Annotated in this window: 59 protein-coding genes, 5 tRNA genes and 3 rRNA genes (2 of these 67 cut by a window edge); 62 read left to right on the forward strand and 5 right to left on the reverse strand. The window is 38.0% G+C overall.

Translation table 11 applies throughout. From position 1 onward, the window contains the following. From QRX23_RS02460 to QRX23_RS02500, 9 genes are all read left to right on the forward strand, one after another. Nucleotides 1–697, forward strand: the end of a protein-coding gene (locus QRX23_RS02460; protein ID WP_330155825.1) for an alpha-glucosidase. Its footprint begins 989 nt before the window's first position; only the last 697 of its 1,686 coding nucleotides appear in the window; its start codon lies beyond the left edge, outside the window; its stop codon occupies nt 695–697. Nucleotides 698–961: 264 nt separating this feature from the next. After that, entirely contained in the window at nt 962–1,738 is a 777-nt protein-coding gene (gene tpiA, locus QRX23_RS02465; RefSeq protein ID WP_330155826.1) for a triose-phosphate isomerase, read from the forward strand. Nucleotides 1,739–1,941: 203 nt separating this feature from the next. Continuing rightward, entirely contained in the window at nt 1,942–2,169 is a 228-nt protein-coding gene (locus QRX23_RS02470; RefSeq protein WP_330155827.1) for a hypothetical protein, read from the forward strand. 715 nt (nt 2,170–2,884) lie between these two features. Then, nucleotides 2,885–4,243, forward strand: coding sequence for a phosphopyruvate hydratase (gene eno, locus QRX23_RS02475; RefSeq protein WP_002828899.1), 1,359 nt, complete (start codon nt 2,885–2,887; stop codon nt 4,241–4,243). 134 nt (nt 4,244–4,377) lie between these two features. Then, a complete protein-coding gene (secG, locus tag QRX23_RS02480; protein ID WP_002828898.1) occupies nt 4,378–4,617 on the forward strand; it encodes a preprotein translocase subunit SecG in 240 nt (79 codons plus the stop codon). Nucleotides 4,618–4,691: 74 nt separating this feature from the next. Next, the gene (gene rnr / locus QRX23_RS02485) at nt 4,692–7,043 is read left to right on the forward strand and encodes a ribonuclease R (RefSeq protein WP_330155828.1); all 2,352 of its coding nucleotides are present in this window, start codon (nt 4,692–4,694) and stop codon (nt 7,041–7,043) included. A gap of 22 nt (nt 7,044–7,065) precedes the next feature. Beyond that, nucleotides 7,066–7,536, forward strand: a complete 471-nt coding sequence (gene smpB / locus QRX23_RS02490) for an SsrA-binding protein SmpB (protein WP_330155829.1) — start codon at nt 7,066–7,068, stop codon at nt 7,534–7,536. Between the two features lie 182 nt (nt 7,537–7,718). Further along, nucleotides 7,719–9,170, forward strand: a complete 1,452-nt coding sequence (locus QRX23_RS02495; RefSeq protein ID WP_330155830.1) for an ABC transporter substrate-binding protein/permease — start codon at nt 7,719–7,721, stop codon at nt 9,168–9,170. Further along, nucleotides 9,170–9,907, forward strand: a complete 738-nt coding sequence (locus QRX23_RS02500) for an amino acid ABC transporter ATP-binding protein (RefSeq protein WP_002828893.1) — start codon at nt 9,170–9,172, stop codon at nt 9,905–9,907. The genes QRX23_RS02495 and QRX23_RS02500 overlap by 1 nt, the downstream gene beginning before the upstream one ends. 130 nt (nt 9,908–10,037) lie before the next feature. Here the strand turns inward: QRX23_RS02500 and QRX23_RS02505 are convergent, their stop codons facing one another. After that, a complete protein-coding gene (locus QRX23_RS02505; protein WP_330155831.1) occupies nt 10,038–10,595 on the reverse strand; it encodes an LURP-one-related/scramblase family protein in 558 nt (185 codons plus the stop codon). Nucleotides 10,596–10,722: 127 nt separating this feature from the next. On the opposite strand from QRX23_RS02505, the gene QRX23_RS02510 reads away from it, so the two are divergent. The 26 genes from QRX23_RS02510 (at nt 10,723) to QRX23_RS02635 (ending at nt 34,016) form a co-directional block, all read left to right on the forward strand. Next, complete coding sequence (locus tag QRX23_RS02510; RefSeq protein WP_166434792.1) at nt 10,723–11,388, forward strand: uracil-DNA glycosylase; 666 nt, start codon at nt 10,723–10,725, stop codon at nt 11,386–11,388. A gap of 128 nt (nt 11,389–11,516) precedes the next feature. After that, nucleotides 11,517–12,497, forward strand: coding sequence for a phosphate acetyltransferase (gene pta, locus QRX23_RS02515; protein WP_150177291.1), 981 nt, complete (start codon nt 11,517–11,519; stop codon nt 12,495–12,497). A gap of 99 nt (nt 12,498–12,596) precedes the next feature. After that, the gene (locus tag QRX23_RS02520; protein WP_330155832.1) at nt 12,597–13,574 is read left to right on the forward strand and encodes a linear amide C-N hydrolase; all 978 of its coding nucleotides are present in this window, start codon (nt 12,597–12,599) and stop codon (nt 13,572–13,574) included. A 109-nt stretch (nt 13,575–13,683) separates the two neighbouring features. Further along, the gene (gene tsaE, locus QRX23_RS02525) at nt 13,684–14,145 is read left to right on the forward strand and encodes a tRNA (adenosine(37)-N6)-threonylcarbamoyltransferase complex ATPase subunit type 1 TsaE (RefSeq protein ID WP_330155833.1); all 462 of its coding nucleotides are present in this window, start codon (nt 13,684–13,686) and stop codon (nt 14,143–14,145) included. Next, a complete protein-coding gene (locus tag QRX23_RS02530) occupies nt 14,145–14,657 on the forward strand; it encodes a GNAT family N-acetyltransferase (protein ID WP_330155834.1) in 513 nt (170 codons plus the stop codon). Before tsaE ends, QRX23_RS02530 begins: the two co-directional genes overlap by 1 nt. 12 nt (nt 14,658–14,669) lie before the next feature. Further along, nucleotides 14,670–15,203, forward strand: coding sequence for a 3'-5' exonuclease (locus tag QRX23_RS02535; protein ID WP_002828885.1), 534 nt, complete (start codon nt 14,670–14,672; stop codon nt 15,201–15,203). 15 nt (nt 15,204–15,218) lie between these two features. Next, nucleotides 15,219–16,112: a UDP-N-acetylmuramate dehydrogenase gene (gene murB / locus QRX23_RS02540; RefSeq protein WP_330155835.1), complete on the forward strand. Its 894-nt coding sequence runs from the start codon at nt 15,219–15,221 to the stop codon at nt 16,110–16,112. A 21-nt stretch (nt 16,113–16,133) separates the two neighbouring features. Next, nucleotides 16,134–18,191, forward strand: coding sequence for a Na+/H+ antiporter (locus QRX23_RS02545; RefSeq protein WP_330155836.1), 2,058 nt, complete (start codon nt 16,134–16,136; stop codon nt 18,189–18,191). 8 nt (nt 18,192–18,199) lie between these two features. Continuing rightward, a complete protein-coding gene (gene cdaA, locus QRX23_RS02550) occupies nt 18,200–19,033 on the forward strand; it encodes a diadenylate cyclase CdaA (protein WP_131473797.1) in 834 nt (277 codons plus the stop codon). A gap of 1 nt (nt 19,034) precedes the next feature. Further along, nucleotides 19,035–20,006 carry a CdaR family protein gene (locus tag QRX23_RS02555; protein ID WP_330155837.1) on the forward strand — a complete coding sequence of 324 codons (972 nt, stop codon included), beginning with the start codon at nt 19,035–19,037 and terminating at the stop codon, nt 20,004–20,006. 10 nt (nt 20,007–20,016) lie between these two features. Next, entirely contained in the window at nt 20,017–21,375 is a 1,359-nt protein-coding gene (glmM, locus tag QRX23_RS02560; protein ID WP_330155838.1) for a phosphoglucosamine mutase, read from the forward strand. Further along, nucleotides 21,375–21,689: a hypothetical protein gene (locus tag QRX23_RS02565; RefSeq protein ID WP_002828879.1), complete on the forward strand. Its 315-nt coding sequence runs from the start codon at nt 21,375–21,377 to the stop codon at nt 21,687–21,689. The genes glmM and QRX23_RS02565 overlap by 1 nt, the downstream gene beginning before the upstream one ends. A gap of 151 nt (nt 21,690–21,840) precedes the next feature. Next, nucleotides 21,841–23,088 carry a glycosyltransferase family 4 protein gene (locus QRX23_RS02570; protein WP_330155839.1) on the forward strand — a complete coding sequence of 416 codons (1,248 nt, stop codon included), beginning with the start codon at nt 21,841–21,843 and terminating at the stop codon, nt 23,086–23,088. Further along, entirely contained in the window at nt 23,085–24,125 is a 1,041-nt protein-coding gene (locus tag QRX23_RS02575) for a glycosyltransferase family 4 protein (protein WP_330155840.1), read from the forward strand. The genes QRX23_RS02570 and QRX23_RS02575 overlap by 4 nt, the downstream gene beginning before the upstream one ends. Continuing rightward, nucleotides 24,122–25,123: a lysylphosphatidylglycerol synthase transmembrane domain-containing protein gene (locus QRX23_RS02580; protein ID WP_330155841.1), complete on the forward strand. Its 1,002-nt coding sequence runs from the start codon at nt 24,122–24,124 to the stop codon at nt 25,121–25,123. Before QRX23_RS02575 ends, QRX23_RS02580 begins: the two co-directional genes overlap by 4 nt. Nucleotides 25,124–25,133: 10 nt before the next feature. Next, complete coding sequence (locus tag QRX23_RS02585) at nt 25,134–25,388, forward strand: DUF1797 family protein (protein ID WP_330155842.1); 255 nt, start codon at nt 25,134–25,136, stop codon at nt 25,386–25,388. Between the two features lie 114 nt (nt 25,389–25,502). Further along, nucleotides 25,503–27,683: an LTA synthase family protein gene (locus QRX23_RS02590; RefSeq protein WP_330155843.1), complete on the forward strand. Its 2,181-nt coding sequence runs from the start codon at nt 25,503–25,505 to the stop codon at nt 27,681–27,683. Between the two features lie 472 nt (nt 27,684–28,155). Beyond that, nucleotides 28,156–29,730, forward strand: a 16S ribosomal RNA gene (locus QRX23_RS02595). 248 nt (nt 29,731–29,978) lie between these two features. Then, nucleotides 29,979–32,894 (forward strand): 23S ribosomal RNA (locus QRX23_RS02600). Between the two features lie 77 nt (nt 32,895–32,971). Continuing rightward, a 5S ribosomal RNA gene (gene rrf, locus QRX23_RS02605) occupies nt 32,972–33,088 on the forward strand. Together the 16S, 23S and 5S rRNA genes with 5 tRNA genes alongside form the textbook arrangement of a ribosomal RNA operon. An 8-nt stretch (nt 33,089–33,096) precedes the next feature. After that, nucleotides 33,097–33,169: transfer RNA gene (locus tag QRX23_RS02610), tRNA-Val, on the forward strand. 2 nt (nt 33,170–33,171) lie between these two features. Next, nucleotides 33,172–33,245, forward strand: a tRNA-Asp gene (locus QRX23_RS02615). Between the two features lie 28 nt (nt 33,246–33,273). Further along, nucleotides 33,274–33,347 (forward strand) — tRNA-Trp (locus tag QRX23_RS02620). Nucleotides 33,348–33,349: 2 nt separating this feature from the next. After that, nucleotides 33,350–33,422 (forward strand) — tRNA-His (locus tag QRX23_RS02625). A 27-nt stretch (nt 33,423–33,449) separates the two neighbouring features. After that, nucleotides 33,450–33,533 (forward strand) — tRNA-Leu (locus QRX23_RS02630). A 180-nt stretch (nt 33,534–33,713) separates the two neighbouring features. Further along, nucleotides 33,714–34,016 carry a hypothetical protein gene (locus QRX23_RS02635; RefSeq protein ID WP_330155844.1) on the forward strand — a complete coding sequence of 101 codons (303 nt, stop codon included), beginning with the start codon at nt 33,714–33,716 and terminating at the stop codon, nt 34,014–34,016. A 327-nt stretch (nt 34,017–34,343) separates the two neighbouring features. Here the strand turns inward: QRX23_RS02635 and QRX23_RS02640 are convergent, their stop codons facing one another. After that, entirely contained in the window at nt 34,344–37,160 is a 2,817-nt protein-coding gene (locus QRX23_RS02640; RefSeq protein ID WP_330155845.1) for a YfhO family protein, read from the reverse strand. Between the two features lie 238 nt (nt 37,161–37,398). On the opposite strand from QRX23_RS02640, the gene QRX23_RS02645 reads away from it, so the two are divergent. The 12 genes from QRX23_RS02645 (at nt 37,399) to QRX23_RS02700 (ending at nt 45,142) form a co-directional block, all read left to right on the forward strand. Then, complete coding sequence (locus QRX23_RS02645) at nt 37,399–38,376, forward strand: mannose/fructose/sorbose PTS transporter subunit IIB (protein ID WP_330155846.1); 978 nt, start codon at nt 37,399–37,401, stop codon at nt 38,374–38,376. A gap of 46 nt (nt 38,377–38,422) precedes the next feature. Then, the gene (locus QRX23_RS02650) at nt 38,423–39,220 is read left to right on the forward strand and encodes a PTS mannose/fructose/sorbose transporter subunit IIC (RefSeq protein ID WP_002827690.1); all 798 of its coding nucleotides are present in this window, start codon (nt 38,423–38,425) and stop codon (nt 39,218–39,220) included. Nucleotides 39,221–39,239: 19 nt separating this feature from the next. Continuing rightward, a complete protein-coding gene (locus QRX23_RS02655) occupies nt 39,240–40,187 on the forward strand; it encodes a PTS system mannose/fructose/sorbose family transporter subunit IID (protein ID WP_002827689.1) in 948 nt (315 codons plus the stop codon). A gap of 87 nt (nt 40,188–40,274) precedes the next feature. Continuing rightward, the gene (locus tag QRX23_RS02660; protein WP_040760352.1) at nt 40,275–40,622 is read left to right on the forward strand and encodes a DUF956 family protein; all 348 of its coding nucleotides are present in this window, start codon (nt 40,275–40,277) and stop codon (nt 40,620–40,622) included. A 33-nt stretch (nt 40,623–40,655) separates the two neighbouring features. After that, nucleotides 40,656–41,327, forward strand: coding sequence for a histidine phosphatase family protein (locus QRX23_RS02665; protein WP_330155847.1), 672 nt, complete (start codon nt 40,656–40,658; stop codon nt 41,325–41,327). Nucleotides 41,328–41,444: 117 nt separating this feature from the next. Next, entirely contained in the window at nt 41,445–42,314 is an 870-nt protein-coding gene (locus tag QRX23_RS02670; RefSeq protein WP_330155848.1) for a DNA/RNA non-specific endonuclease, read from the forward strand. A 175-nt stretch (nt 42,315–42,489) separates the two neighbouring features. Next, nucleotides 42,490–43,194: an aspartate/glutamate racemase family protein gene (locus tag QRX23_RS02675; protein ID WP_330155849.1), complete on the forward strand. Its 705-nt coding sequence runs from the start codon at nt 42,490–42,492 to the stop codon at nt 43,192–43,194. Between the two features lie 101 nt (nt 43,195–43,295). Further along, nucleotides 43,296–43,631 (forward strand): DsrE family protein, encoded by a 336-nt coding sequence (locus QRX23_RS02680; RefSeq protein WP_140837112.1) that lies wholly within the window; start codon nt 43,296–43,298, stop codon nt 43,629–43,631. A 648-nt stretch (nt 43,632–44,279) separates the two neighbouring features. Beyond that, nucleotides 44,280–44,417, forward strand: a complete 138-nt coding sequence (locus QRX23_RS02685) for a hypothetical protein (RefSeq protein ID WP_330156146.1) — start codon at nt 44,280–44,282, stop codon at nt 44,415–44,417. A 44-nt stretch (nt 44,418–44,461) separates the two neighbouring features. After that, complete coding sequence (locus QRX23_RS02690; RefSeq protein WP_330155850.1) at nt 44,462–44,665, forward strand: hypothetical protein; 204 nt, start codon at nt 44,462–44,464, stop codon at nt 44,663–44,665. Between the two features lie 26 nt (nt 44,666–44,691). Then, nucleotides 44,692–44,940, forward strand: coding sequence for a hypothetical protein (locus QRX23_RS02695; protein ID WP_330155851.1), 249 nt, complete (start codon nt 44,692–44,694; stop codon nt 44,938–44,940). Beyond that, nucleotides 44,933–45,142 carry a hypothetical protein gene (locus QRX23_RS02700; protein WP_330155852.1) on the forward strand — a complete coding sequence of 70 codons (210 nt, stop codon included), beginning with the start codon at nt 44,933–44,935 and terminating at the stop codon, nt 45,140–45,142. Before QRX23_RS02695 ends, QRX23_RS02700 begins: the two co-directional genes overlap by 8 nt. A 511-nt stretch (nt 45,143–45,653) precedes the next feature. On the opposite strand, the gene QRX23_RS02705 is transcribed toward QRX23_RS02700, so the two are convergent. The 3 genes from QRX23_RS02705 to QRX23_RS02715 form a co-directional block, all read right to left on the reverse strand. Further along, on the reverse strand, nt 45,654–46,811 hold the full coding sequence (locus QRX23_RS02705) for a site-specific integrase (protein ID WP_330155853.1): 1,158 nt from the start codon (nt 46,809–46,811) through the stop codon (nt 45,654–45,656). 177 nt (nt 46,812–46,988) lie between these two features. Next, nucleotides 46,989–47,363, reverse strand: a complete 375-nt coding sequence (locus tag QRX23_RS02710; protein WP_330155854.1) for a DUF1304 domain-containing protein — start codon at nt 47,361–47,363, stop codon at nt 46,989–46,991. A gap of 354 nt (nt 47,364–47,717) precedes the next feature. Next, the gene (locus tag QRX23_RS02715) at nt 47,718–48,329 is read right to left on the reverse strand and encodes a helix-turn-helix domain-containing protein (RefSeq protein WP_330155855.1); all 612 of its coding nucleotides are present in this window, start codon (nt 48,327–48,329) and stop codon (nt 47,718–47,720) included. A 129-nt stretch (nt 48,330–48,458) separates the two neighbouring features. Between QRX23_RS02715 and QRX23_RS02720 the strand changes: the two genes are divergently transcribed. From QRX23_RS02720 to QRX23_RS02790, 15 genes are all read left to right on the forward strand, one after another. Further along, on the forward strand, nt 48,459–48,659 hold the full coding sequence (locus QRX23_RS02720) for a hypothetical protein (RefSeq protein WP_330155856.1): 201 nt from the start codon (nt 48,459–48,461) through the stop codon (nt 48,657–48,659). Nucleotides 48,660–48,725: 66 nt separating this feature from the next. Further along, entirely contained in the window at nt 48,726–49,349 is a 624-nt protein-coding gene (locus QRX23_RS02725) for a Rha family transcriptional regulator (RefSeq protein ID WP_330155857.1), read from the forward strand. Nucleotides 49,350–49,551: 202 nt separating this feature from the next. After that, nucleotides 49,552–49,812, forward strand: a complete 261-nt coding sequence (locus QRX23_RS02730) for a hypothetical protein (RefSeq protein WP_330155858.1) — start codon at nt 49,552–49,554, stop codon at nt 49,810–49,812. A gap of 107 nt (nt 49,813–49,919) precedes the next feature. Next, nucleotides 49,920–50,384 (forward strand): hypothetical protein, encoded by a 465-nt coding sequence (locus tag QRX23_RS02735; protein ID WP_330155859.1) that lies wholly within the window; start codon nt 49,920–49,922, stop codon nt 50,382–50,384. Nucleotides 50,385–50,387: 3 nt separating this feature from the next. After that, on the forward strand, nt 50,388–50,543 hold the full coding sequence (locus tag QRX23_RS02740) for a hypothetical protein (protein ID WP_330155860.1): 156 nt from the start codon (nt 50,388–50,390) through the stop codon (nt 50,541–50,543). Continuing rightward, the gene (locus QRX23_RS02745) at nt 50,540–50,902 is read left to right on the forward strand and encodes a hypothetical protein (protein ID WP_330155861.1); all 363 of its coding nucleotides are present in this window, start codon (nt 50,540–50,542) and stop codon (nt 50,900–50,902) included. The genes QRX23_RS02740 and QRX23_RS02745 overlap by 4 nt, the downstream gene beginning before the upstream one ends. 105 nt (nt 50,903–51,007) lie before the next feature. Continuing rightward, the gene (locus tag QRX23_RS02750) at nt 51,008–51,274 is read left to right on the forward strand and encodes a hypothetical protein (RefSeq protein WP_330155862.1); all 267 of its coding nucleotides are present in this window, start codon (nt 51,008–51,010) and stop codon (nt 51,272–51,274) included. Continuing rightward, a complete protein-coding gene (locus tag QRX23_RS02755; RefSeq protein WP_330155863.1) occupies nt 51,264–51,530 on the forward strand; it encodes a hypothetical protein in 267 nt (88 codons plus the stop codon). The genes QRX23_RS02750 and QRX23_RS02755 overlap by 11 nt, the downstream gene beginning before the upstream one ends. Beyond that, nucleotides 51,514–52,416 carry a hypothetical protein gene (locus QRX23_RS02760; RefSeq protein WP_330155864.1) on the forward strand — a complete coding sequence of 301 codons (903 nt, stop codon included), beginning with the start codon at nt 51,514–51,516 and terminating at the stop codon, nt 52,414–52,416. Before QRX23_RS02755 ends, QRX23_RS02760 begins: the two co-directional genes overlap by 17 nt. Then, nucleotides 52,417–53,847: a DNA primase family protein gene (locus QRX23_RS02765; RefSeq protein ID WP_330155865.1), complete on the forward strand. Its 1,431-nt coding sequence runs from the start codon at nt 52,417–52,419 to the stop codon at nt 53,845–53,847. It begins immediately after the preceding gene. A 332-nt stretch (nt 53,848–54,179) separates the two neighbouring features. Then, nucleotides 54,180–54,527, forward strand: coding sequence for a hypothetical protein (locus QRX23_RS02770; protein ID WP_330155866.1), 348 nt, complete (start codon nt 54,180–54,182; stop codon nt 54,525–54,527). 438 nt (nt 54,528–54,965) lie between these two features. Beyond that, nucleotides 54,966–55,529, forward strand: a complete 564-nt coding sequence (locus tag QRX23_RS02775; protein WP_330155867.1) for a cadmium resistance transporter — start codon at nt 54,966–54,968, stop codon at nt 55,527–55,529. A 15-nt stretch (nt 55,530–55,544) separates the two neighbouring features. Continuing rightward, on the forward strand, nt 55,545–55,856 hold the full coding sequence (locus QRX23_RS02780) for an ArsR/SmtB family transcription factor (protein WP_330155868.1): 312 nt from the start codon (nt 55,545–55,547) through the stop codon (nt 55,854–55,856). Between the two features lie 411 nt (nt 55,857–56,267). Then, complete coding sequence (locus QRX23_RS02785; RefSeq protein ID WP_330155869.1) at nt 56,268–56,834, forward strand: ImmA/IrrE family metallo-endopeptidase; 567 nt, start codon at nt 56,268–56,270, stop codon at nt 56,832–56,834. 6 nt (nt 56,835–56,840) lie between these two features. Continuing rightward, a protein-coding gene (locus QRX23_RS02790; RefSeq protein WP_330155870.1) for an FRG domain-containing protein crosses the window boundary here: on the forward strand, nt 56,841–57,671 show its 5' portion. It continues 225 nt past the right edge of the window; only the first 831 of its 1,056 coding nucleotides appear in the window; it begins with the start codon at nt 56,841–56,843; its stop codon lies beyond the right edge, outside the window.

Genomic DNA, 57,671 nt, shown 5'->3' on the forward strand with positions numbered 1-57,671 from the left:
GAATCATGATCAACCTAGAGTATTATCAAAGTTAGTACCTGATAAGCATGATCAAACACCCACAGCTGCAAAAGCATTGGCAACCATGTATTATTTCTTACCAGGTGTGCCATTTATTTACCAAGGCCAAGAGATAGGAATGAAGAATTTCGTCCGTAAGGATATTTCAGAATTTAATGATGTCTCATCAATCAATAATTATCAAATGGCACTTAAGGATGGTTATTCTAAAGAAAGTGCTCTCGCATCGATTAACGATAAATCACGTGATAATGCACGAGTACCAATGCAATGGAATAATTCTAAATTTGCGGGATTCTCTGACACAGAACCATGGCTAGGCATGGGAAATGATAGAGAAGGTATTGATGTGCAGACAGAGTTAGCAGACGAAAATTCTGTTTTGAACTATTACAAGAAATTAGGGCAACTGCATCATGATCTAGCATGGCAATCAGTTATAACTACAGGTGATTTCCAACCAATTGATTCATTGCCTGAAACCGTTATTGGCTATCAGCGCATCCTTGATGGACAAGTATTAACGGTATTTGTTAATCTAAGTCATGAATTAGCAGAATTTGATGCACGCAATGTTGGAGACGTGCTAGAAAAAGTAGGAAATATCACAATCGATGACAATCATGTTAAAATGGCTGGATACTCAGCAGTAGTTATGGGGTTTAATGCTAATTAACGATTGTGAATATAAAGTAAAGTGTATATTTCATATTGCTCGTATAGACCATTAGGTAAATTATTAGCAATTCGGTTTGTGAAACACTGAAAAAGTCACCGATCTATCGACTTAAAATTGGTAGATTGATGACTTTTTCACTGTAAATTAAGTACTTATATTTGAACTAGTATAATATCAAAACATTGATTTGTTCATTAAGTAAATTTGAATTGGTAAGCGTGGTATAATCAGAATAAGCACGATGAGGGGTGGTAAAAGAGGATGTTACGACGACCAATTGTTATAGCAAATTGGAAAATGAACAAATTGCCAAGTGAGGTAGAACGTTATATTGCTGAAGTTTCACCAAAATTGGCAGCATATCCGCATGTGGATGCGGTACTAGCAGGACAAGATGTCTTATTAAATGCAATGGTGACTGCTGCTAAAGGAACATCAATTGAAATTGGGGCTGAAAATATGTACTGGCAGGATAAAGGTGCATATACGGGTGAAACAAGTCCAGCAGCACTTGCTGACCTAGGTATTAGTCGAGTGATTATTGGTCACTCTGAACGCCGAAACTATTTTCGTGAAACGGATGAAATGGTTAATTTAAAAACGTTGGCTGCTTTGCGTAATGGCGTTTCACCAATCATTGCAATTGATGAAGCTGTTCAATTGGAATCACTCAATGACCACGCACACTGGATTGTAAACCAGGTAGTTGAATCATTAAAGGGTGTGACACGTGAAGAAATGAGTCGATTAATGTTGGCTTATGAACCAACGGCAGCGATTGGGTCGGGGCAAGCAATGAGTCCCGAAGCAGCCCAAAAAAGTTTGCGTGTGATTCGTCAAACAGTTGCGGATATGTTTGATCAAGAAGTTGCTGACCATGTTCGGATTTTGTATGGGGGTTCTGTGAAACCAGCAAATGCGTATGAACTTTTGAAGCAGCCAGACATTGATGGTGTTTTAGTTGGGGATGCTGCATTGGATGCCGCAACATTTATTGAGCTGATTAGTTTAGCTGAGCAAGCAAAACGTAATTTATAACAAATTAAAAGGGTGTCAATCTAATAGGTAGATTGACACCCTTTCAGTTTCTAATGGTTATGTTTCATTGTTAATCAACAGATGAGATAGCCGTGTCAGGTGCGGGAGTTACAACTGAACTTCCTTGTGTATTACTGGTTTCTTTACTATCAGATTCTTTTGAACCTGAGTCATGATTTGCCGTTGAGCTTTCAGAGTCACTAGTGCTAGAACTCTCGCTATTAACTGAGCTAGAACCACTATTGTTTGAAGAGTCAGAAGAGCTAGAACTATTTGAACTACTTGAAGAATTAGAGCTGCTAGAACTGCTTGAAGAGCTAGAAGTACTTGAAGAGCTAGAACTGCTTGAAGAACTAGAACTGCTTGAAGAACTAGAGTTACTTGAAGAATTGCTTGAAGTAGAAGAACTTGGCATGCTAGATGAACTATAGCTACTTGAACTATGTTGTGAATGAGCACTAGAACTAGAACTTGTCGGTTGGTTTGATGATTTATCTCGATTAGTGCTGGTTGAATGAGATGACATTTCTTGGCTTGTGGCTTGCTGGGAGGTCTGGGAATTTTTAGGATTTTGAGCAGTCATCACTGTACGATGGGGGTCAACGGCATCTTCTGAGTTACTAGAGATGACCGAGACACCACTAGCAGCCAATCTTGAACTAAATTTTGCTAAGTTCGATCTTGATTCTGCTTGAGATTGCTTTTGTGCTTGTAGATGGGTGACCTGCTCTTTTGGGTCTGTTAACCAGCCCGAAAATGCTTGTGATGTACTTAGAAAGAAGATGGGAATAATGAATAATAGACTAACTAATAATGAAATAGTAAAAATTGCTCTTTTCATAAATCTTCTCCCTTAAAAAATAATGTAATAACAAGTATAGTTTAACGTGCTTAACAATTACATGACAGTCATTAGTATAACAAAACAACAACAAATCACTTGCAAATTAGTGACGTCAGCGCATTGATTTTTAAGAATAATTAAAAAGTGATCGTTTGATTGTGAAGGTAATGTGAATTTTTTGTGTCCGTTATTAAACTTACAGACGTCGTTGTTAGCATATACTGTGAATTATGTTACAATAAGTCTCGAGGGATATTCCCATATTTAACTATACTTTCAAGAATAAGTAAGGAGAAGACAACATGTCTGCAATTACTGATATTTATGCACGCGAAGTTTTAGACTCACGTGGTAACCCTACTGTTGAAGTTGAAGTTTACACTGAATTAGGTGGCTTTGGTCGTGGTATCGTGCCATCTGGTGCTTCAACTGGTGTTAACGAAGCTGTCGAATTACGTGATGGTGATAAGGGCCGTTTCCTTGGAAAAGGAACTTTGAAGGCTGTTGAAAATGTTAACAAGGTAATCAAGGACAAGTTGATTGGTATGGATGTTACTGATCAAGTTTTGTTGGATCGCACAATGATCGACTTGGATGGTACGCCAAACAAGGGTAAGTTGGGTGCCAACGCTATCTTGGGTGTTTCAATTGCTGCTGCACGTGCCGCTGCTGATGAATTAGGTACACCATTGTACAACTACCTTGGTGGATTTAACTCAAAGGTATTGCCAACGCCAATGATGAACGTTGTTAATGGTGGGGCACATGCTGATAACTCAGTTGATTTCCAAGAGTTCATGATTATGCCAGTTGGTGCTAAGTCAGTTGCTGAAGCTGTTCGTATGGGTTCAGAAACTTTCCACGCATTGCAAGCTTTGTTGAAGGAATCAGGTCACTCAACTGCTGTTGGTGATGAAGGTGGATTTGCCCCTAACTTTACTTCAAATGAAGAGCCATTCCAATACTTGTTGCAAGCGATCGAACGCGCTGGTTACAAGCCAGGAAAGGATGTGGCAATTGCCTTTGACGTTGCCTCTTCAGAATTCTATGATCATGAAAAGAAGATTTATACATTAGCTGGTGAACCTGATAAGAAGGAATACACAACTGATGAATTCATCGACTATCTAGAAAACTTGATTGAGAAGTACCCAGTTGTTTCTGTTGAGGATCCTTTGGCAGAAGCTGAAGACTTGAACGATGAAGAACAGTGGGATAACTGGGCAAAGTTGACTGATCGTCTTGGTAACAAGGTACAAATCGTTGGTGATGACTTCTTTGTAACGAACACTGACTTCTTGGCAAAGGGTATTGCTAAGGGTGCTGCTAATGCTATCTTGATTAAGGTTAACCAAATCGGAACTTTGACAGAAACTGTTGAAGCAATCGAAATGGCAAAGGAAGCTGGTTATACAGCTATCGTTTCACATCGTTCAGGTGAAACTGAAGATACAACAATTGCTGACTTGGTTGTTGCAACTAACGCTGGTCAAATTAAGACTGGTTCAATGTCACGTACTGACCGTATTGCTAAGTACAACCAATTGATGCGTATTGAAGATTTGTTGACTGATAAGGTTGCTGAATACAAGGGTATTAACAGCTTCTACAACATTGACAAGTCTGCACGTGATGCAATTGTTAACTACGAAGCAAAATAATTAACTAATATAAAGATAAGTGAGACTGATGGAATTATTGATCAGTCTCACTTTTTTTATTGAGACAATTTATTACCTATGTTATGCTATAAAAGTATATATGATGAGAGATAGAAGAAAGAGGAGGCACCAGGATGTACAACATACTATTAACAGCAATGATTATAGTGGGTGCACTAATTATTATTGCGGTTATGATGCAACCATCTAAGCAACAGGATGCTTTGTCAGCATTATCAGGTGGCGGTGGTGGTGACTTGTTTGCAACCCAAAAGGCCCGAGGATTTGTCGCTGTGATGCAACGAGTTACAGCAGTTCTTGCAGCAATCTGGTTTATTTTGGGATTGGCGCTTGTTTACCTTTCTTCACATTAAAAATAACCAGTGCTCAAGACCTCTCGTGACATTTATTACGAGAGGTCTTTCATTTTAAGAATAGTGAGAAATTAATGGAGTTACAAAATTTACAAAATCAATTATTTGGTTTTTTGAAAGGTAATCCAACCCAAGCGTATCCAGCACAAACGTTGACAGATGGGTTGCGATTAAATGATGCAAATGCTTTTAAGCTAGTTGTGCAAGCATTAGCGGCTTTGGAACGTGCTGGCAAAGTCAAGGTCAATGATGCAGGGGCTTTCCAGTATAATGCTGATCATGAGGGTGTGATTGGTATTTTTAAAGCTAATGATAAAGGTTTCGGGTTTGTTCATTACGATGAAACAGCACCAGATGTATTTATTAATCCAGATAATACTGCCTTTGCCACTCAGGGTGATGAAGTGCGTGTGAAATTACTTAATAAAGGTGATGAGAAACGTGGTCCAGAGGGTAAGGTTGAGGAAATTATTACGCACGGACGTGAACAAGTTGTTGGGGAGTTCGCTCTCGGTAGTGATTACAAGGGCTATATTGGTAGCATACGATTAACTGATAAAAAGTTTTCTTCATTTGAGTTTTTGGTCAAAGAAGGTGGGTTAGTTGCGACAGATGGTGAAGTCGTTGTGGCATCCATTGCAACATATCCGTCAGCTGAAATGCCAAAGCACTTTACAGGTGTCATAACAGATAAAGTTGGTTATAAAGATGATCCAGGTGTTGATATTTTGGAAATTGTCTACAACCATGATGTACCACATGTCTTTCCTGAAGATGCAATGAAGCAGGCAGAAGCGATTCCTGACGAAGTATTAGATAGTGAACGTGAGGGACGTGAAGATATTACCGACCAACCATTAGTTACAATTGATTCAATTGAATCAAAGGATTTGGATGATGCGGTTGTTGTTTGGAAGTTACCAAATGGTAATTTCCACTTAGGTGTTCATATTGCTGACGTATCTCATTATGCGATTGAAGGAACGCCTTTGGATGAAGAAGCTTATAATCGTGGCACATCAGTTTACCTAACGGATCGTGTGATTCCTATGTTGCCACGTAAAATATCAAATGGCATTGCTTCATTGAATCCAGGTGTTGATAGATTAGCGATGTCAGCTGAAATGGAGTTCACACCAAAAGGAAACTTGGTTAATCATCGTCTACATACATCAGTGATGCGATCACATGCACGTATGACTTATAAGGCAGTGAATGCAATCTTGGATGGTGACGAAGAAACCCGTTCTGAATATGCAGAATTAGTGCCAATGTTTGAAGATATGGCTGAGTTACATCGCATTTTGTCGGCAAAGCGTACGGCACGAGGCGCAATTGAGTTTGATGCACCCGAGGCAAAAATCATTGTTGATGAGCAAGGAAAGCCGACTGATATTGAATTACGTGAACGTGGTTTATCAGAACGAATTATTGAATCGTTCATGTTAGCAGCAAATGAAACTGTTGCGATGCACTTTGACTTAGCTAAGGTACCATTCTTATATCGTATTCACGAAACGCCGGATGCTGATCGTGTGCAAAACTTCGTTGAATTTGTAAAAGCTTTGGGAGCACCAGTAAAGTTAGATCCTGAAAAGATACAGTCAACAGATTTGCAAGCGATTCATAATTTCTTTGTCGGTCGTCCGGAAGAACAGATGGTTTCAACGATGATGCTGCGTACAATGAAACAAGCGAAGTATTCAAATGAACCATTAGGGCACTTTGGAATTGGCGCCCAATATTATACGCACTTTACATCACCAATTCGTCGTTATCCTGATTTAACTGTTCACCGATTGATCAAGTGGTATGAAAAGAATGGGCTTGGTGAAGAAGCACAGGCAAAGTATGCAGACAAACTAGCTCAAATTGGTGAAGATACTTCTGTCAAAGAGCGTCGTGCAGTTGATACAGAACGTGATACTGATGCGATGAAGAAGGCTGAGTTTATGATGGACAAAGTTGGCCAAGAGTTTGATGGTGTTGTCAACGGTGTGCTAAAATTTGGTATGTTTGTTTCATTAGAGAACACCGTTGAAGGATTGATTCATGTATCAAACTTTACTGATGATCAATATGTTTACGATGAAGCACACATGGCATTGATTGGCCGGCGCTTACATCATATCTATCAAATTGGTCAACCAGTGAAAGTTCGTGTTGTTCGTGTTGATAAGGAACAAGCATCGATTGATTTTGTACTGGTAGACCCAGATGAAGCACCTTTGACCGATATTAAAGTACCAGAAGAACATCGTGGTGCTTTTGGTAAAAATCGTGGTGAGCGCCGTCAACATGATAAGCGTAATCATTCATCAAAGGGAAATAAAACTCATAATGATGGTAAGCCATTTGGTGCCTATCAGAATAAACGTAAACCAGATTCGAAGCATCAAGGTACCAACCGTAAAGGCCGTCATTAGTAATTAGAATCAGGGGGTTGTCATGGTTAAAAAAAAGCAGCGCGCTGATGGTGCGTTGGCAACTAATAATAAAGCACGATATAATTATGCGATTGCTGAAACTTATGAAGCAGGTATCGAATTGACGGGAACAGAAATTAAATCAGTTCGTGCCAGTAAAATCACGATTGGGGATGGATTTGTCCAGGTTCGTGATGGTCAAACTTGGTTAGATAATGTGCATATTAGTCCATTCGAACAAGGTAATCGATTTAATCATGATCCGCTACGTAGTCGACGATTATTATTACATAAAAAAGAAATTCAAGTATTACAGGCGGCTGTTGCGCAGCAGGGTAAAACGATTGTGCCCTTGAAGGTTTATCTAAAACATGGTTTTGCAAAGGTTTTAATTGGTGTTGCAACCGGTAAACATAATTATGATAAACGTGAAACAATCAAAAGACGTGATCAAGATCGTGAGTTACACCGAACATTGAAGAAACGTTATTAATAACTTTTAAAAACATTGGTTTGATGGGAGTCTAGCTTAGAATCCATCAAATCAGTGTTTTTACTTTACGGATAAAGAGTATTTAATGTCAGAAAAACTGACACAAAATATCTTTTTATAGTGTGAATAGCGTAAAATAAACTGGTATGAATTTAAAAATTATAGTCTTGGAGGAATAGACAATGCGCAAGTGGTTAATTAGTCTAATGGCGTTAGTTGGGCTGGCAGTTGGGATAGTGGTAAGTTCACCAGCTGTGCATGCAGCAACACCAAACTATACCATTACAACTGATACAACATTCCCACCATTTGAGTTTCAAACAGATAACGGGAAGTATCGTGGAATTGATATGGATATGCTGAAAGAAATTTCAAAACGCGAGCACTTTACCTATACGCTAAAGCCAATGAGCTTCAATGCTGGCGTGCAAGCAGTTCAGGCCGGTCAAGTTGATGGTATCGTTGCTGGTATGTCCATAACAGACGAGCGTAAAAATACTTTTGATTTTGGAACGCCTTACTATAAAAGTGGTATTGTTATGGCTGTTTCACAAAAATCAAAAATCATGGGATTGTCTGATCTAAAAGGGAAAACAGTTGCTGCAAAAACAGGTAGTGCTGGAGCGGATTACGCACGTGAGATGTCAAAAAAGTATGGTTTTAAAGTGACCTTCTTTAATGATTCAAATACAATGTACAATGATGTTTTGATTGGTAATACGGTTGCTGTTTTTGAGGATCAACCAGTTATGGCATATGCGATTCAGCAAGGTACAAATCTAAAAATTGTCACAAAGCCAGCCAAAGGTAATTGGTATGGTTTTGGTGTCAAAAAGTCTGCTAATGCTGAACTATTAAAGAAATTCAATGCAGGTTATGCAGAAATTGTAAAAGATGGTACTTATGACAAGATTGTTAACCGATATCTAGGAAAAGGTGGTTACAATTATAAAAAGAATGCAGCTAACCAGACTGAAAATCAAAAAACAACAATTTGGGATCTTGTTAAAGAAAATAAGAGTGCGCTATCTAGTGGGCTAGTTAAGACACTAGAGTTGACCTTAGTGGGAATTATTCTGGCGGCTATTTGGGGAATATTCCTAGGTATTCTAGGCGTTATGCCAAGTAAGTTTGCTCGTGGCCTTTCAACGACAATTATTTACATTTTCCGTGGGTTACCAATGCTTGTTCTAGCTTTCTTTATATATATTGGAATTCCCAACTTAACTGGACAAAAAATTCCGGCATTTACAGCGGGTGTTATTACGTTGATTTTGAATGAAGGTGCTTATATTGGGGCTTTCGTTAGTGGTGGATTTAAGTCGGTCGATTCAGGACAGCTTGAAGCAGCACGTTCATTGGGACTACCATATGGTAAAGCAATGCGCAAAGTTGTTATGCCACAAGGAATTCGCTTAATGATACCAAGTTTTATTAACCAATTTATTATTACGTTGAAGGATACATCAATTCTGTCAGCAATTGGTATTATTGAATTAACACAAACAGGTACATTAATCATTGCTCGTAATTTGCAAGGATTTAGAGTCTGGTTAATGATTGCGGTTCTATATCTTATCGTTATTACACTATTAACTTGGTTATCAAATTGGGTAGAAAAGAGGATCAAATAATGGCAACAGTTATTGAAGCACGTGATGTTCATAAAAGCTTTGGAAAAAATGAAGTGCTAAAAGGGTTGAGCTTGGCTGTTGAAGAAGGTGAAGTTGTCGTAATGATTGGCCCTTCTGGTTCTGGTAAATCTACATTTCTACGTGCATTGAATAAGCTTGAAGAAATTAATAGTGGCGAAATTGCTATTGATGGTCAGAATATCAACCAACCTAAGGTGAACATCGACAAGATACGTGAAAAGGTTGGTATGGTATTCCAACACTTTAACCTTTTCCCTCATTTAACAGTCATGGAGAATATGACGTTAGCACCAGTACAATTAGGTAAGATGACCAAAAGCGAAGCGATTGCAAATGCTAAAAAGCTTTTAGATCGTGTTGGTCTAGCTGATAAGGCAGACGTTAAGCCTGACACATTATCTGGTGGACAAAAACAACGTGTGGCAATTGCGCGTGCTTTGGCCATGAATCCGGAAATTATGTTATTTGATGAGCCAACATCAGCATTAGATCCAGAAATGGTTGGTGATGTTTTAGCAGTTATGAAAGAACTTGCTGAAGAAGGTATGACGATGATTGTGGTGACTCACGAAATGGGCTTTGCTAAGCAGGTTGCTGATCGTGTGGTATTCTTCGCAGATGGTTATATTCGTGAAGAAGGTGCACCAAAAGAAATTTTTGATCATCCACAAGATCCACGTACACGTGATTTCTTAGATAAAGTTTTGAATGTATAAATAAGAGAGCGAGACAAAAGCCGGCTTCAGACTTTTGGAACGCGTTTATGCTATAAAACTAATATGCTCTTAATTACGCACTTTTAGCGCAAAAAATAAAAAGGCTGAGACAATTTCTGTCCCAGCCTTTTTATTTTCTAGGTAGATATTTTAGTGCTTTAGAATTAATAAATGGTGTCAAACGTGGGGCTGGCATATTGAAAATACTTGGCCAAGCTAGTGGGTGCCCATGAGCAATAAATTCCCATCGATCTAAAAAGGCAATAATCAATAATAAAAGTGGCTCTTGATGTGTATCAGAAATTTTGATTAATAGACGTTGATCTTTACTTGGGGTCGCGGTTGCTAATTGTTGACTAACTGTTTTTATTTGAAAGTGACGTTTTTCAAGACTACCAAGGACAAACCAGTTTAAGTTGTTCACAAATAATAATTCGTGTAACTTCAGCGATAGGCCGATTGAACCGACTTCTCGTTGATGGTTTGCTAAAATGAACCTAGGAATAATACCACTTGAAATTTGCGTAATCTTAGCAAGTGGTTCGTAGGATTGATTATAAATGGTGATCGTATCGTAACGTTGACCGATTTGTCCAGAGATAATGTATTTGACGACATTTGTATAAGTTGTGACAGTAGTTGTACCATCAAATTGTTCACCTACTTTTGACATTAGTAAATCATGCATATAAACACCTCGTCATGACATGAAAAAGATTACTCATTATTTTATTCTAACATAATCATGTGTGAACGTGTTTTAGTCGGTATAATAGGTATATGCATGAATTCAAATTATGAAAATAGGAGTCGATATGCCAGAGCTATTACCAAAAGATTGGGCAGATGCATTGCAACCAGTATTGCAGCCAAATTATATTGGTCGCATCCAAGAGTTTTTAGATACAGTTTATTTAGTCGATACGGTGTATCCAGAACGACAAAATGTATTTGCTGCGTTAAAAGAAACCCCTTTAAACAAGGTGAAAGTCGTGATTTTAGGGCAAGATCCATATCCAAACCCTGGCCAAGCGCAGGGGTTGAGTTTTTCTGTACCAGCAACGATGGCCTTACCTAAGTCATTGATTAATATTTATAAAGAATTGACAGATGATTTAGCAGTTACTGCACCCAACAATGGTGATTTACATCGTTGGGCAAAACAAGGTGTTTTACTGTTAAATACAGTTTTAACAGTACCAGCTCACCATGCAGGGGGGCATGCAGGAGAAGTATGGGAACAGTTGACTGATGAAATTATTAAACTAGTTGCGGAACGAAATCAACCAACTGTCTTTATTTTGTGGGGGAAACAAGCGCAAAATAAAAAGCAGCTCATTAATGGTGAACAAAATTTGGTGTTGCAAGCACCTCATCCAAGTCCATTGTCTGCTTATCGTGGCTTTTTTGGCTCTAAACCATTTAGTAAAACTAACGAATTTTTACAAAAAAATAATGTTGCACCTATTAAATGGGTATAAATCAATATATTTTGTTGCTAAAGTGAAACACTTAGAAACGGCTATACATCAATGGGTTTAGTGCCTCTATGGTATAATAGGATATGTACTAAAAAATAATTTTAAAAAAAGACGGGGGTTTGTTGATCATGGAGTTGTTTGAGCAATTAGCAAATAAGATAAAAGGACAAAATAAGACGCTTGTATTTCCAGAGGGGGAAGATGCACGTATTCAAGGTGCAGCAATCCGTTTAGCTGCTGATGGTCTAGTTAAGCCAATTTTGTTAGGAAAGCAGTCATTGATCGATGCGACGGCAGAAAAACATCAATTTGATTTATCAAACATAACAGTTATTGATCCAGCAAGTTATCCTGAAGATAAGTTGAACGACATGATTCATGAACTTATTGAACGTCGCCATGGTAAGACAGATACAGCGACTGCTAAAAAGTGGGTTACTGATGTGAACTACTTTGGTACGATGTTAGTCTATATGAATTTAGCTGATGGTATGGTATCTGGTGCAACACATCCGACTGGGGATACTGTTCGTCCTGCTTTGCAAATTATCAAAACAGCGCCAGGTTCATCAAGAATCTCTGGTGCATTTGTCATGCAACGTGATGATGAACGTTATATCTTTGCTGATGCAGCCATCAATATTGACATTGATGCACAAACGATGGCAGAAATCGCTATTCAGTCAGCTAAGACGGCAAAAGTCTTTGGTATTGATCCAAAGGTTGCGATGCTAAGCTTTTCTACAAAGGGTTCAGCCAAGGCACCACAGGTTGATAAAGTTTCAGAAGCAACGAAAATTGCTAAAGAACTAGAACCATCACTGGCACTTGATGGTGAACTACAATTTGACGCAGCGTTCGTTCCTGAGGTCGCTAAGTCAAAAGCACCAGATTCTGAAATTGCTGGTCAAGCAAATGTCTTTATCTTCCCTGATCTACAATCTGGAAATATTGGATATAAAATTGCCCAACGTTTAGGCGGCTTTGAAGCAGTTGGTCCAATTTTACAAGGGTTAGCAAAGCCGGTTTCAGATTTGTCACGAGGCGCCAATGAGGAAGATGTCTATAAGGTCGCTATTATTACGGCTGCACAGGCATTAGAAAACTAGATAAATTAATAGAGGAGCGACATAACACAAATTCGTTGGCAATTTATAGATGAGATGTGTCATGGCGCTTTTTAATATATAAGGTAAGAGGGACAGCGTATGTGTACGAGTATTTTTCAAGTTGCACGTAATGGTGTACATGTTTTGTCACGAACAATGGATTGGCCGAGGTTAGAGAATTCGCCAATGTTTGTGCCTAGAAAATATCAATGGCATTCATCATTTAATCGGCATCTCATACAAAACAAGTATGCCTTCATTGGTGGTGGTGAATTAAGCAATAAACGAACAGATATTGCGGATGGTGTTAATGAATATGGACTATGTGCACAAAAATTGACTTTTGGTAATGGTGCAAACTTTGTGGATGAAATTGACGATTCTAAAGTACAGATTGCGCCATTTGAATTTGTATTTTGGCTATTAGGAAATTTTAAATCAATTGCTGATATTACTGAACATATTGCTGACATTCAACTAATGTCTCAAAAAAATAGTGTCATAAAGTATGGCAATCCTGAATTACATTTTGCTGTTACTGATCCTACTGGGGCAATCGTCGTGATTGAGCCAACTACTTGGCCAATGAGAATTGTGGCGAATCCACTGGGGGTGGTAACCAATAGTCCTCATTTTGAGCGTCAAATTCAGCAATTAGAAAAATATGTTGATTTTAAACCAGAGTTCAAGGCGGGCAAAATGCCAATCAACGTTCCTAAAGTAACAACGGGAAAACTATCTGGCAAAGCGACACCGCCAGGTTCTTACTCACCTGGTGCACGTTTTTTAAGAGCAGCGTATCTAAAAGAACGGGCTGATCAACCTGCGGATGAAGCAGAGGCAATTATTACCAGCTGGCATTTATTAGATAGCGTGACAGTACCACAAAATTTGACACATCAACAAACATTCTCGGTTTATCGAGCAGCTACGGTGGCTGAAAGCCGTAGTTATTATTTTCAGTCTTATCATCAGGGTGAAGTGTCCAAACTACAGTTAACAGATGATATGTTAACTGCTACTGAGGCAGTCGTTTATAATGTTCCCGATGAGTTAACGGTTAATCAATTAAATTAAAATATTATGTCATTAAAGCTCCGTAAAAATTTTATGTTGAGCTTTTTTGCCTTTATTTGAGCCGTTTGTGCTCTGTAATCAGTTAGTCAAAAATGGTATACTTTTAACTATGAGAATATTAGTAAACACAGTGAATGAAACACAAGAATTAGCCGCTAAGTTGGCAAAAAATGTGATAGCTGGTGACACAATTTTGTTATCAGGTGATTTAGGAGCAGGAAAAACTACTTTTACACAGGGATTTGCAAAAGAATTGGGTGTGAGAAGGCCCGTTAAGAGTCCAACGTTTACTTTGGTACGTGAATATCGTACAGAAAAGTTTCCTTTATACCATCTGGATGTTTATCGTCTAGGTGAAGAGGGAAATGCCGAGGATTTAGGATTATCAGAGTATTTCGGTGGCGATGGTGTTGCATTAGTTGAATGGTCACAGTATATTAAGGCCGATCTACCTGATGATGTATTAAAAATTTCGTTTGAACGGGTTGCAGGTCAAGAGACAGAAAGACTAATTACAATTACGGCAACTGGTCATCGATCAAACCAATTATTAGCAGCAATGGAGGCATAATGGAAGTATTTGTACGACCTGCAGATAGACAGGATGCAGTAAAACTGATGGGACTGTTATTTCAATTACAGGATGAATCTAGTACATTTATGATTGCACAAGATCCTGAAACGATTGAAGCAACGGATGAAGCTGATAATATTGATATTCTGCAGACGACAACAAATAACATTATGCTAGTGTCGGTCACTGAAGAGGGACAATTAGTTGGTTTGGCGTCGGCTGCGGCAAAGCCTGGCCAACCAAGAGTTGCAGAAATTGGGGTTGCGGTGTTAGCTGATTATCAAGGTAATGGATTAGCACAAGCAATGATTTCAGAAATTTTAAACTGGGCAATAACCTTTAGTTCAGTCGATCAGTTGGTATTAACAGTACAAACAATCAATGAAATTGCCATTCATATTTATGAAAAAATGGGCTTTAAGCGCATTGCCGGTTCTGAAAGTGAAATTATGAATAGTGATCAAAAGCTGGTGCCAGCTTTTGACATGGCCTGGACGGTCAAAGATTGATGAGGTGTAACCATGAATTTTATTGCAATGGACTTTGAAACTGCAAGTGCTAAGCGTTATAGTGCTGTATCGCTTGGATTGGCAGTTGTGCGTGATAACAAACTTGTTGATGAATTTTATACATTAATTAAACCAGATAGTTTTTTTGATAAGCGTAATACTCGTATTCATGGGATTACCGAAGCTGATGTCCGTAATGCACCAATTTTTCCAGAAGTTTGGGAGCAAATTCAGCAGTTTTATACACCTAATCAATTAGTTATCGCTCATAATGCGCCGTTTGATAATGGTGTTTTGCGAGAAACATTAACTCATTATGATATTGACTTGCCGCACTATCTATCTTTAGATACTGTGCGCACGTCACGAAAACTTTATCCAGAATTACCAAATCATAAATTAAATACGGTAGCGGCAGCGCTAGGAATTGATTTAAAACACCATCATAATGCACTTAATGACACAGTAGCGGCAGCTGAGATTTTAGTACGACAAGCAACTGATTTTGGTGTTGAACCATTGAAACAGTTGGTTAAAGTGATTTAATTAAGGAATTGAAAAATGAAGATGTTGAATGAAATGTTTCCAAGTTATAACATTCAGGCGAATGTTAATTTAGGAGACTATACAAATACACGTGTTGGTGGGCCAGCAGATTGGTGCTTTTGGCCAAAAACACAACAAGAACTACAACAGGTCGTCCATTTTGCAAATGAGACTGATTTACCCATTACAGTTCTTGGTAATGCTTCAAATTTGGTTATTACTGATGATGGTCGACAAGGAGTAGTCATTTTCTTGACCGATATGCATCAAATTGAAGTCTTTAAAAATAGCATCACTGCTGAAGCAGGGGCATGGATAATTGAGGTAGCACAAGTAGCCTATGACTATTCATTAACTGGTTTAGAGTGGGCCGCAGGAATCCCTGGATCGATTGGTGGCGCTGTTTTTATGAATGCAGGGGCATATGGCGGTCAAATCGATCAAGTTTTACAAAGTGTTGATGTAATTACGCCGGTGGGAGAAATAAAAACATATTCTGCAGCTGAATTGGCATTCGGTTATCGTCATAGTTTGGTTCAGAAAACGGGCGATGTCATTATTAGAGCAACATTTACTATGCAACCTGGGAAACGATCAGAAATTGGTGAAAAAATGGCTGATTTTAATACCCGTCGCGCACAAAAACAGCCTTTAGAATTTCCATCATGTGGGTCAGTTTTTAAGCGACCAACTGGATATTTTGCTGGTAAATTGATTATGGATTCTGGTCTACAAGGATATCAAATTGGTGGTGCGCAGGTATCGACAAAACATGCAGGTTTTATTGTTAATCGTGGACAAGCAACCGGGAGTGACTATGTTCAGTTAATTAAGCATGTTCAAGATGTTGTATATGAAAAGTTTTCAGTAAACTTAGAAACTGAAGTTCGGGTACTAGGGAGAAAATAAACAAAGAAAAGGAGTGTGTGTATGGTTCTACTACAAACCGTTGTTGGTCTAACATTTTTAGTTGTGTTAGGCAACGTATTAGGTAACTTTCTAAAAAAAATACCAGTCAGTTTGATCCAAATTGGATTAGGATTACTTGTGGCTGTATTTTTTAATGTTGAAATTGAACTTGATACAGAATGGTTTTTACTTTTATTTATTGCCCCGTTGCTTTATTCAGACGCGTGGCGATTTCCTAAAAAAGAGCTTTGGGAATTACGAGGGCCTATTTTTGGTAATGCAATCTTATTAGTATTTATTACAACGATTGTTGGTGGCTTTTTGATTTATTGGATGATTCCACAGTTACCACTTCCTGTAGCATTGGCGATTGCAGCTATTTTATCACCGACTGATCCCGTAGCAGTGTCAGCCATTGCATCTGAAGCAAAATTGCCGCCTTCAATTATGCATTTAGTGGCTGGAGAAAGCCTAATTAACGATGCAAGTGGTCTGGTTGGATTTAAATTTGCTGTTGCAGCTGCAACAGCAGGAACCTTTTCGCTTTGGGACGCAACAGGTGAGTTTCTATATGTTTCTATTGTGGGAACTTTAGTAGGGGCATTAATGGGGTTTCTTATTAATGCTGTTGGTGACTGGCTATCTGCGCATGCCATTAATGATGTCTCATTACGGGTTGTGATTCAATTATTCACACCTTTCTTAGTTTATATTATTGCTGAAGAAATTCATTCATCTGGTGTTATTGCTGTTGTCGTTGCGGCAATTATTTTAAATATTCATACAAAACATGATGTTGATTATACGGGGGAACTCCATGTTATTGGTATTAATACATGGAATGTTTTCGGATACCTATTAAATGGATACATATTTGTTATTTTGGGAATTGAATTCCCATTAGCAACACATTTAGGCAAAGTCATATCATTACCGATGGCTATTTTGTATTCAGTAATTACTTGGTTCATTATTTTTGGTATTCGTGTTGTTTGGACTTATGTCTCACAATGGGTACGTTTAAAAAATCATAAAAATGAAACTGCATCATGGCAGGTTGCCATTACATCTGGACTGACAGGGGTTCGCGGTGCAGTGACAATGGCCGGAGTTTTGTCTGTACCACTGGTAACAGATAGTGGCCAACCATTTCCACAACGTGCGCTAATGCTATTTATTGCTGCTATCACAATAATTTTATCGTTGGTTGTTGCCATTGTGTTTCTACCAATAGTTGGTGGAACAAAGAAAACACAAGTGCCACCTGGTAAGAATAAGGCGCAAGCTAAGGTCGCACAACATATGTCAGAACCACGTGCACGGGTTTATGTTTTACAGTCAGCTGTGCGAGAAATTGAGGCACGACGCCGAGAATCAAATCAGGCGGTTGTCTATGAAATAATTCGACGATATCAAATTCAAATTCGCCAACTGCAATTGCAATTTATGAAAACTGACAAGTTGAGTCCAATCTTGAATGCAGAAATGTCATTACGGCAAATCGCTCTAGAAGCAGAACGAAGTGCCATTCAAAGATTGTTAGTCGATGAGCGCATTACACCATTAGTTTTTGCTAGTGAAGGTCGACGAATTGATCGTGCAGAATCCGAATTGGATGATTTAGTTACCCATGATCGAGGTAAGCGAACTTGGCGTCAAATTCGTAGATTCTTAATGAGTTTTGGACGCATGGTACGTGTCTGGTTAAGTGATGATTCTTCTGACACATTGATGTCAGAGTATGAATTAGCGCATCATGAATCTGCCAAAGAAGCAATTGCAGCAATCTCAAAATATATTAGTACAGAAGAGGCACAAAATTCGCACCTGGATCAAACGGCAGCGTATAATTTAATTATTATGTATCGTTCACGCTTGGAACGTGAACGTCATGGTCGTAAAGGTGTACAAAATATTGAAGATTTGAAAATTGAACTCGAATTAGTTGGCTTGAATGCACAACGTGAAGCGGTACAACATTTAACTGAAGCTCACTTTATCTCGAATGCGACGAGTATGAACATTCGACAAAATATTAACTTTACGGAAGCAGGCATGTTGACCAATTTGGAAGAGTAGGAGTTAGTATGAATTTTGATATTGATGCATTATTAAAAAATATAAACATTGTTCGTATCATTGATGTCATCATTGTCTGGTGGGTTCTTTACCGATTGATGATGCTGATTCGTGGTACCAAGGCGGTCACTTTACTGCGTGGTGTTGGAATTGTTATCATAGTGAAGGTAGTTAGTTGGTATTTCGGATTGGCGACAATTTCTTGGGTAACTGACCAAATTATTAATTGGGGAGTCATCGCCATGGTGATTGTTTTTCAGCCTGAAATTCGACGAGGTCTTGAACACCTTGGTCGTTCTGGCTTGTTCAGACAAAAACAGGCATATCAATCTGAAAAACGATTGGTTAATGAGCTCGATGATGCGATTCAATATATGTCTAAGCGACGTATTGGTGCTTTAATTTCAATTGAAATGGAGACAGGTTTAGAAGAATATATTGAAACCGGTATTCCAATTGATGCTGAAATTTCAAGTCAGCTATTGATTAATACGTTTATTCCGAATACACCGTTACATGACGGAGCAGTTATCTTGAAAGATAATCGATTGGCAACTGCTGCAGCTTATTTACCATTGTCGGACAGTGCAACAATTCCTAAAGAGTTGGGGACAAGGCATCGTGCATCAGTCGGAATTTCAGAAGTTACGGATGCACTAACTATTGTTGTGTCTGAAGAAACGGGTGCTGTGTCAATTACTAGAAATTCGGAATTGATGCAGTCGTTATCTCGTGAGGATTATCGGAAGTATCTTACCCGTCAGCTTGTCACATCAGATGAGGTAGCTAACCAATCTTGGTGGACGCAGTTAAGATCATTCTTAAAGCGAGGAGATAAGTAATATGAAACGACGTACTGATAAAATCGTGTATGGTCTGTTAACATTAGCTGTCGCCATCTTTATGTCTGCTTACACTGACTCACAATCAACGACGTCCACGCGTCGATCAAATAATAATACTAATGAATTATCTACTATTGGCAAGATAACATCATCACAGTCGGCAACGGTTAATGTGCCTATTCAATTTTCCGGCATTAATACAGATGATTATTATATTAGTGGTGCGCCTGACAATGTTGCGGTGACAATAAGTGGACCATCGGCATTAGTTACGGCTGCAAAAAACACGAAAAATTTTCAAGTATCAGCAAACTTAAAGAATTTATCAGATGGTACACATACTGTTAGTCTTAAAGTTACTGGGTTAAATAAAGATTTGACGTATAAGCTGAAAACACCTAAAGTAACATTGACCATGTATAAGCGCACTTCTTCATACTATTCAGTGAAAACTAACTATAATAAAGATGCTATTGCTGATGGTTACACAGTTGGTACGGTGACAACGTCAGTCAACAACGTTCAAATTATGGGACGTCAGTCCGCAATTAATGTCGTAGATAGTGTTGTCGCTGATGTGCAATTGAAGCGAGATACGAAAAAAACGGTTAGACAAAAGGTCACATTGCAGGCAGTAGATGCGAATGGTAATCCAGTAGATGTCGCTGTATCACCACAGGTTACAACGGTTAAAATACCAATTAAAACAGGTAATGGTACGCGTCAAGTACCATTGGATTTAAAAACAAAAAATGGTAATGCTTCAGAATTTTCATTGTCTGGCTCAGTTAATGAAGTAGCTGTACAAGGAAATATTGATGTCTTAAACAAATTAAAGAATGTCCAGGCTGTTGTAGATTTGTCTGGCGTAACGACAGCAACACAAAAAGATGTTACGATTGATGTGCCAAATGGTGCTGAAAGTGTTGACCCAAAGACAGTATCGGTGGTTATAACTCCTAAGGAGTAGAAAGAGAATTATGGTTGAATTACATTATTTTGGAACAGATGGCGTGCGGGGCATTGCCAATAAAGAATTGACACCTGAGTTAGCATTTCGTCTTGGCCGGATGGGTGGAGCAGTACTAACTCGTCATGCAGTAGATCATCGGCCTCGTGTGCTTGTTGGACGTGATACAAGAATGTCAGGTCCATTGTTGGAACATGCGCTAATTTCTGGTTTACTTTCTGTTGGTATTGAAATCCAACGTTTAGATGTGATTTCTACACCGGGGGTTGCTTATTTAGTTCGTGCACAAAAGGCCGATGCTGGTGCACAAATTACAGCATCACACAATCCGGCAGAAGATAATGGTATTAAATTCTTTGGTTCTGATGGTATGAAGTTATCAGATGAGCTGGAAGCAGAAATCGAAGCACTGCTCGATGCACCAGAAGATACATTGCCACGCCCAGCAGCTGAAGGCCTAGGATCTGTTTCTGATTTTAAAGAGGGAACGGCTAAATACTTAGAATATTTGCAAACGACTATCCCTAGTAACTTAGATGGTATGAAATTGGCTATTGATGCAGCAAATGGTGCTACTTCAGGTCTAGTGGCTAATTTATTTGCAGACATGGGCGCTGATTTTGTTACGATGGGGACATCACCAGATGGTCTTAATATTAACCAAAACGTCGGCTCAACCCACCCAGAAGCATTAGCAAAGTTTGTGCTTGAAAATGAAGCGCAAGTTGGTTTGGCATTTGATGGTGATGGTGATCGTTTAATCGCCGTCGACGAAAATGGGCAGATTATTGATGGTGATCAGATTATGTTTATCGTTGGTAAATATATGTCTTCACACGGTCGTTTAAAGCAAGATACCATCGTGACAACAGTTATGTCTAATATTGGTATGTATAAGGCGATGTTTGAAAATGGACTAAACTCTGTGAAAACGGCAGTCGGTGATCGTTATGTCGTTGAAGAAATGATCAAGTCTGGTTACAACCTAGGTGGTGAACAATCTGGACACGTTGTCTTTTTAGATTGGGCAACTACAGGTGATGGTATGCTAACAGCACTACAATTATTACATGTGATGCAAGAGGCCGATAAACCATTATCTGAATTAGCTGCAGAAATGACAGTTTATCCACAAAAATTGGTGAATGTTAAAGTACAAGATAAAAAAGCAGCATTGTCAAATGAAGCAATTAAGCAAATTATTAGCGAAGTTGAATCTGAAATGGGCAATGATGGACGTGTTCTTGTACGACCTTCAGGGACACAAGATTTGTTACGAGTGATGGCGGAAGCGCCTACTCGTGAAGCTGTCGATGAATATGTTGATCGAATTGTCACAGTTGTTAAGCAAGAGGTTGGTGTTGAGTAATGTCAGCAGATTTTCAGACGTTAGATATTATTGAAGAAATTACACGCAATGATGGCTCAACGTATAAGGAAATTGGCAATTTGTTGCATAATGGTCAGGCAGAGTATGCTGTTGAAGAAGGAATGATCAAGAAGGTTCGAATTTTAAAAATTAACATTCCACACTCTAAGAATGTTATTAGTTACGAAAAATTTGTTAATGAGAATTTTGATATTCCAACAAAAATTGCTATTTCAGAGTATATTGAATGGCAACGGACGCCAGAGATGGACGCTGTTGTTGAAAAAATCTTAGCTGAGAATAAAGTTAGTTAACTTTAATGAAAGAGTCAGAAATACTATCATACCTTGAAAACATCAAGCGTAATGGTGGTATTTAATGGCTCTTTTTACATGCTTTTTTTCCGTTATAAATAGAAATTTGTTATTATAAGTAATAAGTAATTTTGTGAAAGGTTGGTCAGTTATGAATATTGGATTATTTACAGATACATATGCGCCACAAGTTTCCGGTGTTGTATCATCAATTCAGACACTCCGACAGCAGCTTATTGACCATGGGCATCGGGTGTATATCTTTACTTCAACTGATCCAAATGTGCCAAAGGAAGTTTTAGAACCTGATGTCTATCGCTTTCCAAGTTTTCCATTTATTGGTTTCAAGGATCGGCGGTTATCGTATCGTGGTGCTATTCAAGCGATTCAGCTAGCAAAAAAGTTAGAACTTGATATTGTACATACTCAGACTGAATTCTCATTAGGTTTAATGGGAAAATTAGTTGCTAGACAATTGAAAATACCCGTTGTACATACTTTTCATACAAATTATGAAGATTATTTACATTATGTTGCTAACGGGAAAATCATTCGGCCAGCTAGTGTAGCAGTGATTGCGCGAAGTTACATGGCAGGAATGACTGGCGTAATTGCACCGTCTAAACAAACATTTGATACACTAACCAAATATAAAGTTTCTGCACCAATTGAGATTATTCCGACTGGTGTTAGTGTAAAACATGCAAAACAAGATGATACCAGCACTTATTTGCGTGAAAAATTAGGCTTAGCTATTCAAACACCGGTTGTCCTATCACTAGGGCGCGTGGCCTTTGAAAAAAATATTGATACTGCATTAACGATATTTGCAGAGGTATTAGAACAGGTACCTGAAGCGATGTTTGTAATTGTCGGGGATGGACCAGCAATGTCTGCTTTAAAGGATCATGTACGGTCATTAGAAATTGCAGATCATGTGATTTTTACCGGAGAAGTGGATCATAAAGAGGTCTACGGTTATTATAAATTAGCTGATGTTTTCTTATCTGCTTCCGTATCGGAAACGCAAGGACTGACCTTTATTGAAGCAATGACGGCTGATACACCCGTTGTTGCGATTCGTAGTCCTTATTTAGAGACAGTTGTTTTAGATAAAAATATTGGATCGCTTGCGGATGATAGTTATGATCTAATGGCACCACTAATCATGTACTTAAATGCAAAAAAACAACAGCAAGTGATAGGAAATCCAGCAGTACGGCAGAAAGTGCTGCATGATATTGATGAAGTTACTTTTGGACAACGAGTGTTAGATTTCTACTCTGAGGCACTAGTTGTGTACCATGAAGAGGAGGATATGGAAGAAGCGGATAGTAATGATTTTGAGTATGCAAAATCATTTTTGTCTAGGATGCCATTCCATAAAAATAATAAATGATTCGAATCACAATGTTCTCTGCAGCTGAAACAGTTCCCGGTCAAGGTGTTGGTTCAGCCTACCGTGAACTAGTTAATTTATTAACCAGTAGGTTTCCCGATAAATTCCAACTAAAATTTAACAGTTTGTCAAAGACTGATATTAGTCATTATCATACTATTAATTTTGGTTTCTTTTTGAATACATTTCTTCCAGGAAGAGGTAAAAAAGTAGGATATGTACATTTTTTACCTGAAACCCTAGAAGGTTCAATTAATTTATGGTGGCCATTTAAAAAGATTTTTTATTGGTATGTGATGACCTTCTATAAACGAATGGATCAGATTGTGGTAGTTAATCCAGTATTCATTGATAAACTAGTAGCATTAGGTGTGTCAAAAGAAAAAATCACCTATATTCCTAATTTTGTTTCCAAAGACGATTTCTTTCCTGTTCCCGAAAATCAAAAGGTAAATATTCGTAAAAAATTGACCTTACCTGAAGATACATTCATGGTGTTGGGCGTAGGACAGGTGCAAGTTCGAAAAGGTGTGTTAGATTTTATTCAGTTAGCAAAAGACAATCCAGATTGGACGTTCGTTTGGGTTGGTGGTTTCTCGTTTGGCGCTATAACAGCCGGCTATGAAACACTTAAAAAAGTGGTTGATAATCCACCTAAAAACTTGATTTTCCCTGGTATAGTGGATAGAAAATTGATGAATGATTATTATAATGCAGCCGATGTCTTTTTGCTGCCAAGTTATACAGAACTGTTTCCGATGTCAGCTTTAGAGGCCTTTAGCACTGGAACGCCAACAATTTTACGCGATTTAGATTTATATCGTGCTATTATTGATGGCTATTATTTACCTGCTGTTGATAAAGATGGGATGCAGAAACAACTTGATACGCTTGAAGCGGATAGTGATTTACAAAAACAGATGGCAAAACAATCATTGGCGGCGTCTGAATATTATTCAGCAACACATGTCTCTAAAATTTGGGACACTTATTATACAAGTCAGGTTAATGACAAAAATGATGGGGGACATCAATGACAAGGCGAAATGGCATTGTATTTGTTTTAATGATGATCGCTGGTGTAGCCATATTTTATTGGTCCTTTCGTAATGTTAGTATGGTGCAACTTGTGCAGGATCTTCGGGGTGCCAATTGGTGGTGGCTACTGGTTGCCTTGTTAGCAATGGTTGTTTATTTATTATTGGAATCAATTGTTGTCAAAGTTTTCGTGGATGATTCTCATGAGAAATTATCATGGTCCGATGCGATTCGGATTCCTTTGGTTGAACAATTTGGTAATGGGATAACACCATTTTCTGCAGGGGGACAACCCATGCAATTGATTACGCTTATTCAGGCTGGCGTTGATCCCGGTCGCGCAGGGTCTATTTTACTGATGAAATTTGTGGTCTATCAGGCAATGATTGTAATTAATTTTTTCATTGCAATTGTCGTGGGTTATCAATTTATTGCTGATAAGTTAAAGGCGTGGTCTTTATTTGTCATTTTAGGATTTATTATCCATCTAGTTGTGATAATTACGTTATTATTAGTGATGTACTGGCCAGGTTTAACTAAAGCACTGGTCAGAGTAGTGTTCAAGCCAATTAAATGGATAAAACCAAATAAGGCAGAAGAATGGCAACAAGTTGTAAATGAAAAAATTAAAAATTTTCATTCTGAAAGTATACGAATGAGCCATGATTGGTGGGTATTATTTAAAGCTATTGTTTTGACATTAGTTCAATTGACAGTCTATTATTTAATCCCATATTTCATTTTATTAGCATTGGGAGCTTCACAGGTTAATATTATTTTAGTGATGTCACTTCATGTGTTAATAGTGATGGTTATTTCTTTGTTCCCAATTCCTGGTGGTACAGGTGGAGCTGAGATTGGTTTTTCAATGCTGTTTTCAACGTTTTTGCCAAATGCAGCATTGTTAGTATGTGCGATGGCATTGTGGCGAATCATTACCTATTACTTAGGGATGTTTGCAGGTATTGTCGCGTTTAATATAAAATCAAAACAGTGAGGTTAGATTTATGCTGGCAGAGAATGATTTAAGTAAAATTGTGCGACGGGTTCAGGCTATGCGCCTAGACAAGCGGTCAACGATCCAACAGCGTGATTTTAGTGTGTTTGGTGTGCCAGTAGTGACCGTATTGTATGATTCTATGTCAGGTATGTTTGCTTTAGAAACAAATGAACGGAACCAACATCGATTTGCTTTTGATGATGTTGACCTACTGGCAATTGATATTTATGAGGCGTTAGTTGAGTTTAAAGAATCATTCTAATGAATTATAAGAAATTTTTATGGTGTCTTTTATAAAATGTTAGGTTGATAACCAGAATTTGGTAATTTGTTTTCAATATAACAAATAATTAATAAAATATTTGGAGATAATAAAATGCAACGAGTTATGTTAGCCATTAAGAAAAAATGGCCAGATTTCAACGATACCGTTGGCTTCTTCTTGTTATCTGTATTCTTAGTATGGCTTAAGACCTACTGGGCATACAAGACGAGCTTTTCTTTAGGTGTTCAAGGCACCCTGCAAGAATTTATCCTAGTCATTAATCCGTTACCAACAGCGATTATACTGTTGAGTATTGCACTTTACTTTAGAGGTAAGGTTGCTTATTGGTTAATGATTCTGATAAATCTGATCCAGTCAATTTGGTTGTTTGCCAATATGCTGTATTATCGAGAATTTTCAGACTTCTTATCGCTGAACATCCTTAACTCAGGTAGCTCAGTTGATAATAATTTGGGAAAATCAATTGCAGGAATTATCAGTCCATTTGATTTTCTAGTATTTCTGGATATCATAATTTTAGTGCTATTATTAGTCTTTAAGCGCATTAAATTCGATAAAGAAGTCGTTCAGAAACGTTTTGCTGCCTTGACGACTGTATTCGGAATTGTCTTGATGCTTGTTGGATATGGCATTTCAAGCAAAGACCGTTCTGGTCTACTAACTCGAACTTTCGATAATAATTATATTGTTAAATACTTAGGTTTAAATGAGTATGCAGCATATAATATTTTTAAGACAAAACAAACGGCGGATATTAAAAAAGATGCCAAAGCCGATGACCTTAATAAAATTAAGAATTATGTTAAGGGAAACAAAACCTTACAAAATGCGACCTATTTCGGTAAAGAAAAAGGCAAAAATGTTATTGTCTTTCATTTAGAGTCATTCCAACAATTTTTAATGGACTACAAAGTTAATGGCGTTGAAGTAACTCCTAATTTAAACAAGTTCTATCATGATCAAAATACTTTGTCATTTGATAACTTTTACAATGAAGTGGGACAAGGTAAAACAGCTGATGCGGAAATGATGCTTGAAACAGGGTTATTTGGTACAGCATCAGGATCAGCAATGGTTAATTATGGTACTTCTAACACATATCAAGCTGTGCCAGCTATTCTAGATCAACAAGGATATACGACAGCAGCATTCCACGGAGATGTGGCTTCTTTCTGGAATCGTGATAATACGTATAAGTCTTGGGGATATGATTATTTCTTCAGTAAGCCATATTATAAGAATGCAAATAATGCAGATTATAATATAGGATATGGTATGAAGGATAAAATTTTCTTGAAGGATGCATCGAAATACCTCGAACAATTACCACAGCCGTTTTATTCAAAGATTATTACAGTCACAAATCATTATCCATATGATTTAGATAGTCAAAATGCCTCTATTGCTAAAACCAAGACAAATGATAAGACCGTTGACGGATATGTCCAAACGGCCCGTTATTTGGATCAATCTTTTGGTGAATTCTTAAGTTGGCTCAAAAAGTCTGGCCTGTACGATAACTCAATGATTGTCCTATATGGTGATCATTATGGCATTTCAGAAAACCATAAGGCAGCAATTGCTAAATTGACCGGAAAAGATAGCGTATCTGATTATGACCTAGCTAATTGGCAAAAGGTACCATTCATGGTACATGCACCTGGATTGAAGGGTGGTATTAATCATACCTATGGTGGTGAAATTGATGTCATGCCAACATTGCTTCACCTGTTAGGTGTTTCAACAGATAATGATATTCAATTTGGTCAAGATTTATTAGCAACAAATCGTCGTCAAGTTGTACCATTTAGAAATGGTGATTGGGTTTCCGCGGAATATATGAAGTATGGTGGTAATTATTATGTAACGACCACTGGTACAAAAATTAATCCAAAAGAGGATCCAAGAGCTAAACAAATTATTGATGCAACACAAAAAGATGTTGATAAAATGCTAACGTATTCAGATGATGTCCAAACGGGTGACTTACTACGTTTCTATACACCGGAAGGATTTAAAAAGGTTAATCGCAAAGATTATTCATACCAGAAGGCAAGTGGATTGAAGCAATTGAAGAAAGCCAATAAGGACAGCCCAACATCAGTCAAAGCTAAGCATAATAACCAGTCAACACTGAAAGACTATATTACTGATGCGCCAGAATTGGGTGGAAAACCACAAACAATTCAGGAAGCAACGTCTTCTAGTCAAGATGATAAAAACGATAGTAGTGATAGCAGTTCATCATCTAGTTCAAATGATAATCAGTAGTTTTCTTTGAGTTAATTATTGTTAATAAATTTAAAGTGATAAGCTCACTGTAAGTTCCCTAAGAAAGGGAATCTACAGTGAGCTTTTTTAGGCTATGTTAGTAACTAATTTATTGCGTTTAAGTAAATGCAAGGTGAGTAAAAAATATTCGTAAGAAAGAAGGTGAAACTTGTTGTTGACGAACGTTCTTTTCTAAGGTATATTATATGAGCGGTTAAAAAAGCCGAGCTTATACAAATCATGATGATAAAAAAGTTGTTGACTTTTAAAAATTATGTCTGTATAATTAATTAAGTTGTCGACAGGACAACAACTGTTGATCATTGAAAACTGAATATCGTTTCGATGAAACAAATGTGTAGGGTCATCAAGTAATTTACTTGATACAAAAACATTTGCGAAGTCAATTCGCTAATAAATTCGTTTAACTTCTGTTAAACAAATAACAACAATTGAGTTATACTCAAACTTTTAAAATGAGAGTTTGATCCTGGCTCAGGATGAACGCTGGCGGCGTGCCTAATACATGCAAGTCGAACGCTTTGTCTTTAATTGATCTGACGAGCTTGCTCTGATTTGATTTTATCTGACAAAGAGTGGCGAACGGGTGAGTAACACGTGGGTAACCTACCTCTTAGCAGGGGATAACATTTGGAAACAAGTGCTAATACCGTATAATACCAACAACCGCATGGTTGTTGGTTGAAAGATGGTTCTGCTATCACTAAGAGATGGACCCGCGGTGCATTAGCTAGTTGGTAAGGTAATGGCTTACCAAGGCAATGATGCATAGCCGAGTTGAGAGACTGATCGGCCACAATGGGACTGAGACACGGCCCATACTCCTACGGGAGGCAGCAGTAGGGAATCTTCCACAATGGGCGCAAGCCTGATGGAGCAACGCCGCGTGTGTGATGAAGGGTTTCGGCTCGTAAAACACTGTTATAAGAGAAGAACGGCACTGAGAGTAACTGTTCAGTGTGTGACGGTATCTTACCAGAAAGGAACGGCTAAATACGTGCCAGCAGCCGCGGTAATACGTATGTTCCAAGCGTTATCCGGATTTATTGGGCGTAAAGCGAGCGCAGACGGTTATTTAAGTCTGAAGTGAAAGCCCTCAGCTCAACTGAGGAATGGCTTTGGAAACTGGATGACTTGAGTGCAGTAGAGGAAAGTGGAACTCCATGTGTAGCGGTGAAATGCGTAGATATATGGAAGAACACCAGTGGCGAAGGCGGCTTTCTGGACTGTAACTGACGTTGAGGCTCGAAAGTGTGGGTAGCAAACAGGATTAGATACCCTGGTAGTCCACACCGTAAACGATGAGTGCTAGATGTTCGAGGGTTTCCGCCCTTGAGTGTCGCAGCTAACGCATTAAGCACTCCGCCTGGGGAGTACGACCGCAAGGTTGAAACTCAAAGGAATTGACGGGGACCCGCACAAGCGGTGGAGCATGTGGTTTAATTCGAAGCAACGCGAAGAACCTTACCAGGTCTTGACATCCCTTGCTAATCCTAGAAATAGGACGTTCCCTTCGGGGACAAGGTGACAGGTGGTGCATGGTTGTCGTCAGCTCGTGTCGTGAGATGTTGGGTTAAGTCCCGCAACGAGCGCAACCCTTATTATTAGTTGCCAGCATTTAGTTGGGCACTCTAGTGAGACTGCCGGTGACAAACCGGAGGAAGGTGGGGATGACGTCAAATCATCATGCCCCTTATGACCTGGGCTACACACGTGCTACAATGGCATATACAACGAGTCGCCAACCCGCGAGGGTGCGCTAATCTCTTAAAGTATGTCTCAGTTCGGATTGTAGGCTGCAACTCGCCTACATGAAGTCGGAATCGCTAGTAATCGCGGATCAGCACGCCGCGGTGAATACGTTCCCGGGTCTTGTACACACCGCCCGTCACACCATGAGAGTTTGTAACACCCAAAGCCGGTGGGGTAACCTTTTAGGAGCCAGCCGTCTAAGGTGGGACAGATGATTAGGGTGAAGTCGTAACAAGGTAGCCGTAGGAGAACCTGCGGCTGGATCACCTCCTTTCTAAGGAAAATCGGAAACCTACACATTCAACGAAACGATATTTAGTTTTGAGTGGTTAACACTCAACATTAGTTCTTTGAAAACTGAATCATAATTGTAAATTTTTAAATTCATTATAATTGATCATATCAATTAAATTGAGCCGAAAAAATACACCGCGTAATTTTTTGAGTTTTTTAAATAAGTTTAAAATCGCTTGTGACCATCGAGTCACAATACTCAAACGAAATCATCAACGATAGTTGATCGGTTAAGTTATTAAGGGCGCATGGTGAATGCCTTGGCACTAGGAGCCGATGAAGGACGGGACTAACACCGATATGCCTCGGGGAGCTGTAAGTAAGCTGTGATCCGGGGATTTCCGAATGGGGGAACCCAACTTGTGATGCAAGTTATCGTTTAATGAATACATAGTTAAACGAAGGTAGACGTTGTGAACTGAAACATCTCATTAGCAACAGGAGAAGAAAGAAAAATCGATTCCGTCAGTAGCGGCGAGCGAACGCGGAGGAGCCCAAACCAGAGTGCTTGCACTCTGGGGTTGTAGGACTACCGTTGTGGAGTTACAAATTTGTTTATTAGCAGAATCAGCTGGGAAGCTGAGCGAAACAGGGTGATAGCCCCGTATGCGAAAGTAAGCAAACTCCCGTGTAGGATCCTGAGTACGGCCGGACACGTGAAATCCGGTCGGAAACTGCGAGGACCATCTCGTAAGGCTAAATACTCCCTAGTGACCGATAGTGAACCAGTACCGTGAGGGAAAGGTGAAAAGCACCCCGGAAGGGGAGTGAAAAAGTTCCTGAAACCATGTGCCTACAACAAGTTAGAGCCCGTTAATGGGTGATAGCGTGCCTTTTGTAGAATGAACCGGCGAGTTACGATACCATGCAAGGTTAAGGTGGAAAGACCGGAGCCGTAGCGAAAGCGAGTCTGAAATGGGCGTTTTAGTATGTTGTTGTAGACCCGAAACCAGGTGACCTACCCATGTCCAGGGTGAAGGTGCGGTAAAACGCACTGGAGGCCCGAACCCGTACATGTTGAAAAATGTTGGGATGAGGTGTGGGTAGCGGTGAAATTCCAATCGAACTTGGAGATAGCTGGTTCTCTCCGAAATAGCTTTAGGGCTAGCCTCGGAAGATAGCGTGTTGGAGGTAGAGCACTGTTTTGGTGCGGGGCCCATCTCGGGTTACTAAATTAAGATAAACTCCGAATGCCAATCACGTATGTCCGGGAGTCAGACAGTGAGTGATAAGATCCATTGTCGAAAGGGGAACAGCCCAGATCGTCAGTTAAGGTCCCTAAGTGTGTGTTAAGTGGAAAAGGATGTGAAGTTGCATAGACAACTAGGATGTTGGCTCAGAAGCAGCCACCATTTAAAGAGTGCGTAATAGCTCACTAGTCGAGTGATTCTGCGCCGAAAATGTACCGGGGCTAAACACACCACCGAAACTACGGGTGCCACATCAGTGGCGCGATAGGAGAGCGTTCTAAGGGCAATGAAGTCAGACCGTGAGGACTGGTGGAGCGCTTAGAAGTGAGAATGCCGGTATGAGTAGCGAAAGACAGGTGAGAATCCTGTCCACCGTATGACTAAGGTTTCCTGGGGAAGGCTCGTCCTCCCAGGGTTAGTCGGGACCTAAGGCGAGGCCGAAAGGCGTAGTCGATGGCTAACAGGTTGAGATTCCTGTACCAGGTGAACATGTTTGAACGATGGAGGGACGCAGAAGGCTAACAGAACCCAGCGGCTGGAAATGCTGGGCCAAGCAACAAGTCTTAGTGTGAGTCAAATGCTTGCACTTATACGGACAAGTTGTGATGGGGACCGAAATAAAGTAGGGAAGTCTGTGATGTCACGCTGCCGAGAAAAGCTTCTAGTTAGTGTTTACCTGCCCGTACCGCAAACCGACACAGGTAGTCGAGGAGAGCATCCTAAGGTGAGCGAGTGAACTCTCGTTAAGGAACTCGGCAAAATGACCCCGTAACTTCGGGAGAAGGGGTGCTCAGCGCAAGCTGAGCCGCAGTGAATAGGCCCAGGCGACTGTTTATCAAAAACACAGGTTTCTGCAAAATCGTAAGATGACGTATAGGGGCTGACGCCTGCCCGGTGCTGGAAGGTTAAAAGGAGTGCTTAGCTTCGGCGAAGGTACGAATTGAAGCCCCAGTAAACGGCGGCCGTAACTATAACGGTCCTAAGGTAGCGAAATTCCTTGTCGGGTAAGTTCCGACCCGCACGAAAGGCGTAACGATCTGGGCGCTGTCTCAACGAGAGACTCGGTGAAATTTAAAGACCCGTGAAGATGCGGGTTACCCGCGACAGGACGGAAAGACCCCATGGAGCTTTACTGTAGCTTGATATTGAGTGTTTGTGCAGCTTGTACAGCATAGGTAGGAGCCGTAGAAATCGGGACGCTAGTTTCGATGGAGGCAAACGTGGGATACTACCCTCGTTGTATGAACACTCTAACTCACACCACTCAGCGTGGTGGAAGACAGTGTCTGGCAGGCAGTTTGACTGGGGCGGTCGCCTCCTAAAAGGTAACGGAGGCGCCCAAAGGTTCCCTCAGAATGGTTGGAAATCATTCGCAGAGTGTAAAGGCACAAGGGAGCTTGACTGTGAGACTTACCAGTCGAGCAGGTACGAAAGTAGGGCTTAGTGATCCGGTGGTTCCGCATGGAAGGGCCATCGCTCAACGGACAAAAGCTACCCTGGGGATAACAGGCTTATCTCCCCCAAGAGTCCACATCGACGGGGAGGTTTGGCACCTCGATGTCGGCTCATCGCATCCTGGGGCTGTAGTCGGTCCCAAGGGTTGGGCTGTTCGCCCATTAAAGCGGTACGCGAGCTGGGTTCAGAACGTCGTGAGACAGTTCGGTCCCTATCCGTCGCGGGCGTAGGAAATTTGAGAGGAGCTGCCCTTAGTACGAGAGGACCGGGGTGGACGTACCACTGGTGTATCAGTTGTTCCGCCAGGAGCATCGCTGAGTAGCTATGTACGGATGAGATAAACGCTGAAAGCATCTAAGTGTGAAACTCGCCTCGAGATGAGATTTCCCATTCAGCAATGAAGTAAGACCCCTCAGAGATGATGAGGTAGATAGGCTAGAAGTGGACGTGCGGTGACGCATGGAGCGGACTAGTACTAATGGTTCGAGGACTTAACCAAGTAGCAAGTGGTGTAAGGCAAAAAATAGCAATTATGATTCATTTTTGAGGGAACTAAGTTCACTCAATAAAAAAACGTGTCGTGATGATGGCACTGAGGTCACACCTGTTCCCATACCGAACACAGTAGTTAAGCTCAGTAGCGCCAAAAGTAGTTGGAGGATCGCCTCCTGCGAGGATAGGACATCGCGATGCACTATAATGGACGTTTAGCTCAGCTGGGAGAGCACCTGCCTTACAAGCAGGGGGTCACAGGTTCGATCCCTGTAACGTCCATTGGTCGCATGGTCTAGTTGGTTATGACGTTCGCCTGTCACGCGAAAGATCACGGGTTCGAATCCCGTTGTGACCGTTTCAAATTAAGTATTACATCACATTATAGGGGTATAGTTTAGCGGTAGAACAACGGTCTCCAAAACCGTCGGCGGGGGTTCGATTCCCTCTACCCCTGCCATGGCGGTAGTGGTGAAGTGGTTAACACACCGGTTTGTGGTTCCGGCACGCGTGGGTTCGATCCCCATCTACCGCCCTGAATTGATGTAATATTTAATATGATGCCGTTGTGGCGGAATTGGCAGACGCGCTGGACTCAAAATCCAGTTCTCGCAAGGGAGTATGGGTTCGACCCCCATCGACGGCATAACATACCCTAGGAATTCTTAAATTGAAGAATCCCTAGGGTTTTATTTTGTTATTTTATTAGAAAAATAAATTATAAAGTGTTTAAAAAATTTTGGTTTATAATTAGTTGAATATAGAAGAAAAAGATAATAGGTGTCATACTGACATAGTATGAATTTTAATTGAAGGGGATATAAATATGACACATAGTCCAATTACTAGTGATACTCATCAACAATTAATGATAGATTTTGGTGTGGATGGCCCACAAGTTGGTGAAAAAAATATCTCATTAAAAGAGGGCTTTTTGGTACGAGATGAATCAGGAACAGAAAAGAACTATACACATTGGGATGTCATTCATCGTGCAGATGAAACTTATTGGTCACCTTTAGATGGTGATCGTAAGACATTGTATGATATCACAAGTTATGAAATTAAAAATAAAAAAAGTGATCAGTGGGTCAGTATTGCAGAATGGTTTGCTTCTGAAGAATTGTAGTAAATTATTATATGTGAAAGCAAGACAAAAGTCGTTTTGAAACCAGTGTGACACGTGATTTGCGCTAGTTTTTGTCGTAGCAAAGCGAAAGGCAGGAGTAGGTAGAGTCAAGTGCATTACATTGTGACTTCAGACTTTTTGAATACGTTTATGTTATAAAAATTACAGGCTTATAATTAATACAATTTTAGCAAGAAAAGTTTGGAACATTTTCTTTTGTCCTAAGCTCTATGAATGATGTATAAAAAAGCTCTGAATCGAATTTCGTAAGTTTTGGAAATGATGCCAACTTACGAGGCTCGTTCAGAGCTTTTTTACATGAAAAAATTATTTATATTTTTGATTGATTCGTATAGGTTTAAAAAGATTTATAAAAAGTACTAAACAGCAAATAATAACACCAAGCAGAAAACTGATTTTACCAATATGGCTGCCAGGAGTGTGATAGTAGAGTCTTATATTATTTTTACCTACAGATAGTGGAATACCAATAAATCCATTACCAAGTTTAATTAAATTAGCATGATTTCCTTTGATGCGCCAACCATCACTATAAGGAATAGTGGTTGCAAGTATTTTAGGCTTATTAACAGTAACAGATGTTGTTAATTTATTATTTCCAATTTTGTAACTTGGGGCTGTATTTTTAATGTGTTTTGCGACTTTATTAAACCGATTGTCAGTAGGAATGGCTTTAATTTGTACATCAAAGGCGTATTGTCCAACTTTATTAAAAGTAAGTGGAATAAAGGCTTCCTTATTTATGTCACTAGCCTGTCCAAGATTCATTGTAATAGTAGTCTGTGGATTATAAAATGATAAGTTTGACTGCCCAGTTTGTGTAAATGTATTTACCTTATTGTTGTAAGTAGTTGAGATAGTATAATTACCGGTTTCTTTACCCATACTGCTAAAGTGTGTTTTGTACCAGTTCCAAGTAAATGCTTGACTATTGTATTGACGATCAATTAATTTTTGTGCATTTCTTGCATCTTGGACATGCTTATATCGATACTGATTCAAAGCGACATGTTGCTGTTGTTTCAACGTGTATGGTTTAAAATGTAAGTTCGATATTTCCAAGTGCAATTCTGTACCTTTTAATGCTTTAGAAGGGCTAAGGTAGAATCCAGTAGGTAACCAATCTGCATTTGTTTTATAAGTGATATGCTGTGTTTTCTTTGCTTTTTTTGTTAAATCAGTCCTAATTTGACCAGTAACGACCTGTTTACCGAATTTTGATTTATTGGTAGATGAATGATTAGTTAAAACCACACTGTCTGCTAGAGTAGCTTCTTTCTCAGTCGGTGACAATGTAGCATAGTATTTTTTACTGAGATAGTATTTTGGAAAATACAAGAGCGGATATGCATTGTTTGATTGAGTAACTGACTGTCCATTAATAATTTGATTGGTTTGTGTTTGGTATGAGTTCGGTGTTAAAGTATCCGGATTTTCAAATCGTTTTGAGATACCTAATACGTTGCTAAGAACATTACGAGAATCAAGATTGCCAGTGATGTCATTAGGATTAGCTGAATTGATAGCAAGTGCGCTTAATCCCTTACTAACTGAACCATTCTGCAATGACCAGTAGCTTTCAACATTATTTAAAGTGCTAAGAAGTGGTAGGTTTGTTGCAGGAGCAATGCCAGTCGCGTTATTTAATTGATTATCGACATAAGATCGTATAACTTGTTTTGAATCTGTATTCGAATAATTTTTTTGTTGATTCATCAATTGTTTAACTACTTTATTGGGTAATAAATCTGTCGCATTTGGATTTGTATTACTTGTATGATTACGAGTTACCAAGAAAAATGAATTAACGATAATTAATAGAACTAACCATACTGGTTTAAGGACAGTATTTGATTGAATCGTCCAGATTAAGGCTAATGAAGCAAAATACAAAGCAATCATCATACCATAGCGACTGTTTAAGTTAAAATTACTGATAATGAATAGAGACAGACCGGAAATTAGACCAGTCATAAAGAACCAAAAATAATCGCGTTTAGTTAAAGTATCCAACTGATTCATCAGTTGTAAAACCATACAGCTAATAGGTAATGATAATAGGAATATCCACCGATTAGATGGTGAAGAACCGCCATTTAATATTGCTGCAAATATTGGTAAACACAAGCCAATTAAACAGATTGACCATAGCCAATTAAATAATTGATATTTATGCCAACGACGCAACCCAAATATCACAGCCATGATACTAATGGCTGTAAAACCACCAGTTAACCAAAAAGATGGGGTGGTTTGATTGGCAATTAGATTACCAGGCAATGCAAAATAGTAATAGGCAGGATAGGCAAATAGTCCATTAGCAATTTGACTGTTTGATCGTGCAGAAGTGAATACGGCATCAATGCTAGGAAAAAGTAATGGTGCAGCAAGCAAAGTAGCAAGCAGACCAGAAAACAGCAGTTTAATATGCGCCAACCAGCTTGACCAAGCATGATTTTGGATTTGATAACCGATCCAATAAATAGCTAGACCAATCATTAACATAAAGGCAAAATAAAAATTATTCCATAGTGTCCAGAAAAGCATCACTGTTAAGAAGGTATATTTTTGTTTAGATAAAGCGACATTTAATGCCAGGACAAGTAGTGGAAAAATAATTAATGGGTTAATAAAAAAAGGATGCTCAAATGCTGAGAATGCGGTGTATCCAGAAAAAACATAGCCAAATACGGCAATTTGATAGTGCCATGTTGGACGATTTTTAAACCAATATTGTGCGGCAACCAAGAATGAAATACCGGCTAAATAGAGTCGCACAATGATCATAAAGTTGTAATAAGTGATTAGATGGGACTTAGAGATAAAGGCAGCGCCGTAACTAAATATATCGCCTAAAGTATAATAAGAAAAAGTTTGATAATAGTCTGCTCCCAAACCAATATGCCATTGCCAACTTGTTGGCAGCGTGTGATGCTGAATAATATTTTTTAAATCTTCTTGCCAACGCACTAATGCTGGAAAATGTTGCGCAATACCATCTGATTGCCAAATTAGAGACGTATCTGTGAAGTAGTAAGGTGCAAAAATAAATATTGATAAAATTCCAAACAGCATTGTATAGGTGATAATTGGTCGTATAGACCATTTCGACCGGGATTGCATATTTCATACCTCCAAAAGACTATCAACGTATTATAGCATTTTCAGTTGCTTTGAAGGTTTAAACTGGAAATTCCAGGAGTGTTTCAGTATGATAAAAGCCGAAATAGTAATTAGAAAAATAAATAATTTAAAGTAAGTGTGTAACCGTTTACAGATTGTGAAAGATAGTCTATAATTACACAAGTACATGTTATCTTTGTACTTTGGAATTATTATATAAATAAGGAGCGTGGCAATTATGGTAAATTTCATTATTGCTAGTCATGGTGAATTTGCTGCGGGTATCCGACAGTCAGGTCAGATGATTTTTGGTGAGCAAGAGAATGTTCAAGTTGTAACATTCATGCCCAACGAAGGTCCAGAAGATTTGATGAAGAAGTTTGAGGATGCTCTTGCAACATTTGAACCTGAGGGACAAGTATTGTTCCTCGTTGATTTGTGGGGTGGATCACCGTTTAACGCTGCATCTCGTATTCAAGCCTTGCATGAGGACCGTATGGCCATCATCACAGGGTTAAACTTACCAATGTTAGTAGAGGCTTATGGGGCCCGTTTCACAATGGAAACAGCTGCTGAAATTGCAAGTTACTTGATGCCAGTTGCACGAGATGGTGTAAAGACCTTACCAGAAACTGAAGAACCAGCACCAGTCGCTGCAGATTCTACAGAAGATGATCAACCAGTTGTTGAGGCTGGAGACATCAATAAGGTTATCCATTCAGGTTCTGCAACAATGGATGTTCGTTTAGCACGTATCGACTCACGTCTATTACATGGGCAAGTGGCAACAGCATGGACAAAGTCTGTGTCACCAAACCGTATTATTGTTGTTTCGGATGGTGTGTCAAAAGATGAACTACGTAAGACATTGCTTGTTCAAGCAGCACCAGTTGGTGTAAAGGTTAATGTTGTTCCTATTCAAAAATTAGTGGATATCTGGGATGATCCACGATTTGCTTCAGTGAAGGCTTTGCTATTGTTTGAAACACCACAAGATGTTGCGAAAGCGGTTGAGGGTGGCGTTAAATTAGGAAAAGTCAACATTGGTTCAATGTCTCATTCAGAAGGTAAGCGCATGCTAACAAATGCGGTTGCTGTTGATGATGAAGATGTAAAGACATTAGAATACTTACGTGATAATGGTATTACTTTCGATGTTCGTAAAGTGCCAGCTGATCAAAGTAAAGATGTTTTTGACTTATTAAAGAAGTCATAATTTGTTATTAATTAAATAGTAGAGAAATTATTCGGGAGGATAACGCATGATTTCAGCGTTTTTCGTAGTTCTATTTGCATTCCTAGCTGGAATGGATGGAATTTTAGATGAGTTCCAATTCCACCAACCATTAGTTGCTGCAACTCTAATTGGGTTAGCTAATGGTCACTTAACTGAAGGAATTATCCTTGGTGGAACGTTGCAAATGCTTGCCCTAGGTTGGATGAACATTGGTGCCGCTGTTGCACCGGATGCTGCTTTGGCATCTGCAGTTTCAGCATATCTTGTAACTGGTCCAGCACAAGTTAGTGTTGATACTGGTATGGCGATTGCTATTCCTTTGGCTGTTGCCGGTCAAGTTTTGACGATTGGTGTTCGTACAATTACGGTTGCCTTGGCTCACGTTGCTGATAAGCAAGCTGAAAAGGGTAGCCTACGTGGAGTTGAAGCAATTCACTGGACAGCCTTGATTATTCAAGGTTTGCGTATCACAATTCCAGTGATTATTGTTATGGCTGTTGGTGCTGGTCCAGTTAATGATGCTTTGAACGCAATTCCAGATGTAATTACAAAGGGATTGGCTGTTGCTGGTGGATTCATCGTTGTTGTTGGATATGCCATGGTTATTAACATGATGGCAACTGCCGAACTTTGGCCATTCTTCTTCTTAGGATTTGCATTGTCAGCTGTTACAGAATTGAACTTGATTGCCATGGGTATGATTGGTCTTGTATTGGCTTTGATCTACCTACAATTGTCACCAAAGTTTAATGGTGGCTCAGGCAAGGGTGGTTCAAACAGTTCAAATGGTGATCCAATCGACGCCATTTTAGATAATTACTAAGCTTGGAGGATAGTACATCATGAGTGAAAATGAAAAAGTCGAAGTTCACTTGACTAAGGGTGATCTTGTTAATACTTGGTGGCGTTCAACTTTCTTGCAAGCTTCATGGAATTATGAACGTATGCAGAACGTTGGTTGGGCATTCGCAATGATTCCTGGTATCCGTCGTTTGTACAAGACGAAGGAAGACCGTGCTGATGCTATGAAGCGTCACTTGGAATTCTTTAATACACATCCATATGTGGCTTCACCAATCTTGGGTGTTGAGCTTGCTATGGAAGAGCAACGTGCTAACGGTGCAGAAATTAATGATGAAGCCATAAACGGTGTTAAGGTCGGAATGATGGGACCTTTGGCTGGTGTTGGAGACCCTATTTTCTGGGGAACAATGCGTCCCGTTCTTGGAGCGTTTGCCGCTGGTATGGCGCAAGGTGGCTCAGTTTTGGGTCCAATTATCTTCTTCGTTGTTTGGAACTTGATTCGTATGTTGTTCCTATGGTATACACAACAATTAGGTTATAAAGAAGGTACAAACATTACACAAGATTTGGCTGGTGGTGCCATGCAAAAGATTACCACTGGTGCTTCAATCTTGGGTATGTTCATCATGGGTGTTTTGGTTCCTCGTTGGACAACGATGAACTTCCCAGTTGTTATGTCAAAGGTTAAGGTACAAGATGGTGCTGCTGCTGATATTCCTGGCCTAGCAAAAGCTATCAATGGTGGTCATGTTTCTGCCTCAAAGATTGCTGATGTTGTTGGTCAAATTCAAGGTGGTCAATCACTTTCTGCTTACAAAGTAACAACTTTGCAAGATACATTGGATCAATTGTTGCCTGGTTTGGCACCATTGTTGTTGATGTTCATTGTTTTGTGGATGCTACGTAAGCGCGTATCACCAATCACAATTATCTTTGGATTGTTCATTGTTGGTATCTTGGCATACGCCTTTGGTATTATGGCATAATACAATTTGAAAGAAATTTGTTAAAATAAAAGATGAGGCAGCGATAATGCTGGCCCATCTTTTTTTATATAAAATAGGAGAATGATAATGGCTCAGGCATTAAATTCAAAAATATTATTATCAGGAAATGCAAATGCGATGATGTCACCAGTTAATATTCAACAAGGAAAAATGTATTATGGTGATCGTGGCATGGAATTCCGAGCAAATACACGCGGAGGATATATTCAAATACCATGGAAAAGCGTTAAATCAGTCAGTATGGAAATTATTTTGAAATTTTACTATCGTGGTTTTTTTGTTACGACTACCGATGGTAAGACATTTGAATTTGTTGGTGGTAAGGCGAAACAAGCCGTCAATGTATTCCGAGACCATTTAAAACCAGAACAAATTATGCGGCGTAAAGGGGTTATGGAACGTAAACGCAAGTGATTTGTGCTAAAATGAGCAAGGGAGGGATGAGCAATGAAAACTTTACATTTATATGTGGTACGTCATGGCAAGACGTATTTTAATCGTTATAATAAGTTACAGGGTTGGGGAAATTCACCATTAGTGGCTTCTGGTATTCAAGATGCACACCAAGCTGGTCAAAAACTATCTCAGGTGCATTTTAAAGCGGCTTATTGTTCTGATACAACTAGAGCAATGGATACCGCAAAGATTATTCTAGAGGAAAACAAAAATAGTCGAGAAATTAGTTTAATTACAGACGCCAAATTTCGTGAAGAGTTTTATGGCAGCTTTGAAGGTACCAATATGGATGCCGCTTGGACAAGTGCCGGAGCACCAGTAGGGTTGCGGACATATTCAGAAATTGTGGATAAATATGATGTTGATAAAACGAAAGATTTATTAAAAGAAGCCGATCCATGGCACGATGCCGAAAATAGTGAAGAATATTGGCAACGTGTTTTAGCCGGTTTCAAACGAATATTGACTAATCCAGTATTAGATGATGGCGATAATGTATTATTGATCAGCCATGGTAATTCACTTATTTCTTTAGCTGATCGCTTTGGTGAAGGTAAAATTGCAGTTCATGAACGTCCTGCTAATGGGTCGATTTCTCAAATGGAATTGAGCAAGGATGGTCTGACAATTCTTACCTATAATAACGAGCCAGTGAAAGATTAATTTTTAATGAAATGAAGATGCAGAATGTCAGTAAGATGTTCTGCATTTTTTAATTACATACGGAATAACTCTCTATGACATGATATACTTATTGACGTCATAAAAGGAGGCAGTAAAATGGGCCGTAAGAAAAATATACCAATCGGAGCTGCAGTTGTTATTGTGGGTCTTTTATTTTTACAGCAAACAGGGCTAATAAATATTGATGATCTGCCTGATCATTCTAATCAGCAAACATCTTCATCATCGAGTGTAAAAAAAACTGTGAATGTTAAAGATGGTGTTGATTATGGCACAGTATCTGATACTCATCCAAGTGAGTCATTAGCTAAAACAGTATTAACGGATGATGTTGTTAGACAATTAAATGCTAATAAAGTCTCGTTTAATTCCGCTGGAGCATATATAGTCAATGATAATCAGACGAATTTAAATGCTGCAGTAAACGTTGCGCCTTATGTGCAATTAGCAAAACAAGATAGTTTTGGTCGGCCAGGAAGGGCAGATGCATTTTTAAATAGAAGCAGCCGTGAGTATCAATCTAGAGCTGATACGGGCAATGCTAAAACTATTGAGCCTGTGGGGTGGCATCAATCTATGATTGGTGGACGATATAATACCCTCTATAATCGAGGTCATTTAATTGGCTATGCTTTGGCAGGAAGTATAAAATCATTTGATCCATCAGAAGCCAATGCACAGAATATAGCCACACAAACAGCTTGGGCTAATCAAGCATCAAATGGTAATTCTGAAAATACAGGACAAAACTATTATGAAACGCTTGTTCGAAAAGCTTTAGATAGTAATCGGACGGTGCGATACCGAGTCACGCCTATCTATGTTGGTAATGATCTGGTGCCATCAGGAAATCATATGGAAGCAAAATCCAAAGATGGAAAGTTACAGTTTAATGTTTTTATTCCTAATGTGGAACCTGGTGTCAAAATAGATTATGCTACTGGTGAAAGTGCAGTGGTTAAATAATTTAAAGATGTCTATACAATAGAGTCATTGGTCTATAAATTTTTCAGTAGACCTATGGCTCTATTTGTTTGAACCAGCAATTTTACGCACAAAAGCCAGATTGTTTTTCCGATGAAAAAATGTATAATTAATTTTTAATGGGATATTAATTTTAGTGAAGTGTGGAGGGGTAGAAGTGAAAAAATCTTTTGGCATTATTGGGGGAATGGGTACGATAGCTACCGAAAATTTTGTACATATCATCAATGAATTGACTGTTACACATAAAGATCAAGATTATTTAGATTATATTGTTTTTAATCATGCATCAATTCCGGATCGAACAGCTTATATATCTGATCATACAAAGCAAAATCCGTTGTCCTTTTTAGCATCAGACGTTGAGAAATTGAATTATCTTGGCGTGTCATTTATTGTAATAACTTGTAATACCGCACATTATTTTTTACCAGAGTTGCAAAAGCAGTCAGAGGTACCAATTTTTAGTATGCCTGAACTAGCTGTGAAAGCTTGTAAAAAAGAAACCAATAAGAGTATTAGAGTTGGCATTATGGCTACAAATGGAACGATTTCAGCAGGTATCTATCAAAAGGCATTAATTGGAAAAAACGTTACTCCGGTGATACCTGATGAATATCAACAGAACTTGGTTATGTCATTGATCTATGAAGACATTAAAAATAGAAATTTTGTTGACCAGGAAAAGTATTATCAATTAATTGAATATTTTTTTGAAGAGTGTGAGTGTGATTACATTATTTTAGGATGTACTGAATTATCAGTTGCGCAAGAACAGACACACTATCCGTCTGAATATGTCATTGATGCGCAGTTTGAATTGGCAAAATATGTTGTTAACCAGGTTAAGCAAGCAGGTTAATTGTTAATGGGGGATGTTTGATAAGATTTTTAAGAGGGAACTTTTTACATGATATTTGTTAAATGAACTTTTATACTTATTAAATTGGAGGAAAGTTTTAAATGTTGAATACAATTTTTCATATAGATGAAACGCAGAAATGGTCTGTTGTGATATCAAATCTCAAACATCTACACGAATGGATGCAGAGCAATAACGAAAGTGGTGTTATTGAATTGGTTGTCAATGGGGAAGCCATTTCTGACACAATAATTAATTCGAAGCAAAATTTAAGCGAATTATTCGAGATTGGCATTGATGTTCGAGCTTGCAAAAATTCAATGGATCAACGCGAAATTCAAGAAGATGATTTACAAAATCATGTGAAAGTAGTTCCTTCAGGAGTAGTTGAGCTAGCAATCAAACAACGTGATGGATTTGGGTATATTAAACCTTAATAAGACGCTACGTATGTTGTTGTTTGTAGATGGATAAAAATTGTGTAGCCCTTATAATTAAATTGTTTTATGGGGGTAAGTAAAAACTTTACAAACTGGGAGTTCACACCGTATAATTAAGACATAGAAAAAAGCCTGCAAGGTATCGCACACCTTACAGACTACCGAGTTTGAGAATATTCTTTTTATTTTTAGAATTGCGCTGATTAGTCTTTACGGCTTATCAGCGTTTTTCTTTATCTCGTAGGCTTTTGCTAAGTTGATAGCAAACTTACCTAGAGCGCCTAGCACAATAGCTATACAGATAGCTAGATATACCATGCGAGCATACTCCCGTAGAATTTTGTATCATCATCACACCTCCCGAATTTGAGAATGTGTAAGGTATGGATATACTCACTAACTCGGATAGCTTCATTGAGTAGCTAACTCAAATTCACTACTTAATTATCATAATGGAAACGGATGAAGTTGTATATAGTAATTAGTATACAAAAATGGCCGTTAAACGTTGGTGTTTAGCGTTTTTTATTGTGTAAAAGTGTTAATATTTGTTACTATCGGTAGTAATATAATTATATTGAGTTAGGGTTATGGAGGTACTAACTGAATAACAGATAAGAACGCACAAACAGAAGCTAACAAGCGTTGGCAAGAAAAAACAAAGAGCATTCTAAGTATTTAAAGTATCGGAGTACCGCACGATCATTCATCAGGAAGTTGGCGGCCAAAGATGATTTAGACGAGCTAGAACAATTGATAGCGAATAAGCGTAATGAGCTTTAACCATTGATTTGAAAATTACAAATGAAGTTATGAGGGGGAGTGACATGGACTACAAAGTAATTTCAGCTTTTCCGATTGGTAAAAATACAGTAATAGAACTTAATGAAATGCCAATGATTTCAATAGGTCAACTCATAACGATTGACGATATAAAAGCTAAAGTTATTGGTATTCCAATGTTACCGCCAGACAAACAAGCTATTTATGTTGATAAGGTTGTTAGCGTTAGTCAAGATGTGCATGTATGAAGTTAAACAAGAGAGGGGACTACTAGATGGACTATAAAGTAATTTCAGCGTTTTCAATACGTGGCATGACGGATGTTGCTATTGATGCGCCACAAAAAGGCATACCAAATTATAAAGCGGCCAGAGATGAGCAAGGCAATTTGTACGAGGTTTTACATCTAACGTTACCCCGTACTCATAAACCACCAAAGGCCTCATTTTTGTTAAAGGGCATATTTAAAGGCGATACAATATCACTTTATACAAACGATAGGGGGACAGATGAACATGATTGACTATGAAAAATTAGCTCAAAATCATAAAAAAGTTTCGTTTACTTGGTATGGTAGAGAAATTCAAGGAACTATCGTTTATTATGATGATCCTGAAGATGAAGAAGATGGGCCCGCAACTCTTGCTTTAGAGAACAACGACAATAGCAGGTTTTATGTAGCATATGAAATTCCAACTATTACAGATTTAAAAGTATTAGATTAAATAAATTTACTGAAACGCTTGGTTATTATAACTAGGCGTTTTTATTAGCAATTGTTGTTAATTATTTATAATTTTCTACTATATAAATCTTTCATTGAATGCTGTTGCTGTAACTATTTCAGAGAGCTGATAACTGATTATTTTAATAGCAGGATGTAAGCAAGAAACGAGACATTAAATACAATTCATTGGTCTACTGAAAAAGTAAATTTATTAAACAATTGAGAAGGAGGTTATCAGAGCAATAAAAACCGCTATTCAATCAATTTGTATTGATAAACAAAAAGCCTGTTGAGCGACTAAATTGATAATCACTCAACAGACTAAAATTGTTTATTAACAAACTGAAATTGAATTTGCCACTAATTTGCCACCAACTACAACTGAAATGCTTTTAAATCAATGTTTATAGCGACTTATAAATGAACCCGGGGGGAGTTAATTCATCCCCTGTAAACGTTGATATAATAGGCTTTCGTTTTTCAAGTACACATTAAAGTACACATCTCTTTTAAAAATCGACCAATCTTGTATAAATATCGGCTGTTTGTGCTTTGTCCGTTTCAGTCAGTCCACTGTAAACTGATAGGGTAGTTTGAACATCATCATGACCCAGTTGGTACTGCAATTGTTTAACATTCATACCAGCTTGAATAGCAAGCGTGGCATAGGTATGACGGAACCCATGAACTTTAATTCTAGGTAGTCCAGCATGTTTAGCAACTTGCATGAGCCACAACCGCAATTTATTTACATTCTGATAGCTAGTTAAGTCGCCATTAGTAAATACTATACCAGTAGATGAAAGACCACCAGCAAGCGTTAAACGTGATTGTATGGCGTGCCAATGTCTTAAAATAGCCAGTGTGTTATTATCAACTCGCACATCACGTTTACCCGCCTTTGTCTTTGGTGGGTGTATACGTTCCTTAACGCCTGAACTTGTAACTAAATTCTTAGTAATGCTAATCGTTTGATTACTGTAATCAATATCCGACCAATTGAGCGCTAACATCTCACCACGTCTTACACCAGTAAATGCAAGTAATCGAAACATGGCATAAATTCTATATTGGTTGTCGTCTTGCTTACCGTATAGATCCATAGCGCTATTCATAAACTGATTGAGTTGAGATTTAGTGTAAAAATCCAATCTATCCGTAAAAATAGGGGATGGCTTAGGCTTTGGTCTAACAATCTTATCAAAAGGGTTACTATCAATTAGATCCATAACAACGCATTGCGCCATAGTTTGCTTTAATGGCATGAGGTTCTTATTATAATCATGAACAACGGTACTTAGATCATTAACAAATTGTTGTAATCGTGCTGGTGTGATTTCATCCACATAGCTACTCTTGAACCACTGATCAGTAAATACATGATTTTCCATAAACCGAGTAACACGGTAAAATGTTGTATCGGCTACTTTTGGCTTATAGGTTACTAACCACATCTCATAGACATCAATTAACAGTATCCTAGCGTTTGCCTGCTTAGGTTGCTCATTTTTTAAAATATCAATCTCATTAAGGGCTTTACGTTCCCACTGCCGAGCAAGGGTTATGGACGTAAAGCCCTTTTTCTTTTTGCTGTGACGTTTACCAGCCATATCCGAGTATGTTAGACGGACTGAATATGTTTTGTTGCTTTCTTTTTTGATACTCATTTGAAACTCAATTCTACAACGGACACCACACCCGATAGTATATGTATGTTTCAGTTATTTGAGTATCAAGCATCCCCACAAGTTGGGAAATTAAACAGTGTGTTTAATATATTTCGTTCCACAGATTTGAGGAGCGCTCAAATTTGAGCCGTCATGGCGTAGTTTTCCGTAGTGAGCTTATATTGTCAACTGGATTAGTAATAAGATTGCGACAATGACAGCCAATGTTCCTTGTTTGAAGAAAATTGACTTATTTCCTGATGAAAAACTACCGTATAACGCAACTAAAATAATGTAAATCATAATAGCTAATAAACCGCCATTGTAGTTTTTCGTAAAAATAAGTAGGTAGAGGATGCCAAGACCAATAAGACCATTGTAGATACCTTGATTTTTTAGCAAAGTTCTTATTTTTTCGTTTTCAAGATCATCTTTTGACATGCTAAATGTTTTAGCAGTACGAGGTGAAGTCGTAGCAAAGGTTTCTAAATACATAATAAAAAAGAATTCCAATGCTACTAAGATACTTAAAATAATTATTAAGGTGTTCATTTATAGATCCTTTTTAAATTTGTAAGTGATGAGAAGTGAGTGCGCTATTTCATTATAGAATCAAACATATTTTGTAAATGTTGTAGGCCTATTTTGTTGGTTTCTGACAGTCCTTGAATTCCAGTTTGAGAAAGAGGCGTAGCATCCGTTTGTGATAAACGTTTTTCATTTGTCTTAGATAAACCTTTCCAATACATAAGATTGTCCCTTCTAAAATAGTGAGTACGACATTGTGCCTACCATAGGTATCAGCAATATTGCGAAGACTTTGGCCCGACTAATTTAGTTGTGAAAGGGGGTGTAGGTTAAACCGACATCCTTTTATTTCACTGTCGAATTTTCGACCGTGAGAATTTATGAATTATTTTTTTGGCTATCATTTTTATCTGATTTGGAAATGATGTTATAGCCGAGCGTTAATATAATTTCACGTTGTAACTTTGCCAAAAGGTCTTTTGTATCTTTTTCTGATATGATTTGCCCTTTTTTGTTTGGCTTATTGACATTTGCTACTAATTCAATTATCCAATCAATTGTAGTTATTCCAGTGGAAGAAATTTTTAAGTTATCAAAATCATCAACAGTATATTTTGATTTTGGTATCATCTGCTGTCCAATTTCATAAAGAATATTAGGAGCGTTATTCTGTCTATCCGCTAGTATATATTCTGAAATTTTTTCCTTATCCTTTTCTGAAATTTTTCCAGTATTATCAAGCTTTTTTCTCATATCTTGAAAAAATGAATCATTTTTATAGTCCTCTTGACGAGATTTTATATTGCTTATTCCTTGTAAATATCCAACTGTTACACCAAAATAATCAGCCAACTTTTTCCATGTTGCCAGTTTTGGTTCACGCCTTTCGTTTTCGTAATTACCAAGCGCACCAAAAGAAATACCGACATCTTTGCCTAATTTTTGTAGAGTTAAGCCTTTCTTTGTTCGCAATTCTTTAATTCTGTTCATAGTAGTTTCCTTTCATATGGTTGATTATAACAGTTTTGTTGTTCAGTGTGAACAAAAAGCACTTGCAACGATTGTTCATTTCGAATAAAATGAAGTTATTCAAAATGAACAAAGAAAGAGGCGCGAATTATGCAAGCAATTATAACGGAACAACAACAAGTTGCATTGATTAAAAAACAGGCTGTTAATCGGCTAACACGTTCACAATTAGCAACTAATTTGAATTTAGCTAGATCAACTGTAAAGGATGTCTTAGATAAACAAGCGCCATTCGTGGTTAGTGGTAAGACGTTCACGGCAGTAAATAATTATTTGCTAGAAGATTTGTAAGACACAAAAAAGCCCCACCACGGCTAAATGGCAGGGCAGAAATCTAATTACGGAGGTAATTATATCATGGAAGATTTAGTTTTTATTCACGATTTGAAAAGTGAGCCATATACGACAGTTGATGTACTAGTACATCACACAAAAACATCAAGACATGCTGTAATGCAGTTAATCAGTACTCATAAAAATAAGTTAGAAAAATTTGGGGTTATGGCATTTGAAATGCGCAAACCTGTTAAAGGTTCAAAGGGTGGGCATCCTCGCAAAGAATGGCTTTTGAATGAACCACAGGCAACTTTATTAATGACAATGTTAGATAATACGCCAGTAGTTGCAGAGTTTAAGCTCAATCTTGTTAAAGCATTCTATGAATTGCGAGAAGAGATTACTAAACAACGAGTAATGTTAGAACGCAATCGTAAAACAAACAAAGACTTGGGGCAAGTGATCCATGATTATTTACCTGATAACCCATACGCCTATTCAAATTATCATACTTTGGCATATAAGACGGTAACAGGGTTCACACCAAAGCAATTGCGGGGGATGTTCCACGTTGAGGACGCTCAAGATGCACTGACGAGTGAACAGCTTGAACAAATTGAGTTAATTAGGCAGGTAATCGCAGGGTTAATAATGATTGGCCAAGATTATCGAACTATACAGCGGGCAATTAGTAAAGGGGCTTAATCATGAAAGAATTTTTTATTGAAATTGGAATAGCAGGCACTATTTTATTGATCAGTGCACCAATCATGGACTACTTTGTTAGACGCTCATTACTAAAGAAAATTGAAAACTAGATTAAATTTAGACCGTTGTCACTGGAAGTATAAATAAAATATACGGACACCACACCCACCAGTGAAAATGGTCTAAGAAAGGAAATATTATGACAGAACCAATTTTAGCAGATTATCCAGCACTGGTTAGCGCTGTTATGTCAATTGGCGAAAAGCTTGAATTACATAACGACCAACGTCAATGGATGAATAAAGAACAAGCACAAGCCTATGTGAACCTCGGACGTATGGCGTTTCAGACATTAGTTGATAAAGGTATCATTAAACCTCATGATTTGGCACCTTATGGACTAGCCAGAATGGAGCGTTACAACCGAGATGAATTAGATGAGGCTATGAAAAGCATTTAATCATATCATGTAAAAATACCAATATCCGCCCTAGACATGGCGTAAAAAGGTACTTGAACAAAGTTACTAAGGTAGCGGGGAACGCATCCCCAGAAAGCGAAAATATTATGACAGAAACAAAGCACAACATCCACCCAGTAATGGACACAAAGTTTTACACGAATGACACTATTCCAGTACCCGACAAATATGACTTGATCAGATTAACAAATGAATTTCTGTTAGCTTTGTATTTTGCCAGCCGTGACACGATTGACGAAACAACGGCAGTTAATCAAAGCGTTAGTGTAACTGATAGCTATGTGCAACTAACATCAGCGCTTGAAGAGTTAGCAAAGGATATGGGTGGAAGTGCTGCATTTGCTTATGGGCATGGCGAGACAGCTCAAGTAGTTCCTGATCAGACGACTAGCACAGAAAATACAACAGTCGAAGTAAATGACCCATACGGCTTAATGGATCTAACAATGGCATTTCTAGAGGAACCAGACGATAAGTTTACAAAAGTACAAGATTTAGCGAGTGGCATTCTAAGTTATTTTTCTGATTTTGAGAATGGTAGAAAGGCATAAGCCATGAATGAATTTACATTTGATGATGGTTTCCAGTTGGCTAGTCGAGCAATTGCCAACGCCATTACAGATAGTGGACTACTCAACAAGGAAACTAAAGTATATGTATTGCATTTAATCGCAGACCAACTTGAAGTATTAGGGAGGACAGCAGAATGAACCTAAGTAGTAAAGCAATTGAATTACTTAATTTATTGAGTACAGGCATTGAGAACGCTAAGCCACGTAAAGAATTGGCCAACATTTTAAAGACGGATGTTAGAAGCGTTTCGCAGTTATCTTCACAACTAGTAAAAGCGGGTGTTCCTGTTGGTTCTATTAGAGATGGCAAGATGGGCGGGTTATTCCTCATATCAAACCAAACAGAGCTACAAACAGCAACATACAGCGTAGAAAATGATGCACTAGAAAGCATGCAACGAGTACATAAACTAAGAGGTATTAACCTAACTGATTGGTACACGGAATTTACAAGCAATCTAGACCAACAAAAAAGCCAGCTACTTTTAAACAAGTAACTGACCGTGATGAAGTCATATATTTGAAAGTTTGGACGCTAGAAAATATATGACTTTTTATAAACCCAAACAGCACTATATAGCACTGAAAGGACGTTTTTTATTATGACTGAACAAACACAACCACGCAAGCAGATTGAACTACTAGAAGTTAAATATTTGATTGAGCTAGTTGGCAAAATGGAATGGGTTATTAATGGCCACCTAGATAATATAACCAAACAAGAGCTTTTAGATCTTAATAACACCAAACTATCTTATCAGATTGAAACAGTGGTATCGCTTTTCCCTAGTTTTGATAAATTACTTAACGATCTAACAAAAGCGATTAATGAGTTACCTGAATTTGTTGAGGTGGCTGATGAACTTTAAACCAACAAAAGAACAGCAAAATCAGGCATTGGCAGGCGTGTTTGAGCTTTACTACACCCCACTTAATCACAATCACTATGATCATTACATTTATGCTTTTCTCAATTCCTTGATTTTGCACCCAGATGATATTAGCCAAGCAATGGCGTTAACAAAAGCTCTTAATGATCGCCTCATTGATCCACTGAATAAAAAGGAACAGGCGGAAGCATATTGGAAGCTAGAAATGGGGTGGTTTGATGATCTATCTAACTAAAGGCATACGGCAAAGCCATTATAGTGTTGGCAGATATTCAAAGCCTGATTTTAGCCACCTTGTAGAAGCCACCAGAAAGCCACAAGAGGCGTTTAATCAGACAGCGAAACAATTAGCCGAATACAAGAAAAATGAAGCACTGTACGTTATTCATGGCACAGTGGCGGGGATGAAACGTAAAGACGAGGTTATTAATCGGACAATTTTGTTTATTGATGTTGATGATGAGAGTAACTACAAGAATGCTAGTAAGCGACTAGATGATTTACTTGAAGCGTACGACATTAACCACGTCATTTATCCCACGATTAGCAACTGCATTAAAGATGGGGCAAGGTTGCGGGTTGGTGTGGCACTAGATAGGTCGGTAAATGCTGATGAGTATTTGAAACTTTGGCGTGTGATATTGGTAAATGTCGGGCTACATGGCGACAACACGGCAGTAAATCATAGCTTTAAACAGTTGCAGGGCTTATACATCAAAACGTCACAGAATAGCTCACAGGTGCCAATTATTTACGATAGCGGGCAAGGGTTACCAGTAGATGAGTTTATAAAAATCTATGATAGCGATATAGCAAAATATGAGGAACAAAAGCCAGCCGTTGCCACTGTTGGCAATGATGATGAGGACATCCCCAATTATGCAAAAACTAATAAAAAGATGATTGCCACATTATTAGATCCTGAAGCTAATTATCAACAGTTTGGCGGTTGGGATAACATGCTGACGGCTTTGGCTGGTTGGACTTTCAAACAATCATACGGCGATTTCATTATTACGGCTGATGTGGTGGAAACTACAAACAATAAAGGCAGTGACCCGATTGAGGAACAAGAACTCATAAAGAAATTTAAGACATGGGCGAAAGGGTGGACTTACTAAATGGCAAACTTAAAAGATGTTGCACAAGATTTGAATGCAGAGAAACAAGAAAACAAGTTGCCTAGTTGGTTAGTTATTGATAGCAATGGCGGTAAGAGTGTTAATTCAACAGCACTAGGAAAAGCAATTGAACAAGAACATCCCCTTATTAGAACGCCTGCTCTGATGAATGGCGCTTATTACAATGGGAGCTATTGGGAACGAATTAAAAGTTTAAATGAATTAAACGCAAGAATAGCTAAATTAGTAAATACAAAGTTAGATGATCATAATGTGTATAACAAACATAGAAGTTCAGAGATAAGAGAGTGGTTAAGTAGCGATATTTTTATAACGGGCAATGTGTTTGAAAAAAACACGCCATGGCTAATACCATTCAAGAACGGCACTTATAACTTGAAAACCGACCAACTGCAACCAGCAAATAAAAATGATTATATTCTTGGTGGGTTTAGTTACAATCTTGATATGTCAGGACGTGAACCGAAAACTATTAAATCATTGATTAAGTACATGGTAGGAGATGGCGACCAATTCTTAATAGAATATATTGGCTATATGTTTTATCGAAGTTATGAGCCATTCAATAAATTTGTGATTTTGCAAGGCAAACCCGGTAATGGCAAGAGTACGCTAAACAATCGCATTATTAAACCGTTAATTTTAGAAAAAAATATTAGTCATTTGTCCATGGAAAAATTAACTAAAACGGATGGTACGGATGCTTTTAATATTGCTGATTTATTAGGAAAATACGCAAATATTTTTATGGACTTGAAAAAAATATATATTGCTAGTCCGGATCAGTTAAAAAATCTAACTGGTGGAGATGGTGTTAATGCCCGATTTAAACAAGGTAATGAATTCACACTAGAAAATTTTGCGACATTACTATTTGCAGCGAATGACCTACCGACGTTACGAGATGATGAAGGTGTGTTTAGTCGAGCGTTAATTTTGCCAACAATTGCCCCGGTTGTACGGGATAACCCAGTAGAACAGGAAAAGAGAGCCAAATTATTTCCTGATAATGTGATTAAATCAGAGTTACCAGCATTTGCGTATTATGCTTTACGAGAGTTTAAGAAAGCATTAGACCATGGCAAGCTATCAATTACAGAAACTATGAAAGAAGTAACTAAGGAATGGCGATATAGTGATCCGCTAAGCATGTTTTTACAAGAGAAAACTAAAAAGTGGGATGCTCTTGATGTTAGTGGCGGTATTAGAGTTAATCGTTTATATGATGAGTTGAAAGATTGGTTTGAAGATGGGGGACTTACTGTACCAACTAAGCAAGCTGTTAATAATTCATTGCTGACGAGAGGAATAGAACGAAAGAAAGTATTACATGGTCCAGATGATGATGGAGTACAAGCGTGGCGATATATGGGGCTAGATATTATACCGGATGATGAAATTATCCAATAACTAGCCAAAAATATGCCGTAAAATCGGCCATGTATGGATAATTAAAAATGCCTATGTGTCAAGGGTTAAACTACTTATATTAAAGTATTATCCATATTATCCATAAAAATATAAAATTAATATGTATAAAGAACATACACATACATATAGTGACAGCGCTAGTTTGAGTATTTACGGATATTTTGGATATTTTTCTAAAAAAACAACTGAAACCATTGATATGACAGCATTCTTGACTATCCATAAAGGCTATTGTTAATAGCTATTAAATGGTTAACTTTTGGATAGTTGGGAAATTAGAGCAAAAATTATAGAAAGTGAGTGGTCAAAAAATGAGATATGCCGATTATGATGAACAAGTATTTATGAAACACTTAGCCCAAAAGGATGCCGAGTTAATGGCAGAGGCTAAGAGAATTGATGATCCACTTCTGAGAGATGTTATGTATAATATGGCTCAAATTGTGGCACATTTTGCAGATGTAGAGGATGAAAATGTACTGGAAGCAAGTAATCGACTAGAAGATGAAGTAGTTGGACTAAGGGAAAACATCCCCATTGTTGATGATCCAGAGGAAAAGTTACAGAAATTGGAAGATGAAGTCTCAAGATTGGAACGGCAAAATAGAAACTTGGCCAATCGTCTAGAAAAGCTAGAAAACAAGTTGACCAACGTATAAGGGGATGGAGAGGTAAGAATAATGAATGAACATTTTATTATGCAAGAACTATTAACTTTAGTATCACGACCAAACAACGATATACAAACTAGAATTGAATTACTGAAAGTTGGCGTTTTACACAATATTTCAGTATCACTTAAAAATATTGAGAGGGCGAAAGAATGAGTAGTGAAGTTGGTATTTTTATGTTTGGGGTGTTGATTACTTTATGCGTACAATGTGTAACGTTAGGCATGTACCTATTATTTAAAGAAAATTAGATTACAGATCATGACAGGTAAATAATAAGAAAGCACCAGCAAAGTATTTTCTAGCTCTGCTGGTGTTTTACTATATATGAGCAGTTGTATACATTTTATTATTCAATTCTTTTAAACTATATGTTATCGTTTACATATGTTAAAAATGACATACGAATGTTAAGGGGATAAGCTTATGAATTTAGGAGTATTAGTCATTACGTTTTTAGGCGTTAATTTTGATTTTTTCTTTATGCTATTATTTTTATTAAAGAAGTATCGAGTATCGCAAGTCATTATTGGATATTTAATTGGTGTAATTATTTTACTAACAGCTAGTTATTCCATTGGTGCAGTATTGGCATCATTCTTGCCAGAGTGGATATTAGGACTATTGGGAGTATTACCCATTTATATCGCTCTCCACGATAATGATGAAGAACAGGATAATGACAGTAAAAGGTCGCCAATTATAACAGTATTACTAACATATGTATCAGTCTGTGCAGGGTGTGTTTTAGCTATATTTTTACCTGTTATGGTGGGCGAGAGCTTTAAAAGTTTTTTAATCACACTTCTAATTATTGCCATGTTGACGATCGTTATTGTGTTCATTGTTAAGTTGGTAGCAGATATGAAAATTGTTACTGGGCTAATGGATCGTTACGGTGAAATACTGATGAAAGTCTGCTATGTCCTCATCGGTTTATATGTATTTTGGGATAGTGGTTTGATTAGTCATTTAATCGCATTATTTTAGTGAGAGGTTAGTACTATGATTGATGAAGAACACTTAAATGAAATGAATAAGGTCATGAAATTATTAAGTAACCCTGTTAGAGTGCAAATGTTGTATATGTTACAAAATACAAGCATGAGTGTTAATGAATTAAGTGAAAAGCTATCAGTAGAGCAGTCGGTTATATCGCATAACTTAGCATTATTACGTGAGTATCAGCTAGTAATGGCTGAACGACAAGGCAAATACAATTACTACCAATTGAATGATCCACATATTTTAGATGTAATCAATGAGACACTAGAACACGTTGATCATGTCATACGTGGTAAACAACACGGAGAATAACCAAGTGTAAGCATCTATAAAGATATAGAAATTAGTGTAATTAAATAAAGTAACACCAGCAAAGTATAATGCTTTGTTGGCGTTTTTTAGAGGGGTCGATTAAACCGATATCACTTAGATTAAATAACATGGGTTGGCGGAAAATTTTGCCACCCTAAGTATTGAGGAGCGCTCAAATTTGAGCCACCAACTTGTCATGCCTTTATAAATATGTTTAGGTAAGCAAAAATAGGTTAACTGGTCACCGTGATAGATGGGTTATATATAATTAGAGGTATAGATAGAAGTGTAGAAAATGTGTCTATAATAGAAAATTTGACAAAGATATAACCTTAATTATATCAACAAAGTTAACCTATGATAGAATATATAGAAGACTTAAATTGATACATTCAATTAAAGGAGAAAAAAATGAAGTATAAAGAAGTTTTTTCACCTAATTTTATTCAATTACTAAATGATAACTTGGGATCAGAAAGTGAAAATCAGCGAATTAATCCAGATGAAGAATTAGCTACAAGCTATGTAGATGTAGAGTCTCTTCTGAAAAAACTAGGCTTTGAAGTTAAGCCTGAAAAATCTTTGGGCGTAAGTGGTGAACTCAGAGATAAAACCATTTTAATTGATAAGGATGAAGTTGAATACCGCCAGAGATTCACTATGGCGCATGAATTGGGTCATGCATTCCAGGGAAAGGTAAATGCATACAGAAAAAATGATAGCAGGGATTACACAGTAAGTGATAGGAAAGATGAAGTTTTTGCTAATAAGTTTGCTGCACAATTGTTAATGCCACGGAAATTAGTTTATAAATATACTGAAGATTATATTGATGATAAAAATCTTGATAGAAATAAATTAAATAAGGAATCAGTAAAAGAGATTAAAGATTATTTAGCACAACAACTAAATGTTTCGGGTAAGTCAGTAGAATTCCGAGTTGAAAATCTAAATTTATTTGTTCGAACTGCTGGGTAGATAAATATGACAATGGAATATGAATCAAGGAAAAAAGTTTATGTAGAAACGAAAGTTTTTGACACACTTGAAATTGATATTAAAGTTGGTGTAACTAATAATGATGACAAAAGATTTTATATTATAAATGATATTAGCTGTGCAAACGAACAGTTAAATTCTCCTGTTTTGCAAAATATCGGTCAAGACATAGTGAAACATATAAATGATCTAGAATTTTCAAAATCACATTCAAAGATAAGACAGAGTTGGTCTGCTTTTTATGCAATTAAAGAAATAATTGACATTATTCGCACTGAAGTTAAAGAAAAATGTAAAGGCTATAAAATTTATTTTAGAGGTCAAGGGGGAGATTGGCCTCTAAAACCTACGTTGTATCGAGATGGCGAAAATGGCTATTCAGATGAATTTAGGATTCAATATGATACAATTTATGAGTCTATCGCTAATAAATTTCCACACGAAATAGAGTATTCTTCAGATTTTGGGAGTAAAAAAAGAGCTGCAAATTTAGCAATTTTACAACATTATGGATTAGGAACGCCTTTAGTAGATATTACTGAAAATCCATTTATAGCTATGCTGTTTATGACTAATAATTATCAGTATAGCGAGGAACATGGCTCACTTAAAATGGATGTTTTTTTTATACGAGAAGACGGGGAAAACACTTTGTTTCAAGAGGTTGGAAATAAGGATAATAATCTTAGAATTACAGTTCAAAAAGGAGCATTCTTAAATTTCGAAAAGTTAGAGGGGGCATTAATATATGGGGAAAAGAAAATAGACCGTATCTCCATTAATTTAAAATACGATAATGCTAGTCTTGAACAAGAA

Source organism: Weissella paramesenteroides (genome assembly GCF_036327715.1).
GTDB lineage: Bacteria > Bacillota > Bacilli > Lactobacillales > Lactobacillaceae > Weissella > Weissella paramesenteroides.

What these genes read in the sequence shown, in the direction of transcription:
- tpiA (WP_330155826.1), top strand. Translation starts at nt 962, where the DNA reads ATGTTACGACGACCAATTGTTATAGCAAATTGGAAAATGAACAAATTG.
- eno (WP_002828899.1), top strand. Translation starts at nt 2,885, where the DNA reads ATGTCTGCAATTACTGATATTTATGCACGCGAAGTTTTAGACTCACGT.
- secG (WP_002828898.1), top strand. Translation starts at nt 4,378, where the DNA reads ATGTACAACATACTATTAACAGCAATGATTATAGTGGGTGCACTAATT.
- rnr (WP_330155828.1), top strand. Translation starts at nt 4,692, where the DNA reads ATGGAGTTACAAAATTTACAAAATCAATTATTTGGTTTTTTGAAAGGT.
- smpB (WP_330155829.1), top strand. Translation starts at nt 7,066, where the DNA reads ATGGTTAAAAAAAAGCAGCGCGCTGATGGTGCGTTGGCAACTAATAAT.
- QRX23_RS02495 (WP_330155830.1), top strand. Translation starts at nt 7,719, where the DNA reads ATGCGCAAGTGGTTAATTAGTCTAATGGCGTTAGTTGGGCTGGCAGTT.
- QRX23_RS02500 (WP_002828893.1), top strand. Translation starts at nt 9,170, where the DNA reads ATGGCAACAGTTATTGAAGCACGTGATGTTCATAAAAGCTTTGGAAAA.
- QRX23_RS02505 (WP_330155831.1), bottom strand. Translation starts at nt 10,595, where the DNA reads ATGCATGATTTACTAATGTCAAAAGTAGGTGAACAATTTGATGGTACA.
- QRX23_RS02510 (WP_166434792.1), top strand. Translation starts at nt 10,723, where the DNA reads ATGCCAGAGCTATTACCAAAAGATTGGGCAGATGCATTGCAACCAGTA.
- pta (WP_150177291.1), top strand. Translation starts at nt 11,517, where the DNA reads ATGGAGTTGTTTGAGCAATTAGCAAATAAGATAAAAGGACAAAATAAG.
- QRX23_RS02520 (WP_330155832.1), top strand. Translation starts at nt 12,597, where the DNA reads ATGTGTACGAGTATTTTTCAAGTTGCACGTAATGGTGTACATGTTTTG.
- tsaE (WP_330155833.1), top strand. Translation starts at nt 13,684, where the DNA reads ATGAGAATATTAGTAAACACAGTGAATGAAACACAAGAATTAGCCGCT.
- QRX23_RS02530 (WP_330155834.1), top strand. Translation starts at nt 14,145, where the DNA reads ATGGAAGTATTTGTACGACCTGCAGATAGACAGGATGCAGTAAAACTG.
- QRX23_RS02535 (WP_002828885.1), top strand. Translation starts at nt 14,670, where the DNA reads ATGAATTTTATTGCAATGGACTTTGAAACTGCAAGTGCTAAGCGTTAT.
- murB (WP_330155835.1), top strand. Translation starts at nt 15,219, where the DNA reads ATGAAGATGTTGAATGAAATGTTTCCAAGTTATAACATTCAGGCGAAT.
- QRX23_RS02545 (WP_330155836.1), top strand. Translation starts at nt 16,134, where the DNA reads ATGGTTCTACTACAAACCGTTGTTGGTCTAACATTTTTAGTTGTGTTA.
- cdaA (WP_131473797.1), top strand. Translation starts at nt 18,200, where the DNA reads ATGAATTTTGATATTGATGCATTATTAAAAAATATAAACATTGTTCGT.
- QRX23_RS02555 (WP_330155837.1), top strand. Translation starts at nt 19,035, where the DNA reads ATGAAACGACGTACTGATAAAATCGTGTATGGTCTGTTAACATTAGCT.
- glmM (WP_330155838.1), top strand. Translation starts at nt 20,017, where the DNA reads ATGGTTGAATTACATTATTTTGGAACAGATGGCGTGCGGGGCATTGCC.
- QRX23_RS02565 (WP_002828879.1), top strand. Translation starts at nt 21,375, where the DNA reads ATGTCAGCAGATTTTCAGACGTTAGATATTATTGAAGAAATTACACGC.
- QRX23_RS02570 (WP_330155839.1), top strand. Translation starts at nt 21,841, where the DNA reads ATGAATATTGGATTATTTACAGATACATATGCGCCACAAGTTTCCGGT.
- QRX23_RS02575 (WP_330155840.1), top strand. Translation starts at nt 23,085, where the DNA reads ATGATTCGAATCACAATGTTCTCTGCAGCTGAAACAGTTCCCGGTCAA.
- QRX23_RS02580 (WP_330155841.1), top strand. Translation starts at nt 24,122, where the DNA reads ATGACAAGGCGAAATGGCATTGTATTTGTTTTAATGATGATCGCTGGT.
- QRX23_RS02585 (WP_330155842.1), top strand. Translation starts at nt 25,134, where the DNA reads ATGCTGGCAGAGAATGATTTAAGTAAAATTGTGCGACGGGTTCAGGCT.
- QRX23_RS02590 (WP_330155843.1), top strand. Translation starts at nt 25,503, where the DNA reads ATGCAACGAGTTATGTTAGCCATTAAGAAAAAATGGCCAGATTTCAAC.
- QRX23_RS02635 (WP_330155844.1), top strand. Translation starts at nt 33,714, where the DNA reads ATGACACATAGTCCAATTACTAGTGATACTCATCAACAATTAATGATA.
- QRX23_RS02640 (WP_330155845.1), bottom strand. Translation starts at nt 37,160, where the DNA reads ATGCAATCCCGGTCGAAATGGTCTATACGACCAATTATCACCTATACA.
- QRX23_RS02645 (WP_330155846.1), top strand. Translation starts at nt 37,399, where the DNA reads ATGGTAAATTTCATTATTGCTAGTCATGGTGAATTTGCTGCGGGTATC.
- QRX23_RS02650 (WP_002827690.1), top strand. Translation starts at nt 38,423, where the DNA reads ATGATTTCAGCGTTTTTCGTAGTTCTATTTGCATTCCTAGCTGGAATG.
- QRX23_RS02655 (WP_002827689.1), top strand. Translation starts at nt 39,240, where the DNA reads ATGAGTGAAAATGAAAAAGTCGAAGTTCACTTGACTAAGGGTGATCTT.
- QRX23_RS02660 (WP_040760352.1), top strand. Translation starts at nt 40,275, where the DNA reads ATGGCTCAGGCATTAAATTCAAAAATATTATTATCAGGAAATGCAAAT.
- QRX23_RS02665 (WP_330155847.1), top strand. Translation starts at nt 40,656, where the DNA reads ATGAAAACTTTACATTTATATGTGGTACGTCATGGCAAGACGTATTTT.
- QRX23_RS02670 (WP_330155848.1), top strand. Translation starts at nt 41,445, where the DNA reads ATGGGCCGTAAGAAAAATATACCAATCGGAGCTGCAGTTGTTATTGTG.
- QRX23_RS02680 (WP_140837112.1), top strand. Translation starts at nt 43,296, where the DNA reads ATGTTGAATACAATTTTTCATATAGATGAAACGCAGAAATGGTCTGTT.
- QRX23_RS02690 (WP_330155850.1), top strand. Translation starts at nt 44,462, where the DNA reads ATGGACTACAAAGTAATTTCAGCTTTTCCGATTGGTAAAAATACAGTA.
- QRX23_RS02695 (WP_330155851.1), top strand. Translation starts at nt 44,692, where the DNA reads ATGGACTATAAAGTAATTTCAGCGTTTTCAATACGTGGCATGACGGAT.
- QRX23_RS02700 (WP_330155852.1), top strand. Translation starts at nt 44,933, where the DNA reads ATGATTGACTATGAAAAATTAGCTCAAAATCATAAAAAAGTTTCGTTT.
- QRX23_RS02705 (WP_330155853.1), bottom strand. Translation starts at nt 46,811, where the DNA reads ATGAGTATCAAAAAAGAAAGCAACAAAACATATTCAGTCCGTCTAACA.
- QRX23_RS02710 (WP_330155854.1), bottom strand. Translation starts at nt 47,363, where the DNA reads ATGAACACCTTAATAATTATTTTAAGTATCTTAGTAGCATTGGAATTC.
- QRX23_RS02715 (WP_330155855.1), bottom strand. Translation starts at nt 48,329, where the DNA reads ATGAACAGAATTAAAGAATTGCGAACAAAGAAAGGCTTAACTCTACAA.
- QRX23_RS02720 (WP_330155856.1), top strand. Translation starts at nt 48,459, where the DNA reads ATGCAAGCAATTATAACGGAACAACAACAAGTTGCATTGATTAAAAAA.
- QRX23_RS02725 (WP_330155857.1), top strand. Translation starts at nt 48,726, where the DNA reads ATGGAAGATTTAGTTTTTATTCACGATTTGAAAAGTGAGCCATATACG.
- QRX23_RS02730 (WP_330155858.1), top strand. Translation starts at nt 49,552, where the DNA reads ATGACAGAACCAATTTTAGCAGATTATCCAGCACTGGTTAGCGCTGTT.
- QRX23_RS02735 (WP_330155859.1), top strand. Translation starts at nt 49,920, where the DNA reads ATGACAGAAACAAAGCACAACATCCACCCAGTAATGGACACAAAGTTT.
- QRX23_RS02740 (WP_330155860.1), top strand. Translation starts at nt 50,388, where the DNA reads ATGAATGAATTTACATTTGATGATGGTTTCCAGTTGGCTAGTCGAGCA.
- QRX23_RS02745 (WP_330155861.1), top strand. Translation starts at nt 50,540, where the DNA reads ATGAACCTAAGTAGTAAAGCAATTGAATTACTTAATTTATTGAGTACA.
- QRX23_RS02750 (WP_330155862.1), top strand. Translation starts at nt 51,008, where the DNA reads ATGACTGAACAAACACAACCACGCAAGCAGATTGAACTACTAGAAGTT.
- QRX23_RS02755 (WP_330155863.1), top strand. Translation starts at nt 51,264, where the DNA reads ATGAACTTTAAACCAACAAAAGAACAGCAAAATCAGGCATTGGCAGGC.
- QRX23_RS02760 (WP_330155864.1), top strand. Translation starts at nt 51,514, where the DNA reads ATGATCTATCTAACTAAAGGCATACGGCAAAGCCATTATAGTGTTGGC.
- QRX23_RS02765 (WP_330155865.1), top strand. Translation starts at nt 52,417, where the DNA reads ATGGCAAACTTAAAAGATGTTGCACAAGATTTGAATGCAGAGAAACAA.
- QRX23_RS02770 (WP_330155866.1), top strand. Translation starts at nt 54,180, where the DNA reads ATGAGATATGCCGATTATGATGAACAAGTATTTATGAAACACTTAGCC.
- QRX23_RS02775 (WP_330155867.1), top strand. Translation starts at nt 54,966, where the DNA reads ATGAATTTAGGAGTATTAGTCATTACGTTTTTAGGCGTTAATTTTGAT.
- QRX23_RS02780 (WP_330155868.1), top strand. Translation starts at nt 55,545, where the DNA reads ATGATTGATGAAGAACACTTAAATGAAATGAATAAGGTCATGAAATTA.
- QRX23_RS02785 (WP_330155869.1), top strand. Translation starts at nt 56,268, where the DNA reads ATGAAGTATAAAGAAGTTTTTTCACCTAATTTTATTCAATTACTAAAT.